This is a genomic window from Gellertiella sp. DMC107 (assembly GCF_056313605.1).
This window is the reverse complement of record NZ_JBQUZZ010000001.1, coordinates 454,196-509,930: the sequence shown is the minus strand read 5'-3', so window position 1 is coordinate 509,930 and position 55,735 is coordinate 454,196. Positions and strand designations below refer to the sequence as shown.

The following is a 55,735-nucleotide window of genomic DNA, read 5'->3' as shown; positions in this document are numbered from 1 at the left end:
GGGTCGCGCCGGCAAAGGGCGTCTCGTAGGTCGAATACATGTAGGCGGTCGGCGAAGCGAATTCGGCAGCGCAGGTATCGATGCGCTTGAAGACGGGGCGAACGTCCAGCGCGTTGCGGAGTTCCGCCACTTCCTTCGGGCGCTTGCCGGTCAGGGTTGCAAGGCGGGCATCGGAGAAGCCCATGGCCTTCAGCATGCGCAGGTTCTCGGCATCTTCCGGCAGGCCGTGCTCGCGGATGCGCACTTCCATGTCGACGATGGCCTTCAGCTGGGCGATGAACCACGGGTCGATCTTGCAGCCCTGATGCACCTCGTCCTCGCTCATGCCGAGGCGAAGGGCCTGGGCGACCATGCGCAGGCGGTCCGGCGTCGGCGTGCCGATGGCGGCGCGGATGGCATTCTTGTCGTCGCCCTGGCCGAGGCCGGGGATCTCGATCTCGTCGAGGCCGGTCAGGCCGGTTTCGAGGCCGCGCAGCGCCTTCTGCAGCGATTCGGCAAAGGTGCGGCCGATGGCCATGACTTCACCGACCGACTTCATGGCGGTGGTCAGCGTCGGCTCGGCGCCCGGGAACTTCTCGAAGGCAAAGCGCGGGATCTTGGTGACCACGTAGTCGATGGACGGTTCGAAGGAGGCGGGCGTCGCGCCGCCGGTGATGTCGTTCTCCAGCTCGTCCAGCGTGTAGCCGATGGCGAGCTTCGCCGCGATCTTGGCGATCGGGAAGCCGGTGGCCTTCGAAGCCAGCGCGGAGGAGCGCGACACGCGCGGGTTCATTTCGATGACCACGAGGCGGCCATCCTTCGGGTTGACGGCGAACTGCACGTTCGAGCCGCCGGTTTCCACGCCGATCTCGCGCAGCACCGCAATCGAGGCGTTGCGCATGATCTGGTATTCCTTGTCCGTCAGCGTCAGCGCCGGCGCGACGGTGATGGAATCGCCCGTATGCACGCCCATCGGATCGATGTTCTCGATGGAGCAGATGATGATGCAGTTGTCCGCCTTGTCGCGAACCACTTCCATTTCATATTCCTTCCAGCCGAGCACCGATTCCTCGATCAGCACTTCGGTGGTGGGCGATGCATCGAGACCGCCGGAGACGATCTCGAAGAATTCCGACCGGTTATAGGCAATGCCGCCGCCGGTGCCGCCGAGCGTAAAGGACGGGCGGATGATGGCCGGCAGGCCCACATGATCCAGCGCCTGGGCGGCAATCGCCATGGCATGGCTCATATAACGCTGCTTGCGGTCGGTTTCGCCGAGATTCCACTGGTTTTCCAGAGCGTCGAGCGCCTTGTCCAGCTCCGCGCCGCTCATGGCGGCTTTCAGCTCCTGACGGCGGGCTTCATGCGCCTTGCGGTCCTGATCCTTGATGTCGGTGGCGTTGGCCAGCATGGACTTCGGCGTTTCGAGGCCGATCTTAGCCATGGCCTCGCGGAAGAGGGCGCGGTCTTCGGCCTTGTCGATGGCGGCGGGCTTCGCGCCAATCATCTCTACATTGTAGCGTTCGAGAACGCCCATGCGCTTCAGCGAAAGCGCGGTGTTCAGCGCGGTCTGGCCACCCATGGTCGGCAGAAGCGCGTCGGGTCGCTCCTTGGCAATGATCTTGGCGACGACTTCCGGGGTGATCGGTTCCACATAGGTGGCGTCCGCAAGACCCGGATCGGTCATGATGGTCGCCGGGTTCGAATTCACCAGAATGACCCGATACCCTTCTTCCTTCAGCGCCTTGCAGGCCTGGGTGCCCGAATAGTCGAACTCGCAGGCCTGACCGATGACAATCGGCCCCGCGCCGATGATGAGGATCGATTTGATGTCTTGGCGCTTCGGCATGGGTCCAGTCCTGTCGTATCTTACGTTGCGCGAAAAACCGGCCAGGGTGGGAGGTCACCGGCCGGGTCTTGTTGCTTATGCTGATTAAAGGCTAGACCGGGCTTATAGGCGAAGGTTTCGCTTAACGGAACCCTCTATTTTCCGGAATTCGCAGAAACTGTGGACGCAGCCCTGTGCCGCCGACCGGATCGCGCATGGGCCGTCCATGCCGGCTTTGAAAGTGCAGGTCCTTGCCCTGAATTCTTCGTCTCCGCCGCAAAAAAATCGGCCGAAAGCCCAAGCCAGCCTTGCCTTTTTGTCCGGGTGCACTGTTTACGGGTTTATAGATAATACTATAAAAGTTGTATTCCATAATTGCGCCGAAGGGCGAGGGAGACATCAGCATGAAGTGGAGAGGCCTTCCCCAATCCGACAATGTCGAGGATCGCAGAGGCGACAACGGGCCGGGCGGGGGCTTGGGTGGAGGTCTCGGCGGTGGCATGGGCGGCGGTCCGTTTGGCCGTGGCGGCGGTGGCGGCATCCGCCTTGCCGGCGGCAGCTGGAAGATGATGCTGTTCCTGATCGTTCTCTTCTTTATCCTGAAGGCGCTCGGCATCGATGCGACGCAGCTGCTCGACGGTGGCTCCGTGTCCAATACGGGCTCCGGTTACGAGCAGAGCGCGCCCCGGTCGCAGAATTCGTCCACCGCCGATGACGAAATGACCGTGTTCGTGAAGACCGTGCTCAAGACCACGGAAGATACCTGGACCGGTATTTTCAAGGCGAGCGGCGACACCTACGAGCAGCCGAAGCTCGTCCTGTTCGACGGCGAGACCGACAGCGCCTGCGGATTTGCCAATGCCGCCACCGGTCCGTTCTATTGCCCCGGCGACCGCAAGGTGTTTCTCGATACGGCCTTCTTCCGGGAACTGGCCGACAAGTTCGGTGCACCGGGTGAGTTTGCTGATGCCTATGTAATCGCCCATGAAGTGGGCCATCACGTTCAGAATCTCCTCGGCATTCTCCCGAAGTTCAACAAGATGCGCCAATCCATGAGCGAGGTCGAAGCCAATCGCATGTCCGTGCGGGTCGAACTGCAGGCGGATTGCTTCGCCGGGATCTGGGCACGCTATGCCCAACAGCGCGGTATCGTCGAAACCGGGGACATGGAGGCGGCGCTGAATGCGGCCAAGCAGATCGGTGACGACACGCTGCAGAAGCGGGCGCAGGGCTATGTGGTGCCTGAAAGCTTCAACCACGGCACGTCCGAACAGCGCATGCGTTGGCTGAAGCGCGGTTTCGATACCGGCGACCTCAATGCCTGCGATACGTTCAGCAACAAGATATAAGCAGGGTTGCGCATCTTTAGCGCGCATCTGATGAGACGCTGAATCAGTTTCACCTCTCATAAGCCGAATTCATCGATGGATGAATTCGGCTTCTTGACGTGTATTTTTTCTTTTCCAGGCCCGCTTTTTCGCATAATCCGACAGTCTTGCGCCAAATTTCGGCGAATTCGATCTATTTTTGAGGTTTCAGCCATGCACGCCCCCGTGGATGCCGCGAGCAATGAGAGCGATTTTCAGGACAATTCCTGGGTGAGCCACATCAAGGCAACCCTGATGCTGGGTATTCCCCTCATCGGTGCGCAGCTGGCACAGCTCGGTATTCATACAACCGATGTGGTCATTGTCGGCCAGCTCGGCGCGGAAAAGCTCGCAGCAATGGTTCTGGCCGGCCAGTTCCTGTTTACCGTCTTCATTCTGGGCTCCGGCATTTCCATTGCCGTTATGCCCATGGTTGCCCAGGCTTTCGGGCAAGGGGAAGTGGTGGCCATTCGCCGGTCGCTTCGCATGGGCCTGTGGGCCTCTATCGGCTATTGGCTGCTGGTGTTGCCGATCTATTTTCACGCGGAAACCATTCTGCTTTTCCTGAAGCAGAAGCCGGAAATCGCGCGGCTTGCTGCCGATTACATTGGCATCGCTGCCTTTGCGATGCTTCCGGGTCTGCTTTTCCTCGTGTTGCGCAGTCTGGTCAGTGCCGTCGGACGTGCGGGCGTTATCCTCTGGGTGACGATCGGCGAGCTCGTCCTCAACGCCTTTCTTGCCTATGCGCTGGTGCTGGGCCATTTCGGCTTTCCGAAAATGGGCATGCATGGTGCAGCCTATGTGAATGTCTTTATCCAGTCGATCGGGCTTATGGTGCTGATCGCCTACATACAGCTGATCGAGACGCGGAAATACGAGCTGTTCGTCCGCTTCTGGCGCCCGGACTGGCATGCGCTGTTCGAAGTGATCAAGCTCGGCCTGCCGATCGGTATCACCGTGCTGGCGGAAGTGAGCCTGTTTTCTGCGGCCTCGCTGATGGTCGGATCGATCGGGACGCTGGAACTGGCCGCGCACGGCATCTCGTTGCAGCTTGCCTCCATTGCCTTCATGATTCCGCTCGGGCTGTCGCAGGCGGCGACCGTGCGGGTCGGCATTGCCCATGGCCGGGGTGACGTGCCCGGGCTGGTTCGGGCTGCGGTCACCGTTCTCATCATCGCCGGGCTGATCGCGGCCGTCGGCGGAGCGATGCTCGCCTTCGACCCGGTTTTCTTCGCGCGCTTCTATGTGAACGCGGAAAGCCCCGAGACCCCGCAACTGCTGGAAATCGCCTCGCGGCTGATTATCGTCGCCGGTATCTTCCAGATGGTCGACAGCATCCAGGCGATTGCCAGCGGCCTGTTGCGCGGTCTGAAGGATGCGAGCGTTCCGATGGTTCTGGCGCTGATTGCGTATTGGCCCATCGGATTCGGGCTGGCCTGGATCTTCGCCTTCACGCTCGGCTATCGGGAGCTCGGCGTCTGGATCGGCTTCCTGATGGGACTGGGGTCGGCCTGTGTCTTCCTCTGCACCCGCTTCTACCTTCTGGTGCAACGGGAGCGGGCGGCTTTCGCCTGACGGCTTCAGAACAAACCCAATAAAAAAGCCCGCTCGAGCGGGCTTTTTCGTGGGCTTCCCCTGTCGGTTCAGCGTTCGGCGAGAGCCGGTTCGCCTTTCTTCGCGCGCACCAGATTGATGAAGCGGCGGAAGAGATAATGGCTGTCCTGCGGGCCCGGCGAGGCCTCCGGGTGATGCTGCACCGAGAAGACCGGCTTGCCGACGAGGCGAAGGCCGCAATTGGTGCCATCGAAGAGCGAAACGTGGGTCTCTTCCACGCCTTCAGGCAGGCTGTTCGAATCCACCGCGAAGCCGTGGTTCATGGAAACGATTTCCACCTTGCCGGTCGTGTGATCCTTGACCGGGTGGTTCGCGCCATGATGACCCTGATGCATCTTGGATGTCTTTGCGCCGAGCGCGAGGCCGAGCATCTGGTGGCCGAGGCAGATACCGAAGAGCGGCAGGCCGCTGTCGATCAGCTTGCGGATCACCGGAACTGCATATTCCCCTGTCGCCGCCGGGTCACCCGGGCCGTTGGAGAGGAAGATGCCATCCGGCTGCATGGCCAGCACTTCTTCGGCAGAGGTGGTGGCGGGAACGACCGTGACCTTGCAGCCGAGGCCGGCAAAGAGGCGCAGAATGTTGCGCTTCACGCCGAAATCCATGGCGACGATGTGATAGGCGGCATCCGTCTCACCGAGGGTCGCGGTGCCCTCGTTCCAGACCCAGGGCTTTTCCGTCCAGGTCGAGGACTGGCCTGATGTGGCGACCTTGGCGAGGTCGAGACCTTCGAGACCGCTCCAGGCCTTGGCTTCCGCCTTCAGGGTTTCGATGTCGAAGACACCGTTCGGGTCATGGGCGATGACCGCATTCGGCATGCCGTTCTCACGGATCCAGGCGGTGAGTGCGCGGGTATCGATGCCGCAGAGGCCGATCACGCCGCGGGCCTTCAGCCAGGCGTCGAGATGCTTCAGGGCGCGGTAATTGGACGGATCGGTGATATCGGCCTTGAAGATCACGCCGACGGCGCCGTGGCGGGCGGCGGGCGTCAGGTCTTCGATATCTTCCTCGTTGGCGCCGACATTGCCGATATGGGGGAAAGTGAAGGTGACGATCTGGCCGAGATAGGACGGGTCCGTCAGAATTTCCTCATAGCCCGTCAGCGCGGTGTTGAAGCAGACTTCAGCCTGCACCTTGCCGGTGGCGCCGATGCCCTTGCCTTCGATGACGGTGCCATCGGCGAGAACGAGCATGGCAGTGTGCTTGGGAGTGGTCCAGGGGGCTGTCGCGGTCATTTCGTCCCTTTCCGGCCGCTTCGCGCCGTTCGGGAGGAAACGGCAAAGTCAGCCCTTTTCGGTGTGGTCGCAGGAAAATGCGCGTGTCGGGGCGCGCGGAATGATCCGCGGGTGATGCGCCTGATGCCGATTTTCGTGCAGGTGACGGTAGATAGTCATATCGGGACCGGGGGTCAATCGCAGATCCCGCATTTATCCTTCAGAAACCGACTTATTCGCCGGGAAAAGCAGGTCGCTCCGCTGGAGCGCGGCGCTTGCGGTCCCGCAAGCAGCCGCCTATGTAAGGGGCACGTAAAGAATCCCTGATGTTCCGCGCCTTTTCCGGCGCCGAAGGAGACCACCATGCGCGACGCACTGACCGCTGCCCTCAAGGAAGCCATGAAGGCAAAGGACTCGCTCCGGCTTTCCACCATCCGTCTCATCCAGTCCGCGATCAAGGACCAGGACATTGCCCAGCGCACCGCAGGCAAGGAGCCGCTCGCCGATGGCGAAATCCTGCAGTTGATGGCGAAGCTCATCAAGCAGCGCGAGGAATCGGCCAAGATCTACGAGCAGAACGCGCGGCCGGAACTGGCTGAAAAGGAGCGGCAGGAAATTGCCGCCATCGCAGCCTTCATGCCGAAGCAGCTTTCCGAAGAGGAAACCCGCGCTGCCATCGAGAAGACGATTGCGGAAACCGGCGCATCCGGCATCAAGGACATGGGCAAGGTCATCGCAGCCTTGCGCGCGGCCTATGCCGGCCAGATGGATTTCGGCAAGGCATCGGGCATGGTGAAGAGCCTGCTCGGCTGATGATGCCCGGATGGGAGTGTGGCGGTCCAGCCCGCCACACTGCAGGGGAATAGTGCGGCGCGTGGCCGCTTTTCACGCGCATGTTGCCACAGCGGCTTCGGCAGGGGCGCGCTTATCCCGCCTTGTCCAGGTTGGCCTTTGTGCGGGGCACAACCCAGACCCACTCGGAATTTTCATCATCGAAGCCTTCTTCATCTGGATCGTCCTTGATCGCGGCTTCGATCTCTTCGTCCGTCATGGCGCGCACGCGCGCCCAGTCGGTTCTGTCCTCGCCGCGGGCGATCATGGCTTCGATCTCTTCAATCGTGTAGCGCCTGATATTTTCGTCTTTCACTTCGGTGAGCCTTTCTCGCAGAAATGATGCGGCACGTGGTTCCACGCATGGTGTAAATGATCGTCACAAAGCCATCTGGCGTCGGGCATATGGCGCGGTATCGCTGCTCGTTTGCACGTAACGATGACAAAACCGCGTGGGACGATTGCAAGAGGTAAATCGCCCTCAGGAAGTCTATGCCGTGCTTTTGGAGGTTGCGTTGCCGCTTATCCTCATCCCAGTCGAAACCCGAAAATTGCGGATCGTCCACGATCATCCAGTATATCCATATAGTTGGACGGAAAGGGCTTTTTGTCAAGTGATTCGAAAATAAGATTAGACTAAAATAAAAGCTGCCGTGTGAATAGTGGGTAGAACGGCTGCCGCTTTTCTGGTGCGTCGGGGCTGCGCGGCCTATATGATGGCCTCAACTGCCGAGGTGCCGATGCGTTTTTCCAACACATTCCTGGACGAGATCCGAGACCGCGTTCCCATATCGGACGTGATCGGGAAGCGCGTGACCTGGGACCGGAAGAAGACCAATGCCTCGCGCGGGGATTACTGGGCCTGTTGCCCTTTCCACGGTGAGAAATCGCCGAGCTTTCACTGCGAGGATCGCAAGGGCCGTTACCATTGCTTCGGATGCGGCGTGTCGGGCGATCACTTCCGCTTTTTGACCGATCTCGAAGGCCTGAGTTTTCCGGAGGCGGTCCAGCAGATTGCCGATCTCGCCGGTGTCGCCCTGCCGCAGCCCGATCCGCAGGCGGAGCGCCGCGAGAAGGAACGGACCTCGCTGCTTGACGTGATGGAGCTGGCCACCCGCTTCTTCGAAGACCAGCTGCAGACCGCGCAGGGTGCCCGCGCACGCGCCTATCTGCGCGAGCGCGGCCTCAGCGGCCGCACGATCGAGACCTTTCGGCTGGGCTTTGCGCCCGACAGCCGCAATGCGCTGAAGGAGTTTCTCGCGGGCAAGGGGATCCCGCGCGAGCAGATCGAGGCCTGCGGACTGGTGGTGCATGGTCCGGATATTCCAGTCTCCTATGACCGGTTCCGCGACCGCATCATGTTCCCGATCCTCTCGGCCCGGGAGAAGGTGATTGCCTTCGGCGGGCGCGCCATGTCCAAGGATGCGCCGGCCAAGTATCTGAATTCCAACGAGACGGAGCTCTTTCACAAGGGCAATGTGCTCTACAATTTCGCCCGTGCCCGCCGCGCGTCGCAGGGGGCTGACGGGGCAGGTACGATCATCGCCGTCGAAGGCTATATGGATGTTATCGCCTTGCATCAGGCGGGCGTGCAGAATGCGGTTGCGCCGCTCGGCACGGCACTGACGGAAAACCAGCTGGACCTGCTCTGGAAGATGACCAGCCAGCCGGTGCTTTGCTTCGATGGGGATGGCGCCGGTATACGCGCCGCCAACCGGGCGGTGGATCTGGCCTTGCCGCATCTGAAGCCCGGACGTTCCGTGCGCTTTGCGCTCCTGCCGGATGGCAAGGACCCGGACGATCTGGTCCGCCACGATGGCCGCGAACCCTTCGACCGGGTCATGGATCAGGCGAGACCGCTGGCCGAAATGCTCTGGTCGCGCGAAACGGCCGGGGCTGCTTTCGATACACCGGAAAAGCGGGCGGAACTCGAAGCCCGGCTGAAGCAGATCGTGGCCGTCATTGCCGACGAAAACGTGCGCCGTCATTATCAGCAGGATATTCGTGACCGCCTGAATGCCTTCTTCCAGGCCGCATCGCCAAACCGGCAGCCGCAGCGGGGTGGCCGGGGCTCGGGCGGTCGAAATGGCGGCCGGGGCGGGCCGGGCCAGCCGGCACTGGGGCCGCAGGCGGCCGGAACCGGCGTCGTATCCGACCGGCTGACCAGTTCCGGCCTCGTGCGGGGAAACAGTGACCAGCCGAAGCTGCGCGAAGCGGTGCTGGCGCTGACGGTGGTCAACCATCCGCAGCTCCTGCGCGAGGATTATGATGATATCGCCCATATCGATTTCAGCCATCGCGACCTGCAGAAGCTCTGGTCGGCGCTGATCGGCGAGGCAGCCCATGCCGGGCATCATCTCTCGCGCACCTATCTGATCGAGAAGCTGGAGACGCAGGGCTTCGCGCCGCTGATCAAGGCGCTCGACCAGCAGATCCGCAATGCCCGTCTGTGGACCGCCACGGAAGAGGCGGCGCCGGAAGATGCCCGCGAGGGCTATAACCAGGCCATGGCGCTGCACAAGCGCACCAAGGCGCTTCGCTGGCACAAGATCGAGCTGGAGCGGGAGATCGCAGAGGCAACGGAAGCCGAGGATGCGGAGCGGGTAGACCGGCTGATGAATGCGCTGCACGAGGTTCATCTGGAAGGGCTGCGCCTCGAAAACCAGGATGCGATCATCGATGGCTTCGGCATTCTCTCGGGCCGGGTGAAAGGGGCCGCCACGGGCTCGGGCGGCCACTGAGGGGCATCAGGCGCCGGCGTAAAAATCCCGGAAGCGTTCGCGCAGCGTGAGTTTGGAAATCTTGCCTGTGGCCGTCATCGGCAAGGCATCGATGAAAACCACATCATCGGGCACCTGCCACTTGGCCATGTGCTCGGCAATATGCTGGCGGATGATCTCCGGGGATACGGCGGAATCCGGGGTCTTGACCACGCAGAGCAGGGGCCTTTACGACCATTTCGGGTGATTGACCGCGATGGCTGCTGCGGCTGCCACGCCCGGGCAGGTCAGTGTCACGGCTTCCAGTTCGAGCGAGGATATCCATTCGCCACCCGATTTGATCAGGTCCTTGGACCGGTCGACGATTTCCATCTCGCCGGTCGGATGGATCACCGAGACATCCCCGGTGCGGAACCAGCCCTCGGAATCGAAGGCGGCAGCGGTGGCCGCCGGATCGTTGTAATATGCCGAAGCCACGAAAGGGCAGCGGATCAGCAGATCCCCGCGCGATACGCCGTCAGAGGGCAGGCGCTCCCCGTTGTCGTCCACCAGCTTCAGCTCGGTCGTCCAGGTGGGAACGCCCTGCCTGAGTTTGCGCCGGTTGGCGTCCGCCGGCCCCTTGATGATGTCGGCCGTAGTGGAGGTCGATACAGGGCTGGTCTCGGTCATTCCCCAGCCCTGTACGGCACGGATTCCATATTCTTCCATGCTCTTCAGGAGCGGTGCGGTCAGGGCGGAGCCACCGACCACGCCGAATTCCAGTGCGCCCGGCTTGCGACCCTCCTTGCGCACTTCCTCCATAATGGTGCCCCAGATGGTGGGAACCCCGAAATTCGTGGTGACACCTTCCTCGTCCATCAGCCTGAAAACTGAAACGCCATCCAGTCTCGGGCCGGGCAAAACCATCGAGGTGCCGGTGAGGAGGCAGGAATAGGGAAGGCCCCAGGCATTCACATGGAAGAGCGGCACAACGGCGAGAACACGCCTTTCCTGTCCGAACATCCCGTAGAAGGCCAGGATCTCGCCGAAGGCATGCAGTATTTGCGAGCGATTGCTATAGAGGACACCTTTCGGATTGCCCGTGGTGCCGGATGTATAGCAAAGGGTGCAGGCGGTGTTTTCCGGGAAATCCGGCCAAAGATAGGCTTCACCGTCCGCTTCCGCTGCGAGCAGGGTTTCGTAATCGAGCGTGCCCGCCGGCGCGTCTGTGGGGAGCGGTCCATCGGCAAGCGCGACCAGGCGGATGCCCTTCGGCAGGGTGGGCACAAGCGCTGCGACCTGTTGTGTCAGGACCGTATCGAAGAACAGCAGCGTGTCTTCCGCGTGATTGGCAATCCAGCCGATCTGGTCAGGAAAAAGGCGCGGGTTGATGGTGTGGCAGACAGCCCCGATCCCCGCTGTCGCATAGTACAGCTCCAGATGCCGGTTGCTGTTGAATGCCATCGTCGCCACCCGGTCACCGGGCTTCACGCCCAGCTTTACCAGTGCATGGGCGAGTTGATGTACTCGTCGATGGATTTCGGCAAAGCTATAGCGGCTCCGCTCGCCCGCTGCATTGGCGGAAATCACCATGCTGTCCGGATAGGCCCTTGCCGCATGCTCCAGAATGCCGCTGACCAGCAGCGGCCTGTCCATCATCAATCCCTGCAACATGGCTTCCTCCCACGCGTCGCGACTATGGTCTTTCAATTATCCGACATATTAGAAGTAGGGGGAAATGCCCGCTTTCGCAATCGTTCATGCCTGTCGCATCCACAGGCGAAAACATGCTGAAAACGACATTTTCACGGTGCGCTTCGCCGCGGTGGCTTGTATTTGCGTGGGGCATTCATGCTAGGGTCGCGCCACGAAATGAGGGGGTTCTGGTGGTTCCCCCGTGAATATGACCGCAAGAGCCGGAGCTTTTTGACATGACCCAAGCCTTTTTGAGCCATTTGCGCGCTGAAATTGCCGGATTGAAGGAAAACGGTCTTTACAAGAACGAGCGGGTGATCACGTCCAAGCAGGCCGGCGCCATCCGCACGGCCGATGGGCGGGAGGTGCTGAATTTCTGTGCCAACAATTACCTCGGCCTTGCCGACAATGAAGAAATCGCCGACGCGGCCAAGCGGGCGCTCGACCGCTACGGCTACGGCATGGCGTCGGTCCGCTTCATCTGCGGCACGCAGGAAGAGCACAAGCAGCTCGAGGCCCGGATCTCGTCCTTCCTCGGTCTGGAGGACACGATCCTCTATTCCTCCTGCTTCGATGCCAATGGCGGTCTGTTCGAGACGCTGCTCGGCGAGGAGGATGCGATCATTTCCGATGCGCTGAACCATGCCTCGATCATCGATGGGGTCAGGCTCTCGAAGGCGAAGCGCTTCCGCTATGCCAATAATGACATGACCGCGCTGGAAGAGGAGCTGAAGAAGGCCGAGGGCAGCCGTTTCAAGCTCATTGCCACCGATGGCGTCTTTTCCATGGATGGCATCATCGCCAACCTGAAGGGTGTGTGCGATCTCGCCGAGAAATATGGCGCGATGGTCATGGTGGATGACAGCCATGCGGTGGGCTTCGTCGGCAAGCACGGGCGCGGTTCGGCAGAATATTGCGGGGTCGAGGGCCGGGTGGACATCATCACCGGCACGCTCGGCAAGGCACTCGGCGGCGCGTCGGGCGGTTACACGTCCGGCAAGGCTGAGGTGATCGACTGGCTGCGCCAGCGCTCGCGCCCCTATCTCTTCTCGAACACGCTCGCGCCGGTCATTGCGGCCGCTTCGCTCAAGGTCTTCGACATCATCGATAACGGCGATGCGCTGCGCCAGCGGCTGACGGACAATGCCAATCTCTTCCGCTCCGAAATGACCAAGCTCGGTTTCACGCTTGCGGGCGAGGGGCATCCGATCATTCCGGTGATGCTGGGCGATGCGAAGCTCGCACAGGATTTTGCGGCGCGCATGCTCGAGAAGGGCATCTATGTCGTGGGCTTCTTCTTCCCGGTCGTCCCGCGGGGGCAGGCCCGCATCCGCACGCAGATGTCCGCCGCTCACAGCCGGGCCGATGTGGAACGGGCGATCTCGGTGTTTGCGGAGGTCGGCAGGGAGCTCGGCGTAATCTGAGCGCCGCACGGGTTGCACTGACCCCCTGCCGGACCCTCTCCCCGCTGGCGAGAGGCGGTTTGGGGCAGCCGGATGAGGGGCCGGCACGGTCGACCTTCCCCCGAATGAATTTCAAGAAGGATCAATGGCATGACCAACATGATGCGCGCACTGGTGAAGGCAAAGTCCGAGACGGGGTTGTGGATGGAACGCGTACCCGTGCCTGACGTCGGCCCGAACGATGTGCTGATCCGCGTGAAGAAATCCGCGATCTGCGGCACCGACGTCCATATCTGGAACTGGGACCAGTGGGCGCAGAAAACCATTCCCGTGCCCATGGTCGTCGGCCATGAATTCGTGGGCGAGATTGCCGAGATCGGCTCATCGGTGACCAAGTATCACGTCGGCGAGAGGGTTTCCGGCGAAGGCCACATCGTTTGCGGCAAGTGTCGCAACTGCCGGGCGGGACGCGGGCATCTCTGCCGCAACACGCTGGGCGTCGGGGTCAACCGTCCGGGCTCCTTCGGCGAATTCGTCTGCATTCCGGAAGCCAATGTGGTGCCCATTCCGGAGGATGTGCCGGATGAGATCGCCGCGATCTTCGATCCCTTCGGCAATGCGGTCCACACCGCGCTTTCCTTCGACTGCGTCGGCGAGGACGTGCTGGTGACGGGTGCGGGGCCGATCGGCATCATGGGGGCCATGGTCGCCAAGCGTGCCGGTGCGCGCAAGGTTGTGATCACCGACATCAATCCCGTCCGGCTCGAACTGGCCCGCAAATGCGGGATCGATCACGTGGTCGACGCCTCCTCGCAGAAGCTCGAGGACGTGATGCGCGAGATCGGCATGAAGGAAGGCTTCGACGTCGGCCTCGAGATGTCCGGCGCGCCGCCGGCCTTCCGCTCCATGATCGATACCATGAACAATGGCGGCAAGATCGCCATCCTCGGCATCGCGCCGGAAGGGTTCGGCATCGACTGGAACAAGGTCATCTTCAAGATGCTGCATCTCAAGGGCATCTATGGCCGCGAGATGTTCGAGACCTGGTACAAGATGATCGCCTTCGTGCAGGGCGGGCTCGATCTTTCCCCGCTGATCACCCACCGCATCTCCATCGACGATTTCCGCGACGGATTCGAAGCCATGCGCTCCGGTAATTCCGGCAAGGTGGTGATGGACTGGTGAGTGGACCGGTCCCGCTTCATCTGCGGGATGCACGGTTACACCCTGTACAAAATGCTGTTGCCCCGGGCGCCGCCACGCGCCCGGGCAAGGCCTGTGCGGCTCGCTCCCGGGCAAGAAAGAGGGGGTACGCAGAGCAGATTCTGTTTCGATGCGCCCCTTGTTTTCAGAAGGCCAACTCCTAAATAAGGATCGAGGAAAAGCCCGGCTGGCTACCTTGGAATGCCCTTATTTTTGGGCGTGAAGCGTGTTTTTACCGGAATCCGGCAAATTGATGCCGGAAAAGCTTGACGGAGCCGAAATTTCTGGGAATCACCATGGCAAGCAGAATTGGTGGAACTGGACAGGCTCGGCGAGGGACTTTGACCGGGGAGACCGTTTCGTATTCTTGTCCGGTCCCAGGAACCGGACGCGTGGTTAATCGTCGATTAAATGTCCTCCTTTTAGGTGGTGGATGGTGATTCGCGGCGGTACGCTCTTCGGAGTGTCCGGGTCCGGCCGGGACTTTCGCGATTGAGGTTTAAGGCGTCAGGGAAAGCAACTGAATATGGCAACCAAAGTCAAAGAAAACGAAGAAGCAGAAGTCGAACGCGACGGCGCGACGGACGGACCGCTTCTCGACCTTTCCGACGACGCGGTCAAGAAAATGATCAAGGCCGCGAAAAAGCGCGGCTACGTGACCATGGATGAGCTGAACTCGGTGCTGCCTTCGGAAGAGGTGACCTCCGAGCAGATCGAGGACACCATGGCCATGCTGTCCGACATGGGCATCAATGTCGTCGAGGATGACGAAGTCGACGAAAATGCCGTAGCCGACGACAGCGACGACGATTCCGAGGGCGAAGCCGAAGGGGGCGATATCGCTCCCTCGACCGGATCCGCGCTCGCCACCGCCAAGCGCAAGGAGCCGGCGGACCGCACCGACGATCCCGTGCGCATGTATCTGCGTGAAATGGGCTCGGTGGAGCTGCTTTCGCGCGAAGGCGAAATCGCCATTGCCAAGCGCATCGAGGCTGGCCGCGAGACGATGATTTCGGGCCTCTGCGAGAGCCCGCTCACCTTCCAGGCGCTGATCATCTGGCGCGACGAGCTGAACGAAGGCACGACGCTGCTGCGCGAGATCATCGATCTCGAAACCACCTATTCCGGACCCGAGGCGAAGGCTGCCCCGCAGTTCCAGAGCCCGGAAAAGATCGAGGCCGACCGCAAGGCCGCCGAGGAGAAGGAAAAGGCCAAGCGCAGCCGGTCCGTCAACGAGGATGACATTACCAATGTGGGCGGCGAGGGCCTTCCGGTCGAGGAAGAGGAGGAGGATGACGATGAGTCGAACCTCTCGCTCGCCGCGATGGAAGCCGAGCTTCGCCCGCAGGTCATGGAAACGCTCGATCTGATCGCCGAGACCTACAAGAAGCTGCGCAAGCTGCAGGACCAGCAGGTGGAAGCCCGCCTCGCTGCCACCGGCGCGCTGTCTTCCACCCAGGAGCGTCGCCTGAAGGAGCTGAAGGACCAGCTCATCACAGCGGTGAAGTCGCTGTCGCTCAACCAGAACCGCATCGACAGCCTGGTCGAGCAGCTCTACGACATTTCCAAGCGCCTGATGCAGAACGAAGGCCGCCTGCTGCGCCTTGCCGAAAGCTATGGCGTGAAGCGCGACAGCTTCCTCGAACAGTATCAGGGTGCGGAACTCGATCCGAACTGGATGAAGTCGATTGCCAATCTGGCCGCCCGCGGCTGGAAGGAATTCGCCAAGTCCGAGAACAACATGATCCGGGAGATCCGCCAGGAGATCCAGAATCTGGCGACTGAAACCGGTATTTCGATTGCCGAATTCCGCCGCATCGTGTCCATGGTGCAGAAGGGCGAGCGCGAAGCGCGCATCGCCAAGAAGGAAATGGTGGAAGCCAACCTTCGCCTCGTGATCTCGATTGCGAAGAAGTACACCAATCGCGGCCTGCAATTCCTCGATCTCATCCAGGAAGGCAATATTGGCCTGATGAAGGCGGTGGACAAGTTCGAGTATCGCCGCGGCTACAAGTTCTCGACCTATGCAACCTGGTGGATCCGGCAGGCGATCACCCGCTCGATCGCCGACCAGGCCCGTACCATCCGCATTCCGGTGCACATGATCGAGACGATCAACAAGATCGTCCGCACTTCGCGCCAGATGCTGCACGAGATCGGCCGCGAGCCGACGCCGGAAGAGCTGGCCGAAAAGCTCGCCATGCCGCTCGAAAAGGTGCGCAAGGTTCTGAAGATCGCCAAGGAGCCGATTTCGCTCGAAACCCCCGTGGGCGATGAGGAAGACAGCCATCTCGGCGATTTCATCGAGGACAAGAACGCGCTTCTGCCCATCGATGCCGCCATCCAGGCCAACCTGCGCGAGACGACCACCCGCGTTCTCGCCTCGCTCACTCCGCGTGAAGAGCGCGTGCTGCGCATGCGCTTCGGCATCGGCATGAACACGGACCACACGCTGGAAGAAGTCGGCCAGCAGTTTTCCGTCACGCGCGAGCGCATCCGCCAGATCGAGGCGAAGGCGCTGCGCAAGCTCAAGCATCCGAGCCGCTCCCGCAAGCTCCGGAGCTTCCTGGACAGCTGATCGACCGTCCAGGCACCAACTGTTCAAGGGGTGCTGCGGCTCAGGCCGCAGCACCCTTTTTCGTTTCCCGGGGTATCCAGAACAGGATGAGCAGGGCGAAGAGAAACGCATTCGTCATCGGGAAGACGGCGGTCGAGAGCGTGATCCGTCCACCCGCGAGGTAGACGAGACCGACCGTGAAATCGATGGCCTGGACAAGCGCCATGTTCAGCAGCCAGAATCGGTCGGGCGATGCGGCCCGCGCCAGAACGACCATGCCGACACCATAGGCAAGGAACCGCGCCCCCAGCATGCCGAGCATGTAGCCATTGTCGACCGGAGGGACGGTCAATCCCATCCAGCCAAGGAACGGCCCGGGCGCAAGGAGCACCAATGCCCCGAGAACGAACTGGGAGAGGGCGATGGCCCACAAGAGCGCTTTCAGTTTCGTCATGTCGAACTCCTTTTGTCAGACGGAACGGCGGCACCTTGATTGACAAACTATAAAAAGTGAAGTAGTTACAATTTTTATAGTGAGGAGATTTTTGCATGGATCTGAGCGAGCCCTGCGATGCCGGCTGCCCCGTTGCCCGGGCAGCCGAGATCCTGTCCGGCAAATGGACCACGCTGATCATCCGCGATCTGCTGGGCGGCAGCCGCCGCTATTCCGAATTGCAGCGCTCGCTGGAAGGCGTGAGCCCGCGGATGCTGGCCATGCGGCTGGCGGAGCTGGAGCAGGCCGGACTGATAACCAAGACCATCACGCCCTCCGTGCCGCCGCGGACCGATTACGCCCTGACGGAGCGGGGTCTGCAGCTGCGCCCGGTGATCGCCGCCATGGCCGCATTCGGCTCGACGCTCTGATGGGAAGGGGTGAGGATTCCCATGCAGCAAATCTGCCGTTTCGTGCGTTATCCCCGTTGAAGGAAGCAACCGCTTCCTGAATCTCATATGAACGCCTAATTCCGGTTGCATTCAGACGCCAGAAGCTAGGTTGGCATCATCAAGAGGCATAATGGACCTCAGTGAGGACGGAGAAAGACCATGAAAAAGCTCGTGAGCCGTATCGGACTGGCTGCCATGATAGCCGTAGGAGGCCTTGCCGGCCTTCAGCCTGCCGTGGCGCAAGCCGACGATTTCGGCATTGAATTCCGCTTTGGCGGTGATGACGGCTATAACAGCCGGGAATATCGCCACCACGGCTGGAATAATGGCAACGGCCAGCGCCGTGGGTGCCGGCCGGAACGCGCCCTGCGCATTGCCCGCTATGAAGGTCTGCGCCGCGCCGAGATCGTGCGTGTCACCCCCCGGGTGGTGGTCGTCCGCGGACGCACGCCCTATGGCTGGGACCGTCTGGTATTCGCCAATGTGCGCGGTTGCCCGATCGTAGATCGCTGATCCCGCAAGCCGGACGACGAATGAAAAAAAGGCCTGCAGCAATGCGGGCCTTTTTTCATTTCGGGATATGGATGGACGGTGCGGGGACGATGGGATCGTCCCCGCGCGCCTTTCCTTACTGCTTGATCGCGAAAGTCACGTTGATGCTGACATTGTAGATGTTTTCGCCCGGTGCCATGGGCACGGCACGGGGCGCATCCGCCTTTTCCGCCATGGCCATCATGGGCATGGGCATGGGATTGGACACGGATTCCGATATTTCGACGATGCGGCCAATATGCACGCCGGCGGCAGCCGTCAGCTCGCGGGCCTTGGCCATGGCGTCCTTCATGGCCTTGCTGCGTGCGTCCTTGAGAATCGCATCGGTATCTTCGTTGACGAAGCGAATGTCGCCGCCCTGGTTGATGCCGAGGCTTACGGATTTGTCGATCAGGGCACCCGCCTTGGAGAGGTCGCGCAGGCGGATGGTCAATGAATTGGTGGTTTGGTAGCCGACCAGTTCCGGCGGCTTCTGGCTGCCATCGCTGTTCTGCGGATAGTTGTAGACCGGCTGGATGCTGAAGCCGGAGGTCTGCAGATCGCGCGCTTCGATGCCATCCGCCTTGAGCGAGTCGAGCACGGCGGTCATGGCGGTGTTGTTGGCATCGAGCGATTCGCGGGCGGTTTTCTCCTGCTTTGTCACGGACAGGGTTACGATGGCCGTATCCGGTGTCGCACGCGCCTCGCCATTTCCGGCAACCGTGATGGTCGCTTCCCGGGGCGACGTGTCGTCAGCAACTGCGGCCGTTGCGGCCATCAGGGCGACACTGGCAAGCAGAACACAGGCGAGGGGACGGGCATGCTCGAATCCCATGGCAGGACCTCTTCTTTGCCGTCGGCCAGTGCAGACATGGCCGGGCGGTGGGTTTAAAACTGCGCCTCGCCAAACCCCTCATAGGTTCAACCGAAGCGCTCTTCGCCACTCTTGCGCGAGATTGTGAAGCCAATGCGGCAGCGACTTGCTGGCGTGCGGAAATTCCGCTAGAGGGATGCGGCCGCGGTTGACCATTGCCGCGGCCAGACGGCCCATCGCCGTCGGGCCTGTAGCTCAATGGTTAGAGCCGGCGGCTCATAACCGCTTGGTTGGGGGTTCGAGTCCCTCCGGGCCCACCATTTCTGTCTTTCGCTTACCTCCTGGAATGCCGTTGTCGCTTCGATTGCTGTAGGTGCTCCACGGGGGTCGGCAGGTTCCGTTCTTGCGGCTTTCCCGCAGAGCGGGCGGGGCGCTTAGGCGGTGCTGGCAAGCCAGGCGGCGAAGAGGTCGACCGCGGGCTTGGCCTTTCGTCTGCGCGGGATCACCATGAAATAGGCGTTACGTGTCCGGATCGACGCTTCGGTAAGCCGGACGAGGCGGTGTTGCGTGAGAAGGTCTTCGACGAGCCGCTTCCAGCCGAGCGCGATGCCCTGGCCGTTGAGGGCGGCGTAGATGGCTTCCGTGTAGAAGCTGCAGCGTAGGCCCCAGTTGCGCTCGCGCGACTGGACAGGGAAGGCGGCGAGCCATTCGTTCCAGCCAGACCAGGTCGGGTCGTCGGTATCGTTCGAGATCAGAGGATGGCGAAGGAGATCGGTGATCTCCCGGATGCCAGGATGCTCGGCGGCATAGTCCGCGCTGCAGATCGGAAAGATCTCGTCCTCGAACAGCAGTTCCGACTGGCCGTCTGGCCACATGCCGTCTCCGAAGCGGATCGCGAGATCCACATCCGCCTGTTCGAGGTTCGGCGTCGCGTCCTGCGTGATGATCCGGAGCTTGATGCCCGGATGGAGCCGGGAAAAGGCGGAGATGCGCGGCAGAAGCCAGAAGTGGGAGAAGGCTACGGAAGCCGAGATCGCAAGATCGTTGTTCGAGTCGATGCGTGTCATGTCTTCGACGGTCGCCGCAATCTGACCGAAAGCATCGCTGGTTGCGCTGGCAAGCTGCCTGCCTTTCTCCGTCAGCTCGATCCGCCGGTGCAGGCGGCTGAAGAGGGGGAACCCGAAGTCCTGTTCCAGAAGATGGATCTGGCGGCTGACGGCCGCCTGGGTGACGCCGAGCTCTTCCGCTGCGCGTGTGAAGCTTAAAACGCGCGCCGCCGCCTCGAAGGCGGTCAGCGCTGTCAGGGGTGGCAGCTTTCTGCGCAGGCTCGGCATCGTCTGTCTCCGTTGCGACGAAGAGGAAGAAATCTAGCGTAGAGAGAGTCTATCGCATTACTTTTGGTTATGCCAGAGCGGCCTATTAATGCCGTTGAACAATTGGTCTTTTTGCCGGAACCTTGGGTCAGTGATGATAAGGAGTTGTCATGCTCAACCGGTTCTCTTCCTCGATTTCGACGCTGCTGGATGCCCGCAAGGACGGCCATTCCCTGCCGGCCGGCCTCTATACCCGCGAGGACGTCTTCCAGGCGGATCTCGATGTCTTCTTCCGCAAGCACTGGATCTGCATAGGGCTCGAATGCGACGTGCCGGAAGCCGGCGATGCCGTGGTGGTCGATATCGGCAATTCCAGCCTGATCCTGCTCCGGGATGACGATGGCGCGATCAAGGTGGTGCACAATGTCTGCCGGCACCGTGGCGCGCGGCTGCTGGATGCGGGATCGCATGTGATCTCGAAGCTCGTCTGCCCCTATCACCAGTGGACCTACGAGCTCGACGGCGCGCTCGCCTATGCACCCCACATGGGCAAGGATTTCGAGAAGTCCTGCAAGAACCTGAAGACCGTGGCCACCAAATCGATCGGCGGGCTGATCTATGTCTGTCTTTCGGATCATCCGCCTGTGGACATCGCGGATCTCGAGCAGGCCATGCTTGAGCGTCTGGCGCCCTATGATATCGCCAATGCCAAGATCGCCCACCAGACCGACGTGATCGAGGACGGCAACTGGAAGCTGACCATCGAGAACAATCGCGAGTGCTACCACTGCTCTGCGAACCACCCCGAGCTCTGCGTCTCCTTCATCGATCTCGATTTCGGCTTCGATCCGGAGACCCTGTCACCGGAAGACCGGGCCGAAGCGGAGGAGCATGGTGCCCTGTATGCGGAGCGCACCCGCGCCTGGGAAGCCGACGGCTTTCCGTCGCGTGCCATCGAGCACACGGTGCATTGCGAGACGAATTTCCGCAGTCAACGCCTGATCATCGCCGGTGCCGGGGAGAGCCAGACCATGGATGCCACGGCTGCCTCTTCGAAGCTTCTCGGCTCGATCACCCGGAAGGATCTGGGTGACATGCATCTCTGGGGCATCAACAGCTGGAACCACTTCATGGGCGACCATGCCGTGGTGGCCATCGTCATCCCGCTTGGCCCCGACAAGACGCTGGTGCGCACCAAGTGGCTGGTCCACAAGGATGCCGTCGAAGGCGTCGATTACGATCTCGACAAGCTGACCGAAGTCTGGATCGCCACCACCGATCAGGATGCCGATCTCGTCGCGCGCTCGCATGCGGGCATACTGGATCCGGCCTATGAGCCCGGCCCCTATTCGGCCTTCAGCGAAAAGGCGCTGGATCAGTTCGCAACCTGGTATGTGGATCGGATGCGCGCCCATGGCTATTGAGACGCTCAACCCCGAAACGCCCGCCGGCGGTGCCGGCTTCTGGAACCCGGAGACGGATGAAACGCTGGTTTGCGTGGATGTCAGCTCCGAAACCCATGACGTGAAGAGCTTCACTTTCGCCTCGCCGGAAGGAAAGCACTTCCTGTTCGAGGCCGGGCAGTATTTCTCCTTCGAGCTTGGCCTCGATGGCGAGGCCGACAGTCGCTGCTACAGCATCTCGTCCTCGCCAATGCGGCGCAATGCCATCACCGTGACCGTCAAGCGCGTTCAGGGCGGCAAGGTCTCCAACTGGCTGCACGACAATCTGAAGCCGGGCATGACCGTGAAGGGGCAGGGGCCGCTCGGCCGCTTCGTCCGGCCGAAAGCTCAGAAATATCTGCTCGTCTCCGGCGGCTCGGGCATCACACCGGTCATGTCCATGGCGCGCGACATGCATGACCGGTTCGAAGAGGCGGATGTCGTTTTCCTGCACGCCGCGCGTTCGCCTGACGATCTCATCTTCCGCCATGATCTGACCGGGCTCGCACGCAACATGAAGGCGTTGCGCTTGCACCTCTTGCCGGAAACGAGGCTGGGCGAACCCGGTTGGCCGGGGCTCACGGGCCGCATCAGCCGCGACTATCTAGCGCTCGCCGTGCCGGATCTTGCCGAACGCGTCGTGCTCTGCTGCGGCCCGGCGCCCTTCATGAAGGCGGTGCGGGACCTTTGCGCCGCGCTCGGCGTGCCGGAAACCCGCTATCTGGAAGAAAGCTTCGAGGCGGCAGACCTGTTGCCCGACGACGCCCAGCCGGCGGAAGAGGCTGCGAAGACCTACAAGGTCGAGTTCCGCAAGCAGGGCAAGACCATCGAGGTTCAGTCCGGCCAGACTGTTCTGTCCTCGGCCAAACGCGCCAGCGTCAAGCTGCCGTCGTCCTGTGCCACAGGCCTTTGCGGCACCTGCAAGTGCAAGCTTGTGAGCGGCGAGGTGGAGATGAAGCATGATGGCGGCATCCGTCAGCGTGAGATCGATGCGGGCTTCTTCCTGCCCTGCTGTTCGAAGCCGCTCAGCGATCTGGTGATCGACCGCTAAACCTCTTCGCGTGGATGTTTGAAGCCCCGGCTCCGCAAGGACCGGGGCTTTTTCGCATGGATTTTCGGTGGGTGGGGCGAGGCCGGAAAGCGACGCATTTGGCAGGTCGTTTTTCGCCCTCAACTGTTCGGAAAACCCGTCGCGGAAAACTGGGGTTCCTGTCTAATCGCCCCATGCTTTTCAGGAGGACGAAAGAATGACGGCGGCAGAACAGGTCAAACAGGCACGGAGCGGCGGACGCGGTGCGCGGCGGGCGCTCCGGAGCGCGCCGGATTTCCAGATGCTGCCCTCGCTCCACCGGGGCTTGCCGCTCTGCGAGCTGATGGATGCGGAGCATGTGGCGAAGATCGACAATGCCTCCATGGCCATTCTTGAAGAGGTCGGCGTCGTTTTCCGCGATCCGATCGCGCTGGAGGACTGGAAGCGGGCAGGGGCCAAGGTGGTTGGCGAGCGGGTCTATCTCGACCGCGCGCTGGTGCGGGAGCTGATCTCCACCATTCCCTCCGGCTGGACCTATCGCGCCCGCAATCCGGAAAAGAGCCTGCCCTTCGGCGGCAAGAACTCGATCTTCGTGCCGATGACCGGCGCGCCCTTCATCCGCGACCTCGAGGACAAGCGCCGCTGGCCGACGATTGCCGACCTCAACATGTTCCACAAGCTCGCCCACATGTCGCCGGCGCTGCATTCGACGGCCCATCACATCGTCGAGCCGATGGACATGAAGGTCTCGCACCGGCACCTTGCGATCACCTATTCGTCGATGAAATATTCCGACAAGACCTTCATGGGCATGACGACCTCCGGCAAGAACGCCGAGGATGTGATGGACATGTGCGAAATCCTGTTCGGCCGGGAGGTGATGGAAACGACACCGGTGACGACGGGGAACTGCAACGGCAATTCGCCGCTCGTCTGGGACGAGACCATGCTGTCGGCCATGCGTGCCTTCTGCAAGCGCAACCAGCCGGTTCTCTGCTCGCCTTTCGTGCTGGGTGGCGCGAACACCCCGGCTTCCGTGGCACCTGCCGTGGCGCAGCTCAACGCCGAAGCGCTTTCGGCGCTCGCCTATACGCAGGTCATCCGCAAGGGCTGCCCGGCGATCTACGGTCACTATCTCTCGACCGTCTCTATGAAGTCGGGTGCGCCGATGGCCGGCACGCCGGAGATTTCGCTGATGAACTTCATGATCGGGCAGATGGCGCGCTTCTACAACGTGCCCTGGCGCACCTCCAACCTGCTTGGTGGCGCGAAGACCTTCGACGCGCAGGCGGGCTATGAAAGCGCCATGACCATGAACGCCGTGCTGCATGCCGGTGCCAACTATATCTGGCATTCGGCGGGCTGGAACGAGGCGGGCATGCATTGCTCGGTCGCGAAGTTCGTGGTCGATGCCGAGATGTGCGCCATGGGCTACCGCATGGCCGAAGGCGTGCGCTGGGACGATTTCGATGAGGCCATAGCGGCGGTGCGCGACGTCGGCCCCGGTGGCCATTATCTCGGCCATCCCCATACGCAGGCAAACTTCGAGCGCGCCTTCTTCATGCCGAAGATGTTTGACAACAACTCGATCGAGCAGTGGCAGGCGGAAGGCGGTCACGAGATTACCGAGCGCGCACTGAAGCAGGCCCGCTGGCTGCTGGACGAATATATCGAGCCCAAGCTGGATGCGGGCGTGGATGAGGCACTGCGCGATTACATCGCCCGTCGCGAGCGGGAAATTCCCGCCGTGGACGAGCTGAATACGGAGCATTGACGGAAACGGGTTGTCGTTCCAGCAGGGCGTGGTTCCCCCCACCGTCCTGCTGTCTTCGGGCCGGAAGACCTTTGAGAGAGGGTTTTCCGGCCCTTTTCGTCTGAAATCTCACACGAAAAAGGCTGCCAATGCTGGAGCAATGGCAGCCTGAGGCTCGGGAGAATAAAACGGGAAACGATCACTCGGCGCGGGCGCGCCATTCCTTGTACCGCAGGAAGAGATTGGCGCCGACCGTCGAGAAGGGCCGGGGGGCAAGCTTCTTCGGTTCCTCCTCTGCAAGGAAGTGTTCGGTGAGGGCGGAGCGCTTCTTCAGGACGAGATCCGCCGTTGCCATGCCGAGAAGCGTCGAGCGCACCGTGCCGAGCCCGTTGCACCCGCAGGCCGAGTAGAGGCCGGGCTCCAGTTCCCGCATCACCTCGACGCCGTTCCAGGTCAGGCAGAGATGCCCGGCCCAGGTATATTCCTGCTTCACATCTGCGAGTTCCGGGAAACGATCGGCAAATTTCTGGCGATGAACTCTCGCGGTGCGTTCGATGGAGGTCTGGCTCGGATTCATCTCGGGCAGGAACTCCGCACAGGTGCGCGTCACGATCCGGTTGCCGCCCTGGGCGGTATCGATGCGGCGCATGGTGGTGCCCATCGGATCCGACGGCGTCACACCCCAGCGCGGCTGGCCGCCGAGCTTTTTCAGGCTCTCGCTGTCGAGATCGACCGTCATCGAGGCGTAGAGGAAGACATGCATGAGACGGTTTTCGGCAAAGCCGAAGCTTTCGAGATGGCCGTTGTTCGCGAGGATCACGGTTCCCGAGGTGATCTTGCCTTTCGGCGTCGTCACGCTCCAGCCGTTTCCGCGGCGCTCGATGGCCGTCGCCGGGGTGTTCTCGAAGACCGAAACGCCGCTCCGCCTCAGTCCGGCGCCATAGGCGCGAATGAAGCCCGCCGGCTGGATCATGACGGTGCCCGGCGTATAGAGGCCGGACATGTAGTGGCGGCTGCCCGTCACCTCGTGCATGGCCTTGGCATCGAGCATCTCGTTGGTCTCGCCGAGAAAGGTGAGATGTTTCGAATAGCTCACATTGTGCTGATGGCCGGTGTCGCCCGCCGCGCCGTTGATCTTGCCTGCCGGATCGAAAAAGGCAGGGTTGATGCCGTAATCCTCGACGGCGGCACGGGAAAAGGCGATGGCCTCGCGGTTGAGCGCGATCATCGCCCGGTCTTCCTTCTCGCCCTTGCCGGCATAATCATCCGAGGAAAGATCATGGGGCAGGTCGATCATGAAGCCTGAGTTGCGACCGGAAGCGCCCTCGGCAAGCCGGCCTGCCTCCAGAACGGCAATCTTGAGCGACGGATCGGCAAGCCTCAGCCTGCGGGCGGCGGCAAGCCCGGCAAAGCCGCCGCCGATAATGGCGACGTCGACGGCGCTATCACCGTCGAGCGTCACGGGCGCGTCCTGGCCGGGCAGGATCGCGCTCCAGGCGGCCGGTCCGCGCTGGACCGGCAGACGTCTTGCCTGATGGGTGCTCAATTCACGGCCTCGTCCTGATCGTCGGTCAAATCAACCCAGATGGTCTTGATCTGTGTATACTGATCATGGGCGTGAATGCCATTGTCCCGTCCACCGAAACCGGAGGCCTTGAAGCCGCCGAAGGGCGTGGTGATGTCGCCTTCGCCGAAGGAATTGACCGTCACCGTGCCGGCCCGGATGGCGCGCGCGCCGCGGATCGCCCGCTTGGTATTCGCGGTGTAGATCGAGGCGGCAAGCCCGTATTCGGTATCATTGGCAAGCGCGATGGCCTCATCGAAGGTCTCGACCGTCAGCACGGTCAGCACCGGGCCGAAGATTTCCTCGCGCACAGCCTTTGCATTGCGGTCGGCGATGTCGATGATCGTCGGTTCGACGAAACCCTTCTCCGCCTTGCCACCCAGCAGAACCTTCTGTCCCTTCTCGAGGAAGGAGGACACCTTGTCGAAATGGGACTTCGAGACGAGGGCACCGACGCGGTTTTCCGGGTTGAGCGGATCGCCCATCGGCCATTCGCGGGCATGCGCCACGATGCGCTTGATCAGCTTGTCCTTGATGCCGCTCTGGACGATGAGGCGCGAGGAGGCCGAGCAGTTCTCGCCCATGTTCCAGAAGGCGCTGTTGACGATGTGGGCAGCGACGCGGTCGAGGTTCTCGGCATCATCAAGGACCACGGCCGGGTTCTTGCCGCCCATTTCGAGCGTCACTTCCTTGAGGTTCGACTCGGAGGCATATTTCAGGAAACGGCGGCCGGTCGCGGTCGAGCCGGTGAAGGAAACGGCGTCGATATCCATATGGCGGCCGATGGCTTCACCCACGTCAGCACCGCCGCCGGGGACAACGTTGAACACGCCTGCGGGGATCCCTGCTTCCATGGCGAGCTCGGCAATGCGCAGCGCCGTCAGCGAGGTTTCAAGCGCGGGCTTGACGATGATCGAGTTGCCGGCGGCCAGCGCCGGGCCGATCTTCCAGGCCAGCATCAGCAGCGGGAAGTTCCATGGCAGCACGAGACCGACGACGCCGACCGGCTCGCGCACCACCATGGCAATGTGGTTGTCGGAAGCGGGCGATACCTGGTCATAGATCTTGTCGATCAGTTCCGCATGCCACTTGATGCAGTGGATGGTTTCCGGCACGTCCACCGTCTCGCAGTCGTAGATGGTCTTGCCGCTGTCGAGGCTTTCCATGACCGCGAGTTCGCGGGCGTTGCGCTTGATGAGCTTGGCAAGCTTGATCAGCACTGCCTTGCGCTCGCCCGGATGCAGGCGGGACCAGCGGCCGTCCTCGAAGGCGTCACGCGCCTTCTGCACGGCCAAGTCCACATCGGCGGAACCGCAGGCGGCGACCTTTGCCAGCAGTTCGCCGGTTGCCGGATTGGTAGTGTCGAATGTCTTGCCCGAAAGCGCCGGGCGGAAGGAGCCGTCGATGAAGGCCTGGGTCGGCAGTTCGAGGCTTACGGCAATCGCCTTGTATTCTTCGGTGGTGAGAAGATCGCTCATGGTCATGCCTCCGATTCGATTTCAGCGATCGTGCGCTTCAAGACGCGTACGACCTGTTCCAGCTGCCGCTTGTCATCCTTGTTGAGCGCCTTCAGCGGCGGGCGCGGCGGCCCGGCATAGAAGCCTTCCATCTCGCAGCCATGCTTGATGCACTGGATGAACTTGCCGCCCTGTTCGAGCACGCGCATCAGCGGCATCATCGCCGACATGATGCGGCGGCCCTTGTCGAAATTGCCCTCGATGGCGCAGGCCTTCCAGAGTGCGATATGCTCCTTCGGCAGGAAGTTCGAGCCGCCGCAGACCCAGGACCGCGCGCCCCAGGCGAAGAATTCCAGCGCCTGATCGTCCATGCCGCAGGACATCTGGATATGCGGATAGTCGCGGGCGAGAAGGTGCACGCGGTTGATGTCACCCGAGCTTTCCTTGATCGACTGGAAGTTCCGGCTGCGGCCCGCACGGTCGAGGAACTCCTCGCCCATGTTGATGCCCATGCGTCCCGGATAGTTGTAGAGCATGATCGGCAGGTCGGCGGCGCGGTCGATGGCGAGCGCATTCAGCGCGTTCTCGCGTTCGGTCGGCACGGAATAGGGCGGCGAGCCGACGAGGATCGCATCCGCGCCGATCTTTGCAGCCGTCTCGGCCATGGTGATCGAATCGGGCAGGCGGATCGCGACCGTGCCGATGATCAGCGCCGTGCGGTTGCCGATGATCTCCTTGGCGAGCGTCGCCATCTCGATGCGCTCTTCCATGGACTGGGCGTAGTACTCGCCCGTCGAGCCGCCATTGATGATGCCATGCACGCCGGATGCAATCAGGTGCTCGATCATCCGGGCAAAAGCGTCGCGGTCGATGGAGCCGTCCTCCCGGTGCGGCGTGATCACGGGCGTATAGATACCCTCGAACCTCATGTCGTTCCTCTTTCGCTGCAATCCGCCTCTCGGGACGGGCTGTTGTCCTGTGTTCATTTCATAGACGACAAGAATACATATTGTCTATCCGAAAAATTTATGCTGTAACAGAGAAAGAAGACAGACCGATGACGGCGCAGTGGAGGGCGAATGGCTGGCGAGACGACAGAGGCGGTGATCCGCTGCGAAGGGATCTGGAAGGTCTTTGGCTCCAAGCCGAAGGAAGCCATGGCGGCCATTCACAATGAGGGCCTGTCCAAGAACCAGATCCGCGATCGCTTCAATTGCGTGGTCGGCGTGCGCGATGCGACGTTCAGCGTCGGGCGCGGCGAGATCTTCTGCATCATGGGGCTTTCGGGTTCCGGCAAGTCGACCCTGATCCGGCACATCAACCGGCTGATCGAGCCCACCGAGGGCTCCGTCTTCATCGAGGGCCGCAATGTCAACCAGATGGGCGCCGGGGAACTGCGGCAGCTGCGCGCGGAAAAGATCGGCATGGTGTTCCAGTCCATGGCGCTGATGCCGCACCGGAACGTGATCGACAATGTCGGCTTTTCGCTCGAGGTGCGTGGCGTTGCCGAACGGAAGCGCCGCGAGGTGGCCCATCATGCGATTGACGCGGTGGAGCTGACCGGATGGGACATGAAGTATCCGGACGAGCTGTCCGGCGGCATGCAACAGCGCGTCGGACTCGCCCGCGCGATTGCGGCAGACCCGACCATTCTGTTGATGGACGAGCCCTTCTCGGCGCTCGATCCGCTCATTCGCCATCAGCTGCAGGGAACCTTCATGAAGCTCTCGGCAGAGCTTCACAAGACGACCGTCTTCATCACCCACGACCTCGACGAGGCAATCCGCATCGGCGACCGCATCGCGATCATGAAGGACGGCGTGCTCGTCCAGATCGGAACGCCCGAGGAGATCGTCACCAATCCTGCCGACGACTATGTAGCACAGTTCGTGGCCGGCATCTCGAAGCTCAATCTCGTCACCGCTGCCAAGGTCATGCAGCCGCTCGACAAGGTCCGGCAGGAGACCGGGCTTGCGGATCTCGAAGCCTGCCCGGTCGCAAGCCCGGACGACAAGCTCAACGTGCTGGTGGACCGCTCCATCGGCACCACCCATCCCATCCTCGTCAAGGCGGGCGACACGATTGTCGGCGTCGTCACCAAGGACGCCCTGTTGCGCGGCATACAGGGCCGCGAGAAGGCCGACCTGCATTTCAAGGGAGCGCATTGATGGAAAACGAGACCCCGTTCGACTGGCTCAATCCTTTTGCCAGCATCAATCTTGGCATCGCCGAGCGTTCCGACGGCATCAAGGACTGGGCGATCAGCCATCGCGAGACGATGCAGCCGATCAAGTCCTTCTTCGATATGCTGATCAAGGCCATCGAGGGCACGTTCCAGTCCATTCCGCCGCTGGTCATGCTGGTCATGATCGGGCTCATCGCCTGGCAGGTCGCCGGTCGTCGCGCCGCGATCTACGCGGTTTCGGCGCTCATCGTGCTGGGCATCCTGTCGCCCGACGCCTGGGGCCTGGCCATGACGACGCTTGCCATCGTCATCGCTTCGGTGATCGTCGCCGTCATCATCGGTCTGCCGCTCGGCATTCTCGCCGGTAAAAGCGATCGCTTCGAAGCGGTGCTGCGCCCCGTGCTCGACACCATGCAGACCATTCCGGCCTTCGTTTATCTCGTCCCGGTCGTCATGCTCATCGGCATCGGCAATGTCTCGGGCGTGATCGTCACGATCATCTTCGCGCTTGCCCCGCTCATCCGTCTCACCTCGCTCGGCATCCGCACCGTCAATCCGGCGGTGGTGGAAGCGGCCCGCGCCTTCGGCGCGACGCCCGGGCAGATTCTCTACAAGGTCGAGCTGCCCATGGCGACGCCGACCATCTTCGCCGGGCTGAACCAGACCATCATGCTGTCACTCTCCATGGTCGTCGTCGCCTCGATGATCTCGGTCAAGGGGCTTGGCAACGAGGTGCTGCGCGCCATGGGTCGCCTCGACGCCGGCAAGGCCATCGTCAGCGGGCTCGGCATCGTCATGCTGGCGATCGTCCTCGATCGCATCACCCAGGGTCTCGGCCGTTCCGGCCGTGAGCGCGGGCACAAGAATTGGTGGCAGACAGGCCCGATCGGCCTCGTCACGCAACTGATCGGCCGGAAGAACTGACCGGCCAAGGGAATGAACAACAACTGGGAGCAAATGAAATGAAAAAGCTTTTTGCTGCAAGTGCAGTGATGCTGTCGCTTCTCGCGCAGCCCCTGCTGGCCAATGACAAGCCGGGTGAAGGCAAGACGATCCGTCCGATCCTGCCCGTACAGATCGAAGAGCATTTCCAGCACAAGATCCTTTTCCACGCGCTGAAGGATCTCGGCTACACGCTCGCCGACGCGAACGAGGCCGAATATCAGACCATCCACGTGGCGCTCGGTGCCGGCGACGCCGATTTCACCGCCGTGTCCTGGGATACGCTCCATGATGCCTTCTATCAGGCAGCCGGCGGCGACAAGGTTCTCTCGAAGGTCGGCACCTATATCGAAGGCGCACTCCAGGGCTACGTCATCGACAAGAAGACCTATGACTCGGGCATCAAGGATCTGAGCCAGCTGAAGGACCCGAAGGTCGCCGCCCTCTTCGACGCCGATGGCGACGGCAAGGCCGATCTCGCGGGCTGCATTCCCGGCTGGGGCTGCGAGCGCGTGATCGAGCATGCCCTCGACGAATACAAGCTGCGCGACACCGTCACCCACAACCAGGGTGAATATCAGGCCATGATCGCCGACGTGATGGCGCGCTTCAAGAACGGCAAGCCGGTTCTCTACTACGCCTGGACGCCTTACTGGGTCTCGGGTGCGCTGGTGCCGGGCAAGGATGTCGAGTGGCTGTCGGTTCCCTACACCTCGCTGCCCGATGGCGCGAAGGCCAACACCACCTTCAACGGCAAGAACATGGGCTTTGCCGTCGATAACATCCGTATCGTGGCCCGCAACGACTTCCTCAAGGACAACCCGGCTGCCAAGAAGCTCTTTGAAGTGGCCAAGCTCGACATCAACGACGTCTCTGCCGAGAACAAGCAGATCCAGGACGGCGAGAAGACCGATGCCGACATCGAGAAGCACGCGGAAGCCTGGATCAAGGCGCACCAGGACGTCTATGACGGCTGGCTGAAGGCTGCTCGCGACGCTGCCAACTAACGAAATCCGGGGCGCCGTCTCTGCGGCGCCCCGTTTTCCCGTTTTGATGGACCGACATCATGGACAAGACAACGGATTTCGTCTTTCTCCTCGTCGAGGAGTTTTCGCATCTCGCCTTTTCCTGCGCGCTGGAGCCTTTGCGGATCGCCAATCTGGTGGCGGACAAGGAGCTCTACCGCTGGCGGCTTGCCTCGGTCGATGGCATATCCGCAACCTGTTCCAACAAGGCGGTGACGCTGGTCAATGCCGGGCTGACACCCGTCCCGCGCGGCGAGCATCTGTTTCTCGTCTCCGGCATCAACGTGCACAATCACGTGTCGCCGAAGCTTCTTTCCTACCTCCGCGCCGAACGCGCCCGCGGCACGCCCATCGGGGCCATCTGCTCGGGCGCCTATGTGCTGGCGGAGGCGGGTTTTCTCGATGGCCGCAAGGCTGCCATCCACTGGGAGTTCCACGATCTTTTCACGGAGGAATTTCCCGAAGTCGATCTCGTCAAATCGGTCTTCGTGGCGGATGAGAAATACGTGACCGCCTCGGGCGGCGCGGCGGCGGCAGACCTCATGCTGCACATGATCGCGCAGGACCACGGTCGCGATCTGGCTGCGGCCGTGGCAGACCAGATGGTCTACAACGCGGTGCGCGAAGGCAGCGCCACCCAGAGAACCTCCTTCCGCTCCCGTTACGGTACGCGCAACAGCCGGCTCGGCGAGGCCGTGCGTATGATGGAAGAGAACATCGAAACGCCGCTTTCCTCCCGCGACATGGCGCGCAAGCTTGGCATTTCGACCCGGCAACTCGAGCGCATTTTCGGTCGGTATCTGGATACGACGCCGAAGAAGTACCTGCTCGAACTCCGGCTTCACCGGGCGCGGCATCTGATCGTGCAGTCGGACCAGGCGATTACCGAAATCGCCATGGCCTGCGGTTTCAACTCCACGTCCCACTTTTCCAAGGTGTATCGGCAGCACTTCGGCAAGTCGCCGGCCAGCCAGCGCAACACGCTGAACTGAGGGCAAACGAGGCAACACAACGACTTTCGTCGCCGCAGGTCTTGACCCGCGGCGGATGAAGCGGAATTGTCCGTTTCGTCGACTGTTCGATAGTGCCGCACTGCGGAAAGTCGACATCTTATCCGGCCTCGCTCCCTCCCGCACATATTGACATGATCCGAAATGTCTACATATTGTCTACAGACAATAGAGGTGAATCATGCCGAGTTCCGATTTGTTCGACGCGCCAGAGGGCCAAGACCGCAAGGCTTTGCTCGACCATACGCTCCGCCGGCGCATTCTGACGATGGAGCTGGCGCCGGGCGCGGTTCTGGACGAAATGGCGCTGAGCGAGGAATTCGGGCTTTCCCGGCCACCGGTTCGCGAGACGATGCGACAGCTTGCGGGCGAGGGGTTCATCGAGCTTGAGCAGAACCGGGCGGCGCGCGTGACCTCCATGAGCTATCAGACGCTGCGGGACTTCTTCCTCGCCGCACCGATGATCTATACGGCCACCACCCGTCTCGCAGCGCTGAACCGGACGAGCCGGGAGATCGAGGAACTCAAGCAGATCCAGGCAAAGTTCCGGGAAGCCGTTCGCAGCGGTGATGTCGAGGCGCGTGTCTTTCTGAACAATCGCTTTCACCTCTTCATCGGCGAGATGGCACACAATGTCTATCTCATCCCCAGTCTCCGCCGGCTGCTGATCGACCATGCCCGGATCGGCAAGACCTTCTATCAGGAGCAGGACGACCCGCGGCAGCACGGGAATCTGGATACCGCGGTGGAACAGCATGATGCGATCATCGCTGCAATCGAAAAGCGGGATGCGCCGGCCGCCGAGGACCTGATCAAGGCCCATTGGGAGCTCTCCCGGCGCAACATGGCGATGTATGCGACGCCGGAAGGTCTGGACGTTCCGCTCGGCTCCTGAACTCAGACGGACAACAAGGCCCAGAAGGCAAAAAGCGGCCTGTCGCCCGCACGCATGGCATGACCGATTGCGGGCGTGTTGTAGAAGCTGCCGCCCACGCCCGGTGAAAACCAGTTGCTCTCCCCGTGCCTGAACTCTCCCTTACTCATGACGAGATAGGTTTCCTCCGGAGCGTGATCATGGTCCGGGTAACGCACGTTCGGGGCCAGAAGCGATGCGCCGAGCATCAGGCCTCCATGCTCCTCCAGACCGCCAGGGCCAAAGACCATCGTGTTCGCATGACCGTCCGGAAAATCCGGGCTTGCCGTGTCATCCCAGGTCGCGCGTCGATACCAGGTGAGGCGCGGCTCGATCCTTCGGAAAGCCTCCGCCAGCGCCGTCATATCGGGATCGCCGAACGCTCCTGAGAGCGCCGCATCGAGATGACGGCATACCGGCAGGCGCGCGCCGTCCTTTTTACTCGTTTCCCCTGTCGTCTCCAGACGCGAGAAGATCGTCTCCACGGACGTGCGGGATCGGCCGCCGGGCGAGACCTTGAGAAAGGCGTTTCGCGCCGTGTCGAGAAACGTCTGGAGATCTGGGTCGCGCATCTTGTCTCGCCTTATCCGCGGCTGGTTTCCTCAGGTGCCGTGCAAGGATTGAACCTTGTTTCTGATGGGAAAACAAGTGGTTGTCGCCACCGCGCCCAGTCATGTCGGTTCTTGCCGTCGAGGGGTCGGTTTCGTGCCGCACAGGGTAGAGCGATCATTCTACCTTTCTCTTCATGACAAGGATGAAGCAGAAGATCGCCAGCGAACTGGACCGGCAATTCGCCGAAATGGGCTTTGCCGAACAGGGCGTCGGGGCGCTGAGGGCGGGGGCGGATGTTTCGCTCCGCACGCTCTACAAATATTTCCCCAGCCGTGAGGCCATGGTGGTCGGTGCGCTCCAGCACCGGGATGCCGCCTATTTCGCCTGGCTGAGCGGCGGGCCGGAAACCGGCATTGCCCATGTGCTCTATCCGATCGTTCGGCTTGCGGACTGGCTGAACGGGGTTGCGAACACGGGTTGCCTCTTCCTGAATGCCTTGGCCGCCTATCCCGAAAGCGCGGCCATCCGCGCGGTGGTGGTGGATCACAAGGCACGTCTGGCGGCCGAGTTCGTGCAGCGCCTCGAGAAGATCGCACCGGGCAGGCCGGTGGAAGCGCTCGCCGAGACGCTTTTTCTTCTCCACGAGGGCATGACGCAGACTGCGCGACTGCATGGGCAGGAGCGCGCCGCGCGTGCGGCGCTGCAGGCGGCGAGGGCCGCACTGTCGGCCGAAGGATTCAACGAAGACCATTCCGCCGGGCGCCCGGCGCAGGAAAACGAGGATAGCCCATGAAAATCAGGAAAATCGACATCTACAGCCATGACCTGCCGGTCAAGAACGGGCCGTACAAGATGGCCAATGCGCTGGTCTGGTCGTTGCAGACGACGATTGTCCGCCTTACGGTCGAGGATGGCACGGAGGGCTGGGGCGAAACCTGCCCGGTTGGGCCGACCTATGCGGAAGCGCATGCTGCCGGCGCGGTCGCGGCGCTCACGGAAATGGCGCCGGGGCTCGTCGGGGCCGACCTCTGGCCGCTCAGCCTTCAGCGCAAGATGGACAGCCTGCTGAATGGGCACAATTACGCCAAGGCCGCCATCGATATCGCTGCCCATGACCTCATCGGCAAGAAGCTCGGCGTGCGGGTCTGCGATCTGCTGGGCGGCGCGGTGACGGAGCGCGTCCCGTCCTACTTCGCAACGGGCGTCGGCACGCCTGACGAGATTGCCAAAGTTGCGCGTGAAAAGATGGAGGAGGGGTTTCCCCGCCTGCAGGTCAAGGTCGGCGGACGCCCGGTCGAGGTGGATGTCGAAGTGGTGCGCAAGGTCTGGGAGGTTATCGGGGGTTCCGGCATGCGGCTTGCCGTCGATGCCAACCGCGGATGGACCACCCGCGACGCGTTGCGCATGAGCCGCGAATGCCCGGACATTCCCTTCATCATGGAACAGCCGTGCAACGCCGTCGAGGACATCCAGAAGATCCGCCCGCAGGTGCATCACGGCATCTACATGGATGAGAACAGCATCAATCTGAACACGGTCATTACGGCCGTCGGCACCAATCTCGTGGATGGCTTCGGCATGAAGGTGACCCGCATCGGCGGCCTTCACAACTACGCCGTCTTCCGCGACATCTGCGCGGCGCGGAACCTGCCGCATACGGCAGACGATGCCTGGGGCGGAGACATCATCCATGCGGCCTGCACCCACGCAGGCGCCACCGTCAACCCGAAAAACTTCGAGGGCGCTTGGCTCGCCTCGCCCTATGTCGAGGGCCATTACGACAGCCGGAACGGCATCGACATCGTCGGTGGTCACATCGCGCTGCCGAAGGGGCCGGGTCTCGGTGTCGTTCCGGATGAAGGCGTTTTCGGCAGCCCGGTTGCAAGCTTCTAATCCATCAGAGGGATGATCATGAGATTTTCCGGAAAGATCGCGCTCGTCACGGGCGCTGCCGGCGGAATCGGTGCTGCCATCGTCAAGCAGCTTCGTGCCGAGGGGGCGAAGGTCGCGGTCGCCGACCGCGATGTTTCGCATGTCGAGGCGGACGCCCATCTGCCGGGCGACCTGCTGGACCCTGCCTATGCGGACGGTCTGCCGCAAGCCGTCGTGGAAGCGCTCGGGGGCCTCGATATCGTCGTCAACAATGCGGGCGTCATCACCCGTGGCAAGGTGACGGAAACGTCGGACGCGGACTGGGACCTTTCCGTCGGCGTGAACGTGCAGGCCCCGTTCCGGGTCAGCCGCGCGGCGATACCGATCCTGGCCGCGTGCGGCGGTGGCGCCATCGTCAATACCGCGTCCTGCTGGGGGCTGCGGCCCGGCCCGAACCATGCGGTCTATTGCATGACCAAGGCGGCGATTGCGTCGCTGACCCAATGCATGGGCATGGACCACGCGCACCAGAATATCCGCATCAATGCCGTGGCCCCCAACGAGGTGAACACGCCGATGCTGCGGACAGGCTTCATCAAGCGTGGCTTCGATCCGGATACGGCTGTCGCCGAGCTTGGCAAGACCGTTCCGCTTGGGCGTATCGCCGAACCGGAGGACATCGCCGACGTCGTTCTCTTCCTCGCATCCGATGCCGCCCGCTATCTTTGCGGCTCAATCGTTGAGGTCAACGGCGGAAAGGCGGTGTCCTGATGCGGTTCGGGGACAAGGTCGCGCTCGTCACCGGCGGACGGTCAGGAATCGGGCAGGCCATCGCTCGCCGTCTTGCGGAAGAAGGTGCCCGGGTCTTCACGGCCCAACGCGGCGAAGATGCCGCATTCGAGTTCATCGCTACGGATTTTGCCGATCCGGCCAATGCCGCGAAGGTGGTGGAGGCCGTGGTGGAAAGGGCAGGGCAGCTCGACGTTCTCGTCAACAATGCCGGGATGATGCAGGAGGCGCTTGCGGAGGAGATGTCGCTCGCCGACTGGGAGCGCAACATTGCCGTCAACCTCACGACGCCGTTCATGCTGATCAAGGCCGCCTTGCCGCACCTGCGCAAGACAGCCGGCTCCATCGTCAATATCGGCTCCATCGAAGGACTGGGCTCGAACCCGAAGCACGCGGCCTACTGCGCTACCAAGTCCGGGCTTCACGGACTGACGCGCGCCATTGCCGTCGACCACGGTGCTGAAGGCATCCGATGCAATGCTGTGGCCCCCGGCTGGATCGACACGGACCTGAACGTCGACTTCATCGAGAGCATGCCGGACCCGCAAGCCTTCCGCCGGGAGATCGGCCGCATCCACCCGGTCGGGCGGACCGGCAAGCCGGAAGAAGTCGCCGCGCTCGTTGCATGGCTGGCATCACCCGAAGCGGGCTTCGTGACCGGTCAGGTCTGGACCGTCGACGGCGGGCGCATGGCCAGGCTCAGCCTGCCCTGAAGCCCAGGGGCGCGCAGGCCTAGATGTGATCTTTCAGAATGTTGGTCCTTCGGGGCGGATCTAGGAGACTGGAGTACCCACACCTCTGTTTTCCAGGTTCGCTCCGAATGCATATTCACAAGAATGAGCGACTGACGCCCTTGCGCCGAGAAGACAGGGCACTGGCCGATGAAGCCGGACGGGTACAGTGTCAATGTCCGCTGCCTGGAAGGCGTCGATCTGGACAGTCTTGAAGTCGAAGCCTGTGACGGGCAGGCCCTGGACCTGCCGGATCGATAAGATGAGATAATCGCTCGAAGGACTTGATCGATCGCCGCTCCATCTGCTTTCCTCTCCCATAGGCCCCGAGGAAGGACATGTCATGCCGAGCCCCTACGACTTTTCGTCCATGACGGCGCTGATCTGTTTCGAGGCGGCGGCCAGACGGTTGAGCTTTCGCCGCGCGGCGGAGGAGCTGAACGTCACGCCGGCTGCCATCAGCCACCAGATCAAGGCGCTCGAGGCGGATCTTGGCTGTGCTCTCTTCATGCGGCGCAGCCGGGGCGTGGACCTTACCGAAAAGGGAGCGTTGCTTTTCGTCACCATCCAGCGCAGCTTCGAAAGCATGTCCGATGCCGTCATCCGGACCCGGGATCGGCAAGACGCCGTCGATGTGACGATCCGGGCCACCACCGCCGTCAGCTCGCTGTGGCTTACGCCGAAGATCTCGGCCTTCTGGAAGGTCTATCCGAAGATCACCGTTTCCCAGACGGTCAGCGATGTGCCGGATCGGGTGCACCGCTGCGATCTCAGCATCCATTATGGCAGCGAGAAGCCTGATGCGGACGCAGCCATCCTTCCCCTGTTCAAGGACCATATCGTTGCCCTGGCCGCCCCCGGTTTTGCCGACCGGCATGGCATCCGCTCGATCGGTGATCTTGCGCGTGCACCGCTGGTGCATCTCGACACGGAAGAAACGGACTGGACCACATGGGATGAATGGTTTGCCCATTTCGGGCAGGAGCCATCGCGCGATGCGGGCTTCCGGGTGAACAATTACATGATTGCCCTGCAGGCCGCCCAGGATGGCATGGGCGCCGTGCTCGGTTGGGATGGATTGGCGGGGAAGTTGATCAGGGAAGGGCGGCTCTTGCCGCTCGTTCCCGAACGCATGCCGTCGCCGGTGCCGTTCTGCCTCAAGGTTCATCCCCGCGCATCGCAGAAGGCACGGCTCTTTGCCGACTGGGTCGCGCGCCATTGCCTGGGCGAGGCGATCTAGAGTTTAGTTCATCTAATCTCTCCGAAAATTTATTGCCGTTGTCGGATTGCGGCGTTGATAGCAACCTCGGGTCGGGTTCAACCGGACACTATGGGTGGAAAATGTCTATCGACCTCGTTGCAAAACTGGATGACAAGCTGCGCGCCAAGCGCGAGAGCTTCGACCGTATCCCCGTTATCGATATCGCACCGCTGCTCGATGGCAGTGACAAGATGTCTGTCGCCAGGCAGATCCGCTGGGCGCTGTCGAACGCCGGGTTCGTGTATGTCAAGAACCACGGCGTTTCGAAGGACTTCGTGGATTCCGTCTTCGATGTCACCCGGCGCTTCTTCGCGCTTCCCATGGACGAAAAGATGAAGCTGCATGTCAGCCATTCCGACGTCGCATTGCGTGGCTATATCGAGCCCTTCGGCGAAAATACCGATCCCGGCAAGACGCGCGACCTCAAGGAATGCTTCGATCTCGGGCCGGAGCGCGCGACGCTCGAAGGCCCCTTCTTCGGCCCGAACCAGTGGCCTGTTGCCTTTCCCGAGTTTCAGGAGCTGGTTTACGGCTATCACGAGAAGATGGTGACGCTGTCCAAAGAGTTGCTGAAGGGGATCGCCCTCAGCCTGGACCTGCCTGAAAACCATTTCGCACAGCTGATGACGAACCCGATCAGCATCCAGCGCCTGCTGCACTATCCGCCGCAGACCGGCTATGTCGGCGAAGACATCATCGGCATCGGCGCGCATACCGATTACGGCAACCTGACGATCCTCGCCCAGGACGACGTGGGCGGCCTCCAGGTGATGAACCGCGATGGCGACTGGATCGAGGGTACGCCGATCCCCGGCACCTTCGTCATCAACATCGGAGACCTCATCCAGCGCCTGACGAACAATGTCTATCTCGCCAACATGCACCGCGTGGTGAACACGTCCGGCCGCCAGCGCTACTCGATCCCCTTCTTCATCGACGCGGATTTCGATGCGGTGATCAAGCCGCTCGACAGCTGCGTGAGCGCGGACAATCCGGTGCGCTACCAGCCGGTCACCTGCGGCGCGCACAAATTCGGCCGTTTCGTCGCAAGCTATGCCCATCTGGCGGGCTACAAGGCGGCCAGCTAAGTCAGGCCGCGCCTGCGGGGCAGGGCGCTCCGCAGGCGCTGCTGCCTTGCTGTTCCAAGCCGTTGGGCCGGCGCCGGTCTATGCGGCGGGGAGGGCGCGTCCGGCATGGGCCGCGATGAGGAAGCGGGTTGCATCCCGGGCCAGGGTCGCCAGAAAGGCAGGGCGATCCGGGTGCGGATCGGTTGCTTGCGGCGGCAGATCGTTCATGAAGGTGAAGTGACCGGCCTCCTCCTCCACGTGAAGCTCGACCGGTACCCGGTCGGCCAGCGCCTGCCGGAGAAAAAGCGCGTGGGCAGGCGGGGTGATGTCGTCCCGTCCGCCCGCCCAGACCTGCAGCGGCGTCGTGACGGCATCCAGGGCGCCGGGTGGCCTGAAAAAGGCTGTCGGCGGGGTGAAGAGCACCAGCCCGTCGAAAGGACGAGTTGCCGGCCCGGCCACGCTTTCCCCTGAAAAGGTGGTTGCCGTTGCGCCCGCCATGACCAGCAGGATCACCGTTCCGATCGAATGGCCGACGCCGCTTACCGGACTGCCGGGCTCGCAGAACCGCTCAAGCGCAAAGTTCAGCCGGCGGGCTCTGAGCCGCAGCGCCTCCGCCGTCGGCACAGACGAGGGCAGCATGTCGAAATGCGGCGCAACCACCGTCATGCCGGACGCGGCCAAGGCCGCGAGCAGACCGGCATGCCGGCCCGGATTGCCGCCCCTGCCGGCCGCAAACAGGACCGAGCCCTTGCTTTGCCCGGGCACGGCGAGGCTCAGATCGAAGCGATCCTCGCCGTCGACGACCGATTGTGTGATCAGCTCCACCCGATTCTCCTTCCGCGCCCGTCTGCCGCCTGCATAGCGGGGTCAGGATACAGGTCCAGCCTGCCGCTGCAATGGCGCAAATTGGGGTCGCAAGCCGCGCCTGCCACGCGGTCAGGGGTGCCGCTTTGCGAACAGGAATGCCCGCAAAAGGCGATGTTGCCCCTGGCCGGAAATGTGTAGCCTTGCGCAGGAAAAGCGCGGGAGGAATCGGTACGGGGCCGAGGCAGGCCCGGCGGAAGCGGATACGGAAGCATGTTCAAGACCTATGCCTACCTGATGCTGGCCATTCTGTGCGAGGTGATGGCGACGACGGCGCTGGCCCGTTCCGAAAGCTTTACGCGGCTGGTTCCAAGCCTGGTAGCCATCATCGGCTATGCCACGGCATTCTGGCTTCTGTCCTTTGCCATGCGGGTGATCCCCGCCGGCATCGTCTATGCAATCTGGTCCGGGATGGGGATCGTGCTGATCACAGCGATTGCCTGGATCTGGTATCGGGAAACCCTGGATACGCCCGCGATGATCGGGCTTGGCATGATTGTCATGGGCGTCGTGGTGATCAACGTGTTTTCCAAATCGGTCGGACACTGAGCGGCGGGCAAGCCGCCCGGTGCCCGCCCCGTTCAGGCTCCTATCAGGGGCTCGAAGAAACGACGGATGTCTGCGGCTAGCAGGTCGGGGGCATCCATGGCTGCAAAATGGCCACCCCGCGGCATTTCCGTCCAGTGCACGATGTGGTTCGCGCGCTCCGCAAAGCTTCGAACCGAGCGGAAATCATGCGGAAAGACCGCCACGCCGGTCGGCGTGGGATTGGGCAATTCCCGATACCCGGCCCCGGTTTCGCTATCCTCGAAATAGACATTGGCCGCAGAGCCGGCGGTTGCGGTGAACCAGTAAAGCGCGTTGTTGGTCAGGTAGCGTCCGCGGTCGACCGCTTCCACGCCCTGGCCCTCGAAGCCAAACCAGAGTTCAGCATTCCAGGCCAGCTGGCCCACCGGCGAGTCCAGAAGGGCGTAGGAGAGTGTGCCCGGTCGCTTGGACTGGATCGCCTGATAGCCGGAATATTTCTGGAACGAGGCGAGATTGGCCATCCCCTCCCTTTCGAAGTCCGACAAAGTGTCCATCTCGCCGGGTGTCCCGTTGGGGAAGGCGAAGATCTGCAAGAGATGGGTGCCGACAAGGCCTTCGGGTGCCAGAATGCCCAGCTCCCGTCCCACCAGCGCACCGGCATCGCCGCCATGCGCACCATAGCGGCGATAGCCAAGACCTTTCATCAGCCGGTCCCAGGCCCGCGCGGTTCGCGCACTGTCCCACCCTGTTTCTTTCATCGGGCTGGAGAAGCCGAAGCCGGGCAGCGACGGAATGACGAGATCGAAGGCAAGGGCGGGGTCCAGACCATGGGCTGCCGGATCGGTGAGCGGTCCGATCAGGTCCAGAAATTCCACGAAACTGCCGGGCCAACCATGGCTGAGGATCAGGGGAAATGCGCCGGGAACCTGCGATCTGACATGCAGGAAGTGGATGGGCTGGCCATCGATGTCCGTCATGAACTGCGGATAACGATTGAGGGCGCTCTCTTCCTGGCGCCAATCATGGTCATGGAGCCACTGGTCCGCCAGTTGCCGTATCAGGTTCGAAGGCTGGCCACGCGACCAGTCATCCGTGCCGATCGGCTGCGGCCAGCGGGTTCGGGCGAGGCGGTTCTTGAGATCGACGATCGCTTCGTCGGCAATGGCAATGGTGAAGGGTTTGAAATCCAGCATGATGTGCTCCTGGAACGGGACGCCGCGATCCGGATGGATCGGCGAATGGCGCGGTGGAGGGGAGGATGACGGGCGGTCGTGCGGTCTCAAATGGTCAGCATGCCGCGCATGACGACGATGCCGGTTCCCGAGATTTCCGGGTCCGGCGTGAGGGCGACCCGGATAATGCTGCGGCGACCCATTTTCGTGCCCTGCTCGATATCGATGCCGCCGGCAATCAGCCCCTCTCGGGCGAGATAGGCGGCAAGCGGGCCAGCCGCGGTGCCTGTTGCGGAATCTTCCCACAAACCGACGGTGGGATTGAAGAAACGGGCATAGGCCCGTCCGGGATCGGCGCTGTCGAAGGCGTAGACATAGCATCCTTCTGCCGAAAGCCCGGCAAGCACCTTGAGCAGCCCCTTCGACGCCGGCTCGGCCCGATCCACCGCTTGGCGGTCCGTGAGGCGGACCATCAGATGGGCAACGCCGGTATCCGCTACCCGCGGCGGCGGCGCGCTGCACAGATCGTCCGGCCCCAGGCCGAGGGCAGCGGCGAGCGGCGCAGGATCGGTGAGGGTCTTTCCAAGCTTCAGCGCGGATTGCTTCATGAAACCGGATATTCGGCCGTCCAGGGGCCTAAGCTCGATGTCCAGAATGTCATCGCCGATTTCCTGACGGAACAGGCGATGGGTTTCGATGGGGCCGAGTTGCCCGTTTTCCGCCATCCAGAGCCAGGCGCCCAATGCATTGTGACCAGCGCCGCCGACTTCTGCTCCCGCTGCGGTGAAGGACCGAAGCTTCCGGTCGGCGCGGTCGCTGCGCAGGATGAAGGTGGTTTCGGCCTGATTGAATTCGCGTGCGATTTGCCGCATCTGATCGTCCGACAGCGTATCGGCATTCTCGATGACCGCCAGCGGATTTCCGCTCAGCGGCGCCTGGGCGAAAACATCGATAAGGCCGGCGACCATGCTAGATCTGCCCGATTGCGGTGCCATGGGGTAACTCCTATCGTTTCCTGTGAAAACGATTGTGCCCCGGGCAGGTCCTGTCGCAAAACGCGCATTCCTTGCCCGTATGACAAGGAAAACTTACCATTCGTCCTTCTCTGGAATCCCTGCGCATTTTCGAAACCTGTGTGAGCCTCGGCAGCTTTGCCAGCGCCGCGGATCGCCTTGCGCTGACGCCCGCCGCGGTCAGCCTGCGGATCCGGTCGCTGGAGGCTGATCTCGGACAGCCGCTGTTTACCCGCGTCGGTCGGCGTGTGGTGGCGACGCCGGCGGCGGTGATTTTGGCCGCAAGGGTGCGGCAGGCGCTGGCTGACATTCAGGTGGGACTGAAGGAGTTTCAGGCAGCCCTACAGCCCTTGCGGGTAACGGTGCCGCCCACTTTCGCATCGCGTTGGCTGGGTCCCCGCCTGCCCGGGTACCGATCGGCGTGCGGAGCCGCCCTCGAACTGGACATTTCGTCCGATTGTCGCGGGCCTGAAGATTTCGACGTGGCCATCCGGACGGGACGGGGCGGATGGGAGGGACTGGACGAATATCCGCTGACCCCCGTGGACGTGACGCCGATGCTGTCGCCGGCGCTGCTGGGTGGACGAAGGCTGGTTCAACCGGAAGATCTCGCATCCTTCGATCTTCTTCCCCATCCCGACTGGAACGCGTGGTTTGCGCGATGCGGATGCGCCGTTCCGGCCGGTCTTCGCTTCGCCGGGGTCGATTATTCCGTGTTCGATCTGATCGCCAATGCTGCGCTGGCGGGCCAGGGCGTGGCTCTGCTGTCCCCCACGCTGTTTCGCCCCCTGCTCGAAACGGGTTTGCTGGTTGCCCCGCTGGATACGGTGCTTCGGGGGCCGGACTGGTATTATGCACTGGTGCGGGAAGGCGATCGCCGATCCGGCCCGCGGGATTTCTGCGTCTGGCTCAAGGCGCAATTCCATGAGGTTCGGGAGGGAACCGGTGCCCTTTCGGGCTGAGAGTGCAGGATTTCCCGAAGCGACCCAGAACGGTCTTGCATCCCCCGAGCCTGCCTGCCAGACAGGAGTACCGTCCGGAGAGCGCAGGGCTTTCGCCCCTTGTCCGACAGGATGGGCCAGGGGAGATGCATGACCATACCGACAATCGACGCCGTCTGGGCCCCTCTCGTCACAGCGCCGGGGACGCGCTCCCCCTTCAATTTCCTGCAACTGGCCACGGCGGGACTGGATGGAGCGCCCGAATTGCGCACGGTCGTGCTGAGGGGATGCGATCCTGTCTCCGGCCGGGTGACGTTCGTGACGGACAGGCGCTCGCCCAAGGTGGCAGAAATCGAGCGCGAGCCGAGAGTTTCCCTGCTCGGCTACGATCCCGTCGGCCGGATTCAGATCCGGATAGCGGGCGAGGCGCGGCTTACGGAAAACCGGCAGGAGCGATTGGCGCTCTGGGAAACCCTGGGCGGCCGGACCCTCGTGCTTTTCGACGCGCCGCTCGTGCCGGGCACCGTGCTGGATGCCGACGGCCAGCCCTTGGCGGCCGCTTCGACTGGCCGGGACGATACGCCGTTCGACCGTTTTGCCCCGGTCGATATTCTCGTTTCGCGCATCGAAATGCTGGATCTGACCACCGAACCGCATCTGCGCTGCGCCTATCGCCGCCGCAAGGACGGCTGGGAAGGCGTGCGTTTGGCCCCGTGACGGGATGGTGCGGCGGCAGTCAGCCCGCCCGGTTTCTGGCGGCCACCGCTTCAGGCGTCATGCCGGTGATGTCGCGGTATTTCTCCGGGTCGGTCGCTCCTTCCGTATTGACGACAAAAACCCGGGCGTGGGGGCCGAGGCCGAGGGCCTGCCGCTGGACGGGATCGGCCGCAGCGCGGATCAATCCGGCCAGCCCCACACCGCCGCTCTCGCCGGATACGACAGCGGGATCTCCGGAGACCGGATTGGCGAGCCGGTTCATCACGGATATCGCATCCTCTTCCTCCACTGCCATGAAAGCGTCCGCAGCGCGGGACAGCACCCGCCAGGCGATCGGCGAGGCCTCATAGCATTCCAGCATGGCCATGACCGTGGGTTCACCGTGGGGAATGACGACCAGATGTCCCGCCGCCGCCGTGCCGAAAAAGCATGCGGCCCGTGCCGGCTCGACCACCGTAAAGACCGGGCGATCGTTTTTGGCATGCAGGGCGAAATGGGCGGCGACCGCCGCGGCGATCCCGCCCACGCCCGCCTGGACGAAGACATGGGTGGGCATTTCGGGCAAATCCCGCAACGCTTCCCGAACGATGGTGGTGTATCCCTGCATGACGAGCCCGGGAATGCGCTCATAACCGGGCCAGGATGTGTCCGAGACGATGGTCCAGCCGTTTTCCGTTGCCACGCGTGCGGCTTCGCGAACGGATTCGTCATAGGTCCCGTCGACGCGGACCATGTCTGCCCCGAAGCGCGCGATGGCGGCGACGCGCTCCTCGCTGACCCCGCCATGGACGAAAATTGCCGCCTTTGCGCCCACCAGCTGCGCCCCTTGCGCCACCGAGCGCCCATGATTGCCATCCGTGGCACAGGCAAAGGTCATGCTGCGGGAGACTGCCTGGACGTCGGGCGCATGGAGATCCGCGATATCGATGGGTCGTCCGAGCCGCCGGGACGCTTCTTCCAGAACCAGCCGGGTCACGGCATAGGACCCGCCGAGCGCCTTGAAGCTGCCGAGCCCCAGCCGCTGGCCTTCATCCTTGAGATGCAAGGAGCCGATACCGATGTCCCGCGCGAGGCCCGGCAGGGAGACGAGCGGTGTCGGTCTGTGATTGTCCCGGAAGGAGAGAAACCGCTCCACTTCCGCAGCCGCCGGAATGCCCAGCATGTCGGCGTCGACCGGCTCGAGACTGGTGCGATGATGAGGGTGGGTATTGGTCAGGAACATGGTCGCCTCCGCTGTGTTCCTGGAAAATTATTGCAAGCGCGGCGAAAAGTGCGCTGAATATTGGCCTGTAAAATGCAAGTTTGTTTCGTCGGACTGTGCCGGGAGAAGCGATTCATGACGCTCGATGACTTCGATCGGAAGATTTTGGCGATCCTCCAGAAGGACAACATGGTTCCGCAACGGGTGATCGGCGAGGCCGTTCATCTGTCGGCGCCCGCCGTCCAGCGCAGGATCAGGAAGATGACGGAGGCGGGCGTGATCCGCGCCAACGTTGCCGTGGTCGATCCGGCCGCCGTCGGTCATCCGATTACCCTGTTCGTGGAAGTCGAGGTGATCAGCGAGACCGCAGAACAGATCGAAAATGCCAAGCGCGAATTTGCCCGTACGCCCGAGATTCAGCAGTGTTACTACGTCACGGGTGAGGCGGATTTCGTGCTTGTGATCGTCGTCCCGCATATGGCGGCCTACGAGGCGCTGACCCGTCGCCTGTTTTTCGGCAACAACAATGTGAAGCGCTTCCGGACGCTGGTTGCCATGGATCGCATCAAGACCGGGTTCGAAGTTCCTCTCGGATGATTCCGCGAGGGCGCGGTTTCCATTCCGTCTCCACGGCCTGTTGTGCCGTTTCCAGACAGACATGCATTCTTCCCTTTTCGTTAAGCCCGCTGAAACCAGTTCCCGGCGTCGCACCCGCCGCAGGGTAAATTTACGGACCGCCGGTCGCGCATTCTTTAAGCCGCGGCGCCTAGCTTCGGGCCACTGTCGAAAACGCGTGATGCCGGAACGACCAGGTGATCGATCCGGCGAATGAGGGGTGCCACCATGCAGACTGCCTTGACCAAAGCTTCCACCCGGCTCGGATTTCTGGCCGTTCTCTCCACCGCGATCCTCACGGTTCTCCCGGCCGGGCAGAGCTTCGCCGGTACAGCCGGATTGAACTCTACCTATACCGATGTCGACGGGTGCGGAACGCTGGAGGAAGGGGATGACCGGTTTACGCTGAAATGCAAGGGACCCGGAGGGGCAAGCGCCATCCTTCAATATGTGGAAGGGCGCGTCGGCCTGCTGTTTCTGCCCTCCATGCAGGGGCATCAGCTCTCGGAGGCGGATCTGATCCCGATCAGCCCCAGCGCCGGAAAGGTGTTTCCCGGCAAACTGGAATGGCGCAGCAAGGCTGGCAGCCGCAAACCCTGCGCGGCGGTCATCCGGGTGCCGGCAGCCAGCGGCAAGGCTTTGCAGGTTTTCGATCTGATCGCCGGAAAGCATGCGGGCAGTGCGTCCGGAAACGATGGCGCACGGCGGATTGCGGATGCCATCTGTCAGGGCGATCAGGCGGCCGCCGCCGCGCCCGTCTCTGCCGGTGCCGCCGAACCCACCCCGGCCAGCGCCGACGACGCCCAGATCCATCAGGCCGTCATAGAAGCGCAGGGTCTTTTCCAGTCCGCCTATCTGGAAACGGGCATCTCCGGTGTCTCCGAGGCCGTCGACAGCTGCTATCAGGCAGCCGGGACAGCCACGGACGTGGCGCGTTGCGCCCAGCTCGATCTTCTCGGCAAACGAAATGACGAAGCCTTCGCCGCGCAGTTCAATATGCCGACCTACAAGTATTTCCGCGCCAAGAACGTGGATCGTCGCTTCAAGGCGGCCGTCAAGCGGCTGGGTCTCGAGCGCTCCGTCTCAACGCGGATCAAGAATGCGCTCATCGCCTGAGCCGGGCCGCATGGTCTGCCCCGATTGCGGGCAGACCGTTTCGCCTGGGAGGCCTCGTCAGGCCAGCCGCTGACCGTCTTCTCCCAGAACCGGTTCACCATCCTCCTTGACGAAGGCGCTGGAAAAGCAACCCGCCGGCAGAATATCCAGCACCGCTTCGGACGGGCGGCAAAGGCGGGTGCCCAGCGGCGTGACCACAAAGGGACGGTTGATCAGGATCGGATGCCGGACCATGGCTTCGATCAACGCCGCATCCGGCAAGGTCTCGTCATCCAGTCCCAGCGTCGCGAAAGGCGTTCCCTTTTCCCGGATGGCCTCGCGGACCGACAATCCCGCCGCCTCGATCAGGCGGCGAAGTTCGTCTGCGGATGGCGGGCTTTCCAGGTAGTCGATGACGACCGGTTCAATCCCTGCATGGCGCAGGAGGGCCAGCGTGTTGCGCGACGTGCCGCAGGCGGGGTTGTGATAGATCTTGGCATGCATGAGGGACGTCCGCATCTGGAGTGGTCATCCGCGCCGGGGCGGATGAAATCAGGGCTTGCGAATGCATACCAACCGGGATGGCGGCCCGGCAAGGGGCCGTTTGGCAAGGCCTGCTGCGACCGTCATTTTGCCTCTTGACTTAGAGTGCACTCGAACACCTACCTTTCGCTGCGTCGAACGAAAGAGAGGTCATCGTGCGGATCGGGGAACTGTCCAGACGGTCCGGGTTGTCGTCACACACGATCCGTTATTACGAGCGGATCGGGTTGCTTCCCCGGGCTGACAGGAATGGCTCCGGCCAGCGGGACTACGACGCCTCGATCCTTGCGTGGATCGAGTTCATCGAACGGTTGAAAACCACCGGTATGCCCATCCGCGACATGGTGCGCTATGCAGCGCTGCGGGAAGCAGGCGCCTCCACCGAAGCCCAGCGTCGGGTCTTGCTGGAACGCCACCGGGATCAGGTCCGGGCCACCCTGGCCGAGATGCAGGCCTGTCTGATCGTCCTCGACACCAAAATTGCCGGCTATGCCGCCGCAGAAGAGAGGATCGATTCCCATGAACCACACCCCTGACAGGGCTGTCCCCGAAACCCGCCTGGAGCGTGGAAGGAAGGCACTTGCCGCCATCGATGGCGAGGCCGGCGAAAGAGTTGTGGCCTCGCTGGCCGATATCGCCCCTGACTTTGCTCGCTATCTGCTCGAATTTCCTTTCGGCGATATCTACAGCCGCCCCGGTCTCGATCTGAGATCCCGTGAAATCGCGACCATTGCCGCCTTGACGGCGATGGGGAATGCAGCACCCCAGTTGCGCGTCCATATCGCTGCCGGGCTGAATGTCGGGCTCAGCCGGGCGGAAATCGTGGAGGTGATCATGCAGATGGCGGTCTATGCGGGCTTTCCGGCGGCCTTGAACGGGCTGTCGGCCGCGCGCCAGGTGTTTGAGACGGAAGGCCAGGCGCCAGTCTGAGCCGTTTCAGGCAGCGGCTGCCGGGTGGCCCGGGCGGCGATCTCCCCGGCAGGCCTGCTTGATCAAACCCCGCAGCCAGATATGGCCGGGATCGCTGTCCATCCTTGGATGCCACAGCATGGAAACCGTGAATTCCGGCATGGAAAAGGGCAGGGGAGCCGTCCAGAGGTCGTTCCTCAGGCCGCGCGTATGCTGCTCTGGAACAGTGGCGATCAGATCGGTCTGGCGGGCCAGGGAGAGGGCTGCGGAGAAGCCGTTGACGATGGTGACGATGCGACGCTCCCGGCCGGCTGCCAGCAGCGCCTCGTCGATCAGGTTCAGGAGACCCCGTCGGATCACCAGCACATGTCGCGCCGCGGCATAGTGATCGAGATCCATGCTCGTGCCTGACTGAGGATGCAACGGTCCAGCAGCGGCGACCCAGCGATCCTTGAAAAGCGGAAAACTCAGAAGTTCGGGGGCCGTCTCCTCGTCCACCACACCCGTTTCCACATCGACGCGTCCGTCGCGCAGCGGCGTACTGTCCTTGTCCAGTTTTGCCACGAACCGGAGCGTGACACCGGGCGCGGCGGCTTCCGCCAGGGCGAGAAGGCGAGGTCCGAATGTTTCCACAAAGCCCTCGCTCGTTCGAAGCGTGAAGCGCCGGGACAGGGTCAAGGGATCGAGTGCTCCTGCGGGCGTCAGGATGGATCGGGTCGCCTCCACCAGCGCTCCGACCCGGTCGCGAAGCTCGATCGCGCGGGGCGTCGGCACCAGACCGCGCCCGGCCCGCACGAGAATGGGATCGCCCGTGACATCCCGAAGCCGTTGCAGCGCGCGGCTCATCGCCGACGGGCTGAGACGGAGGCGCCGGGCGGCGCCCGCGACGCTTTCTTCCGCAAGCAGGGCATCGAGCGTGATCAGAAGATTGAGATCGGGCACGGTCTTCTCCGAAAGTGCATCAGACGCAATGATAATGTGCAATTGGTGCGCGTTCCGCAATCGTGGCAAGCGGATTATCGAACGTCATGGCTCATGATACGGAAAGGTACACTCCATGACGTCTTCTCTTTCTCCGGCGAGGCAGCGGCTTCTGGCGCTGTCCGTCGCCATGTTTCTTCCCTCGCTGGGCATCAGCATCGTCAATGTCGCGCTGCCCGCAACGGCGGAGGCTTTCCATGCCTCTATCCGAGATGTGCAATGGGTGGTCATTGCCTATCTGCTGGGCGTCACCGGTTTGGTGGTAAGCGTCGGCCGGCTTGGCGACCGTTTCGGCCGCCGCCGCCTATTGCTGGGCGGGATCTGGCTTTTCGCCCTGTCGGCACTTGCCGGGGCCTTTTCGCCCGATCTGCGGCTGCTCGCGCTCGCCCGGGGCCTTCAAGGCATTGGCGCCGCCACGATGATGTCTCTCACGGTGGCAGCCGTGAGCGATATCGTTCCCGCCGAACGAACCGGACGCGCCATGGGCATGCTCGGGACCGTTTCCGCCGTGGGGACGGCGTTGGGACCCTCGCTGGGCGGGATGTTGCTGGGTCTGGCCAGCTGGCACGCTGTCTATCTGCTGATGGCGGGGGCGGGCATGATTGCCGGCGTCTACTGCGCGATGGTGCTGCCCGCTGACCGTCTCGTTGCCGATCGCCAGGGCTTCGACCTCATGGGAAATCTGCTCCTGATCATCGCGGTTTCCGCCTATGCGCTCGCCTTGGCGTTCCATCAGGAGGCCGTGGCGCATGGCAACGGCTTGCTCTTGCTTCTGGCCTGTCTGGCGCTCGTCGGGTTCGTCGTAGTGGAAAGACGGGTGAAGGCGCCGCTCGTCGAATTGCGGCTTCTGCTGATGCCCGGCGTGGGTGTGGCCCTACTCGCTCTCGCTTGCGTCTCTGTCATCCTGATGGCGACGCTTGTGGTTGGCCCTTTCTACCTCAAGGACGAACTTGGGTTGTCGGTCGTGCAGATGGGGGCCGTCATGTCCGTGGGGCCGATCGTGTCGGCCCTGACCGGGCTTCCTGCGGGGCGGCTGGTCGATCGGGTCGGTCCAGCCCGGTCCGCCGGTTTCGCCTTGTTCGGGGTCGCTGCCGGGTCGGCAGCGCTCGGGCTTCTGCCGGGAATGATCGGCATTGCCGGCTATGTTGCGGCGCTCCTGTTGCTGGCCTCCAGCTACGCGCTGTTCCAGGCTGCCAACAATACCGGTGTGATGGCACGGGCGCGGGGCGAGCAGAAAGGGGTCGTCGCCGCCTTGATCGCCCTTTCCCGCAATCTCGGCCTCGTCACCGGTGCCGCCGCGATGCCGGCCCTATTCTCGATGGGCGTGGATGGCATTGCATGGATGGGAGTGGAAGGGGGCGTCTCCTCGGGCTTCCGCCTGACCTTTCTCGCCGGATCCGGCGCGGCGCTGCTTGTCCTTGTTGCACTGAAACGAAACGGTTGAGGCGGGGGCGCTGCAGCGATAGCGCCCGTATCACGCGGGCGCTGTCGCCGCCGGCCGCTGCCATCCCGAGATCCCCCGATGCCCCGTTCCGCGGATCATGCACTGAAAAGTTTTGTTCGTTCTCATCTCTGCGCGTCGCTGCCGCGCAAAGTTGTAGTTTTGTCATCTCAGGATGTGGATGACGGAGAAATGCATCTATTGGTTTATATCCTTATATTTGGATCATTTTTTCTTTAATGGGATGTAAACCAAACGGTGGTGAAATCTTGTGCATGGGCTGCCCAATCTGGCGGCATTCGGGGCATGAGGCCTCCATCCAACAAAATTCGAGTCTGCAGCGTGCAAGGCGTGTCTTGCCGCAAGGAGAAGCCGTGACCATACGGGGGTTCCGCTTTTCTGCAGCGCCGAAATGCAAGAGAGGACGAAATGCGGATTAAGCAGATTTTCTTGGGCCTGTCGGGGGCGGTCGTTCTGGCGACCGGAGGGCTCTTTGCCTCCATCAGTCTTTACAGCAACAGTGGGGAACGACTTCAGGACGCCTATGCGAACCGCTACCGGTCATACCTGCTGGCAGACGAACTGCGCCAATCGTCCGACGATCTGACGCGCCTCGTCCGCACCTATGCAGCGACGGGCGACAGCCGTTACAAGGACCAGTATAATGCCGTCCTGGATATCCGGAATGGCAAGGCGCCTCGTCCGGAAGAATACAACCGTGTCTACTGGGACTTTGTCGCGGGCGGCATCGAAAAGCCCCGTCCGGACGGCAAGTCGGCCGCGCTTCTCGACCTGATGACCGAGGCTGGCTTTACATCGGCGGAAATGGGTCTGCTGGAGGAAGCCAAAAAGAATTCCGACGGCCTCGTGAACATCGAGGTGGAAGCGATGAAGCTGGTGGAAGATTCAAACGCTGAAACCAAGGCCGCCTCGCAGATGAAGGCGATCCAGATGCTGAACTCGCCGGACTATCACAAGTTCAAGGCGCAGATCATGCAGCCCATCGACCGGTTCTACGTGCAGCTCGACAAGCGCTTGCAGGATGGCATTTCGGATGCGGGTGCGGCGGCTGCCTTCTACTGGAACGGCATGATCGGCAGCGTCGTCTTGCTCGCAATGGCACTCGTCGCTTCCGGCCTCGTGCTTTACCGCCGGTTCGTCAGTGGCATCGTCGGTCTGCAGTCCGCCATGGAGAAGGTATCCCGGGGCGATCTCGATCTGAACGTGCTCTGGCAGGAGCGTGCCGACGAAATCGGGGACATGGCGCGCTCGCTTGAAGGCTTCCGGCAGTCCGCCATTCGGGAGGTCAAGCTCGAAGCGGAGGCGGAGGAAAACCGGTCCCGCAGCGATGCGGAGCGTATCCGCCTGACGGAGGCTGCCGAGCAGGCGGCCGAACAGCGGCTTCGCGAGGCCACGACGGCCCTGGCCTCCGGTCTCAAGCGTCTTTCCGATGGCGATCTCGCCTTTCAGATCGACCAGCCTTTCTCGCCGGAATTCGAACCGCTTCGCCACGATCTCAATTCCGCCGTCACGCAGCTCCGTCGGACGCTGCTGGCCGTGGCCCGCGCGACCGAGCAGATCGGCAACGGATCGCAGGAGATCAGCCAGAGCGCCGATGACCTGTCCCGTCGCACCGAGCAACAGGCTGCTTCGCTGGAGGAGACGGCTGCCGCGCTCGACCAGATCACCAGCAATGTTTCCAATGCGGAGAAACGGGTTCAGGAGGCCCGCGGCGTCACCCAGCAGGCCAATCGCAGCACCCAGCAGTCGGGCGCCATCGTTGCCCGGGCGGTGGAAGCCATGGGTCGTATCGAGGGGTCGTCCAACCAGATTTCCAACATCATCTCGGTGATCGACGAAATCGCCTTCCAGACCAACCTGCTGGCGCTCAATGCGGGCGTCGAGGCGGCACGTGCCGGCGAGGCGGGCAAAGGTTTCGCCGTCGTTGCACAGGAGGTTCGCGAACTTGCCCAGCGATCCGCCAAGGCGGCCAAGGAAATCAAGGAGTTGATCCAGGCTTCTAATGCGGAAGTGGAAAGCGGTGTGAAACTGGTGCGGGAAACCGGCGATGCCCTGCAGACGATCGACGAGATCATCGCGCAGGTAACCACCCATATGGAAGCCATCGCTACCTCCTCGCGCGAACAATCCATCGGCCTTGCCGAGGTGAACACCGCCGTCAACCAGATGGACCAGGTCACCCAGAAGAATGCGGCCATGGTGGAAGAGGCGAATGCCGCCAGCGCCACGCTGTCGCAGGAAGTCACGTCGCTACGCGACATGATCGCCCATTTCCGGCTCGGCGGGCCGAAATCCGGCGATACCGGCCAGCGGCAGGCCGGCGGCTGGCGCGGCGCCGCCTGACACTTTTCATCCTTGCTCATTGAAGCGCCGCTCGTACCAGCGAGCGGCGCTTTTGCGTTTTGCCTTTGGGGCGAGCGGATACGGACATGCTCTTTTCAGCCTGGGACATCGGGCCTATATGCGCAAAAGAGGCGTCTGGCGGAAGGGTAAGGCTTATGCAGACCGAGAATGGCACGGCTTTCCGTTTCGACAATTCCTATGCGCGGCTGCCGCAGCGCTTCTATGCGCAAACCGCGCCTTCTCCCGCCTCTGCGCCCCGTCTGGTGGCGCTGAATTCGGAACTGGCCGGGGAGATGGGGCTCGATCTTTCCGGGGAAACACCCGACGGGCTGGCGAACATATTTTCCGGCAACCGCCTGCCGGAGGGCGCGCAGCCGATCGCGACCGCCTATGCCGGCCATCAGTTTGGCGGGTTTTCGCCGCAACTGGGCGATGGGCGGGCCGTCCTTCTCGGCGAGATCGTGACGCCGGATGGTCGCCGCCTCGATCTCCAGCTGAAGGGCGCGGGACGGACATTGTTTTCGCGCGGCGGCGACGGGCGGGCAGCCCTCGGGCCGGTGCTTCGGGAGTTTCTCGTTTCGGAGGCCATGCATGCGCTGCATGTTCCGACCACCCGTGCGCTGGCCGCTGTCCTGACCGGAGATCCCGTTTACCGGGAAAGCGTGCTTCAGGGGGCGGTGCTCACCCGGGTCGCCTCCAGCCATATCCGCATCGGGACCTTCCAGTTTCTGGCGGCCCGCCAGGACCGGGAGGGCCTGCATGTGCTGGTTGAGCATGCCCTCCGCCGGCATTATCCGGACCTCGCAGAGGCCGAAAATCCGGCCCTTGCGCTTTTCGAAGGCGTCGTCGCCCGGCAGGCGCGGCTGGTGGCGGCGTGGATGCGCGTAGGCTTCGTGCATGGCGTGATGAACACCGATAACATGTCGATTTCGGGCGAGACCATCGACTATGGCCCTTGCGCCTTCATCGATGCCTATGATCCGGCCGCGCGCTTTTCGTCCATCGATACCGGTAGCCGCTATGCCTTTGCCAATCAGGGGGCGGTGGCGGAGTGGAATCTGGCGCGTCTCGCCGAAGCGCTGCTTCCCGTGCTCGATCCCGATGAGGAGCGGGCGGTGTCGCTCGCCACGGAGGCGCTCAGACGCTTCTCGCCCCAGTTTGCAAGCGGGATGCTGGCGGTGATGCGAGCAAAGCTGGGCCTCGAGCGTGAAGAGGAAGGCGATGCGGCCCTGGCCCGCGATCTCCTCAAGGCCATGCATCAGGGCCGCGCGGATTACACGCTCACCTTCCGGCAGTTGGGCGAGGCGACCCGCAAGGGCGGCGATTTCGGCGCTGTCGAAGCGCTGTTTTCCGAGAGCGGCGACATCCGGGCCTGGCTTTCCCGATACGAGGCGCGGCAGGGGCTGGAGCCCGCCTCGGCGGAAGAACGGGCAGGGCGGATGGACCGCGTCAATCCGCTCTATATCCCGCGCAATCATCAGGTGGAAACCGCTCTGGCCGCGGCGGCCGAAGGCAGTTTCGATCTGTTCAACACTTTGCGCGAACTCCTGAAGCGTCCCTATGAGGCGCAGGCCGGCATGGAGGACTACGCCCTTCCGCCCTCGTCAGACTGGACGAATTACCGGACCTTCTGCGGCACGTAAGTGCAGGCTTTCCACGTCAAAATTCATCGGAAGCCCTTTCGCTTCGCGGCCGGGTCGGCCATGCTGACCAAAAGCAGGGAGGCGGGACGATGACCATCGAGAGGGACCTGGAATGCATTGCGCGGCAGGAGGCGGCGCTTCACTTCGATTACTTCAACCTCGACACGGCCTGGGAGGTCGGG

General features: G+C 62.5%; 53 protein-coding genes and 1 tRNA gene (2 of these 54 cut by a window edge). 35 read left to right on the top strand and 19 right to left on the bottom strand.

Features of this window, described 5'->3' with window-relative positions:
- Positions 1 to 1,828 carry the 5' portion of a carbamoyl-phosphate synthase large subunit gene (carB, locus tag ACT54B_RS02310; RefSeq protein WP_476042579.1) on the bottom strand. 1,655 nt of this gene lie to the left of the window's left edge, so the window shows 1,828 of its 3,483 coding nt (coding positions 1-1,828); it begins with the start codon at positions 1,826 to 1,828; the stop codon falls past the left edge of the window.
- A gap of 383 nt (positions 1,829 to 2,211) precedes the next feature.
- Between carB and ypfJ the strand changes: the two genes are divergently transcribed.
- Together ypfJ and ACT54B_RS02300 are read left to right on the top strand one after the other, a co-directional pair.
- Positions 2,212 to 3,156 (top strand): KPN_02809 family neutral zinc metallopeptidase, encoded by a 945-nt coding sequence (gene ypfJ, locus ACT54B_RS02305; RefSeq protein ID WP_476042577.1) that lies wholly within the window; start codon positions 2,212 to 2,214, stop codon positions 3,154 to 3,156.
- A 192-nt stretch (positions 3,157 to 3,348) separates the two neighbouring features.
- Positions 3,349 to 4,749 (top strand): MATE family efflux transporter, encoded by a 1,401-nt coding sequence (locus ACT54B_RS02300; RefSeq protein ID WP_476042576.1) that lies wholly within the window; start codon positions 3,349 to 3,351, stop codon positions 4,747 to 4,749.
- 68 nt (positions 4,750 to 4,817) lie between these two features.
- On the opposite strand, the gene carA is transcribed toward ACT54B_RS02300, so the two are convergent.
- Positions 4,818 to 6,023 carry a glutamine-hydrolyzing carbamoyl-phosphate synthase small subunit gene (carA, locus tag ACT54B_RS02295; protein WP_476042575.1) on the bottom strand — a complete coding sequence of 402 codons (1,206 nt, stop codon included), beginning with the start codon at positions 6,021 to 6,023 and terminating at the stop codon, positions 4,818 to 4,820.
- Positions 6,024 to 6,365: 342 nt separating this feature from the next.
- On the opposite strand from carA, the gene ACT54B_RS02290 reads away from it, so the two are divergent.
- Positions 6,366 to 6,815: a GatB/YqeY domain-containing protein gene (locus ACT54B_RS02290; RefSeq protein ID WP_476042574.1), complete on the top strand. Its 450-nt coding sequence runs from the start codon at positions 6,366 to 6,368 to the stop codon at positions 6,813 to 6,815.
- 112 nt (positions 6,816 to 6,927) lie between these two features.
- On the opposite strand, the gene ACT54B_RS02285 is transcribed toward ACT54B_RS02290, so the two are convergent.
- Both ACT54B_RS02285 and ACT54B_RS02280 read right to left on the bottom strand, forming a co-directional pair.
- On the bottom strand, positions 6,928 to 7,149 hold the full coding sequence (locus ACT54B_RS02285) for a hypothetical protein (RefSeq protein WP_476042572.1): 222 nt from the start codon (positions 7,147 to 7,149) through the stop codon (positions 6,928 to 6,930).
- On the bottom strand, positions 7,115 to 7,405 hold the full coding sequence (locus tag ACT54B_RS02280) for a BrnT family toxin (protein ID WP_476042571.1): 291 nt from the start codon (positions 7,403 to 7,405) through the stop codon (positions 7,115 to 7,117). Before ACT54B_RS02280 ends, ACT54B_RS02285 begins: the two co-directional genes overlap by 35 nt.
- 168 nt (positions 7,406 to 7,573) lie before the next feature.
- Between ACT54B_RS02280 and dnaG the strand changes: the two genes are divergently transcribed.
- Complete coding sequence (dnaG, locus tag ACT54B_RS02275; protein WP_476042570.1) at positions 7,574 to 9,574, top strand: DNA primase; 2,001 nt, start codon at positions 7,574 to 7,576, stop codon at positions 9,572 to 9,574.
- Positions 9,575 to 9,580: 6 nt separating this feature from the next.
- Here the strand turns inward: dnaG and ACT54B_RS02270 are convergent, their stop codons facing one another.
- Positions 9,581 to 9,766, bottom strand: coding sequence for an AMP-binding enzyme (locus tag ACT54B_RS02270; RefSeq protein WP_476042568.1), 186 nt, complete (start codon positions 9,764 to 9,766; stop codon positions 9,581 to 9,583).
- Between the two features lie 15 nt (positions 9,767 to 9,781).
- Positions 9,782 to 11,206: an AMP-binding protein gene (locus ACT54B_RS02265; RefSeq protein WP_476042567.1), complete on the bottom strand. Its 1,425-nt coding sequence runs from the start codon at positions 11,204 to 11,206 to the stop codon at positions 9,782 to 9,784.
- 257 nt (positions 11,207 to 11,463) lie between these two features.
- Here ACT54B_RS02265 and ACT54B_RS02260 point away from each other — a divergent pair, with 257 nt between their 5' ends.
- The 3 genes from ACT54B_RS02260 to rpoD all read left to right on the top strand — a co-directional run bounded on the left by ACT54B_RS02260 (position 11,464) and on the right by rpoD (position 16,411).
- Positions 11,464 to 12,651, top strand: coding sequence for a glycine C-acetyltransferase (locus ACT54B_RS02260; protein ID WP_476042566.1), 1,188 nt, complete (start codon positions 11,464 to 11,466; stop codon positions 12,649 to 12,651).
- A 129-nt stretch (positions 12,652 to 12,780) separates the two neighbouring features.
- A complete protein-coding gene (tdh, locus tag ACT54B_RS02255) occupies positions 12,781 to 13,815 on the top strand; it encodes an L-threonine 3-dehydrogenase (protein ID WP_476042564.1) in 1,035 nt (344 codons plus the stop codon).
- A 544-nt stretch (positions 13,816 to 14,359) separates the two neighbouring features.
- Positions 14,360 to 16,411, top strand: coding sequence for an RNA polymerase sigma factor RpoD (gene rpoD, locus ACT54B_RS02250; protein ID WP_476042563.1), 2,052 nt, complete (start codon positions 14,360 to 14,362; stop codon positions 16,409 to 16,411).
- A gap of 40 nt (positions 16,412 to 16,451) precedes the next feature.
- Here rpoD and ACT54B_RS02245 read toward each other — a convergent pair whose 3' ends face one another.
- A complete protein-coding gene (locus ACT54B_RS02245; protein WP_476042562.1) occupies positions 16,452 to 16,844 on the bottom strand; it encodes a hypothetical protein in 393 nt (130 codons plus the stop codon).
- 95 nt (positions 16,845 to 16,939) lie between these two features.
- Between ACT54B_RS02245 and ACT54B_RS02240 the strand changes: the two genes are divergently transcribed.
- Both ACT54B_RS02240 and ACT54B_RS02235 read left to right on the top strand, forming a co-directional pair.
- Complete coding sequence (locus tag ACT54B_RS02240; protein ID WP_476042560.1) at positions 16,940 to 17,254, top strand: winged helix-turn-helix transcriptional regulator; 315 nt, start codon at positions 16,940 to 16,942, stop codon at positions 17,252 to 17,254.
- 180 nt (positions 17,255 to 17,434) lie between these two features.
- Positions 17,435 to 17,788, top strand: a complete 354-nt coding sequence (locus ACT54B_RS02235) for a hypothetical protein (RefSeq protein ID WP_476042559.1) — start codon at positions 17,435 to 17,437, stop codon at positions 17,786 to 17,788.
- 115 nt (positions 17,789 to 17,903) lie between these two features.
- Here the strand turns inward: ACT54B_RS02235 and ACT54B_RS02230 are convergent, their stop codons facing one another.
- On the bottom strand, positions 17,904 to 18,641 hold the full coding sequence (locus ACT54B_RS02230; RefSeq protein WP_476042557.1) for an SIMPL domain-containing protein: 738 nt from the start codon (positions 18,639 to 18,641) through the stop codon (positions 17,904 to 17,906).
- A 223-nt stretch (positions 18,642 to 18,864) separates the two neighbouring features.
- Between ACT54B_RS02230 and ACT54B_RS02225 the strand changes: the two genes are divergently transcribed.
- Positions 18,865 to 18,940, top strand: a tRNA-Ile gene (locus ACT54B_RS02225).
- Positions 18,941 to 19,054: 114 nt separating this feature from the next.
- Here ACT54B_RS02225 and ACT54B_RS02220 read toward each other — a convergent pair.
- A complete protein-coding gene (locus tag ACT54B_RS02220; protein WP_476042555.1) occupies positions 19,055 to 19,954 on the bottom strand; it encodes a LysR substrate-binding domain-containing protein in 900 nt (299 codons plus the stop codon).
- 149 nt (positions 19,955 to 20,103) lie between these two features.
- On the opposite strand from ACT54B_RS02220, the gene ACT54B_RS02215 reads away from it, so the two are divergent.
- From ACT54B_RS02215 to ACT54B_RS02205, 3 genes are all read left to right on the top strand, one after another.
- A complete protein-coding gene (locus tag ACT54B_RS02215; protein WP_476042554.1) occupies positions 20,104 to 21,357 on the top strand; it encodes an aromatic ring-hydroxylating oxygenase subunit alpha in 1,254 nt (417 codons plus the stop codon).
- Positions 21,347 to 22,426, top strand: coding sequence for an FAD-binding oxidoreductase (locus tag ACT54B_RS02210; RefSeq protein ID WP_476042552.1), 1,080 nt, complete (start codon positions 21,347 to 21,349; stop codon positions 22,424 to 22,426). The genes ACT54B_RS02215 and ACT54B_RS02210 overlap by 11 nt, the downstream gene beginning before the upstream one ends.
- A gap of 196 nt (positions 22,427 to 22,622) precedes the next feature.
- The gene (locus ACT54B_RS02205) at positions 22,623 to 24,179 is read left to right on the top strand and encodes a trimethylamine methyltransferase family protein (protein ID WP_476042550.1); all 1,557 of its coding nucleotides are present in this window, start codon (positions 22,623 to 22,625) and stop codon (positions 24,177 to 24,179) included.
- A 178-nt stretch (positions 24,180 to 24,357) separates the two neighbouring features.
- Here the strand turns inward: ACT54B_RS02205 and ACT54B_RS02200 are convergent, their stop codons facing one another.
- From ACT54B_RS02200 to ACT54B_RS02190, 3 genes are read right to left on the bottom strand one after another with little or no spacing between them, the layout of a single operon-like run.
- On the bottom strand, positions 24,358 to 25,704 hold the full coding sequence (locus tag ACT54B_RS02200) for an NAD(P)/FAD-dependent oxidoreductase (RefSeq protein WP_476042549.1): 1,347 nt from the start codon (positions 25,702 to 25,704) through the stop codon (positions 24,358 to 24,360).
- Positions 25,701 to 27,200, bottom strand: coding sequence for an aldehyde dehydrogenase (locus tag ACT54B_RS02195; protein ID WP_476042548.1), 1,500 nt, complete (start codon positions 27,198 to 27,200; stop codon positions 25,701 to 25,703). The genes ACT54B_RS02200 and ACT54B_RS02195 overlap by 4 nt, the downstream gene beginning before the upstream one ends.
- A 2-nt stretch (positions 27,201 to 27,202) precedes the next feature.
- Entirely contained in the window at positions 27,203 to 28,108 is a 906-nt protein-coding gene (locus ACT54B_RS02190; protein WP_476042546.1) for a dihydrodipicolinate synthase family protein, read from the bottom strand.
- A gap of 150 nt (positions 28,109 to 28,258) precedes the next feature.
- Between ACT54B_RS02190 and ACT54B_RS02185 the strand changes: the two genes are divergently transcribed.
- The 5 genes from ACT54B_RS02185 (at position 28,259) to ACT54B_RS02165 (ending at position 33,236) form a co-directional block, all read left to right on the top strand.
- Complete coding sequence (locus ACT54B_RS02185; RefSeq protein WP_476042544.1) at positions 28,259 to 29,347, top strand: quaternary amine ABC transporter ATP-binding protein; 1,089 nt, start codon at positions 28,259 to 28,261, stop codon at positions 29,345 to 29,347.
- Positions 29,347 to 30,288 (top strand): ABC transporter permease, encoded by a 942-nt coding sequence (locus ACT54B_RS02180; RefSeq protein ID WP_476042542.1) that lies wholly within the window; start codon positions 29,347 to 29,349, stop codon positions 30,286 to 30,288. Before ACT54B_RS02185 ends, ACT54B_RS02180 begins: the two co-directional genes overlap by 1 nt.
- 38 nt (positions 30,289 to 30,326) lie before the next feature.
- Positions 30,327 to 31,313: a glycine betaine/L-proline ABC transporter substrate-binding protein ProX gene (gene proX / locus ACT54B_RS02175; RefSeq protein WP_476042541.1), complete on the top strand. Its 987-nt coding sequence runs from the start codon at positions 30,327 to 30,329 to the stop codon at positions 31,311 to 31,313.
- A gap of 59 nt (positions 31,314 to 31,372) precedes the next feature.
- Entirely contained in the window at positions 31,373 to 32,323 is a 951-nt protein-coding gene (locus tag ACT54B_RS02170; RefSeq protein ID WP_476042540.1) for a GlxA family transcriptional regulator, read from the top strand.
- A gap of 199 nt (positions 32,324 to 32,522) precedes the next feature.
- Complete coding sequence (locus tag ACT54B_RS02165; protein ID WP_476042539.1) at positions 32,523 to 33,236, top strand: GntR family transcriptional regulator; 714 nt, start codon at positions 32,523 to 32,525, stop codon at positions 33,234 to 33,236.
- Positions 33,237 to 33,238: 2 nt separating this feature from the next.
- On the opposite strand, the gene ACT54B_RS02160 is transcribed toward ACT54B_RS02165, so the two are convergent.
- The gene (locus ACT54B_RS02160; protein ID WP_476042537.1) at positions 33,239 to 33,826 is read right to left on the bottom strand and encodes a dimethylsulfonioproprionate lyase family protein; all 588 of its coding nucleotides are present in this window, start codon (positions 33,824 to 33,826) and stop codon (positions 33,239 to 33,241) included.
- 182 nt (positions 33,827 to 34,008) lie between these two features.
- On the opposite strand from ACT54B_RS02160, the gene ACT54B_RS02155 reads away from it, so the two are divergent.
- The 6 genes from ACT54B_RS02155 (at position 34,009) to ACT54B_RS02130 (ending at position 39,547) form a co-directional block, all read left to right on the top strand.
- Positions 34,009 to 34,599, top strand: a complete 591-nt coding sequence (locus ACT54B_RS02155) for a TetR/AcrR family transcriptional regulator (protein WP_476042535.1) — start codon at positions 34,009 to 34,011, stop codon at positions 34,597 to 34,599.
- Entirely contained in the window at positions 34,596 to 35,699 is a 1,104-nt protein-coding gene (locus tag ACT54B_RS02150) for a mandelate racemase/muconate lactonizing enzyme family protein (RefSeq protein ID WP_476042533.1), read from the top strand. Before ACT54B_RS02155 ends, ACT54B_RS02150 begins: the two co-directional genes overlap by 4 nt.
- Positions 35,700 to 35,717: 18 nt before the next feature.
- Positions 35,718 to 36,449, top strand: coding sequence for an SDR family NAD(P)-dependent oxidoreductase (locus ACT54B_RS02145; RefSeq protein WP_476042531.1), 732 nt, complete (start codon positions 35,718 to 35,720; stop codon positions 36,447 to 36,449).
- Complete coding sequence (locus tag ACT54B_RS02140) at positions 36,449 to 37,180, top strand: SDR family NAD(P)-dependent oxidoreductase (RefSeq protein ID WP_476042529.1); 732 nt, start codon at positions 36,449 to 36,451, stop codon at positions 37,178 to 37,180. The genes ACT54B_RS02145 and ACT54B_RS02140 overlap by 1 nt, the downstream gene beginning before the upstream one ends.
- A 361-nt stretch (positions 37,181 to 37,541) precedes the next feature.
- On the top strand, positions 37,542 to 38,438 hold the full coding sequence (locus ACT54B_RS02135) for a LysR substrate-binding domain-containing protein (protein WP_476042528.1): 897 nt from the start codon (positions 37,542 to 37,544) through the stop codon (positions 38,436 to 38,438).
- Between the two features lie 101 nt (positions 38,439 to 38,539).
- The gene (locus ACT54B_RS02130; protein ID WP_476042526.1) at positions 38,540 to 39,547 is read left to right on the top strand and encodes an isopenicillin N synthase family dioxygenase; all 1,008 of its coding nucleotides are present in this window, start codon (positions 38,540 to 38,542) and stop codon (positions 39,545 to 39,547) included.
- Positions 39,548 to 39,625: 78 nt separating this feature from the next.
- Here ACT54B_RS02130 and ACT54B_RS02125 read toward each other — a convergent pair whose 3' ends face one another.
- Positions 39,626 to 40,351, bottom strand: coding sequence for an alpha/beta hydrolase (locus tag ACT54B_RS02125; RefSeq protein WP_476042524.1), 726 nt, complete (start codon positions 40,349 to 40,351; stop codon positions 39,626 to 39,628).
- A 252-nt stretch (positions 40,352 to 40,603) separates the two neighbouring features.
- Between ACT54B_RS02125 and ACT54B_RS02120 the strand changes: the two genes are divergently transcribed.
- Complete coding sequence (locus ACT54B_RS02120; RefSeq protein WP_476042523.1) at positions 40,604 to 40,939, top strand: DMT family transporter; 336 nt, start codon at positions 40,604 to 40,606, stop codon at positions 40,937 to 40,939.
- Between the two features lie 32 nt (positions 40,940 to 40,971).
- Here ACT54B_RS02120 and ACT54B_RS02115 read toward each other — a convergent pair whose 3' ends face one another.
- Both ACT54B_RS02115 and ACT54B_RS02110 read right to left on the bottom strand, forming a co-directional pair.
- Entirely contained in the window at positions 40,972 to 42,111 is a 1,140-nt protein-coding gene (locus ACT54B_RS02115; protein ID WP_476042521.1) for an epoxide hydrolase family protein, read from the bottom strand.
- 86 nt (positions 42,112 to 42,197) lie between these two features.
- On the bottom strand, positions 42,198 to 43,085 hold the full coding sequence (locus tag ACT54B_RS02110) for a PhzF family phenazine biosynthesis protein (RefSeq protein ID WP_476042519.1): 888 nt from the start codon (positions 43,083 to 43,085) through the stop codon (positions 42,198 to 42,200).
- 98 nt (positions 43,086 to 43,183) lie between these two features.
- On the opposite strand from ACT54B_RS02110, the gene ACT54B_RS02105 reads away from it, so the two are divergent.
- Together ACT54B_RS02105 and ACT54B_RS02100 are read left to right on the top strand one after the other, a co-directional pair.
- A complete protein-coding gene (locus tag ACT54B_RS02105; protein ID WP_476043471.1) occupies positions 43,184 to 44,065 on the top strand; it encodes a LysR family transcriptional regulator in 882 nt (293 codons plus the stop codon).
- 129 nt (positions 44,066 to 44,194) lie between these two features.
- The gene (locus ACT54B_RS02100) at positions 44,195 to 44,761 is read left to right on the top strand and encodes a pyridoxamine 5'-phosphate oxidase family protein (protein ID WP_476042517.1); all 567 of its coding nucleotides are present in this window, start codon (positions 44,195 to 44,197) and stop codon (positions 44,759 to 44,761) included.
- Between the two features lie 19 nt (positions 44,762 to 44,780).
- Here the strand turns inward: ACT54B_RS02100 and ACT54B_RS02095 are convergent, their stop codons facing one another.
- Complete coding sequence (locus ACT54B_RS02095; RefSeq protein ID WP_476042515.1) at positions 44,781 to 45,983, bottom strand: diaminopropionate ammonia-lyase; 1,203 nt, start codon at positions 45,981 to 45,983, stop codon at positions 44,781 to 44,783.
- A gap of 114 nt (positions 45,984 to 46,097) precedes the next feature.
- Between ACT54B_RS02095 and ACT54B_RS02090 the strand changes: the two genes are divergently transcribed.
- Entirely contained in the window at positions 46,098 to 46,559 is a 462-nt protein-coding gene (locus tag ACT54B_RS02090; protein WP_476042514.1) for an Lrp/AsnC family transcriptional regulator, read from the top strand.
- Between the two features lie 246 nt (positions 46,560 to 46,805).
- Positions 46,806 to 47,693 (top strand): hypothetical protein, encoded by an 888-nt coding sequence (locus tag ACT54B_RS02085; protein ID WP_476042513.1) that lies wholly within the window; start codon positions 46,806 to 46,808, stop codon positions 47,691 to 47,693.
- Between the two features lie 57 nt (positions 47,694 to 47,750).
- On the opposite strand, the gene arsC is transcribed toward ACT54B_RS02085, so the two are convergent.
- Positions 47,751 to 48,176: an arsenate reductase (glutaredoxin) gene (gene arsC, locus ACT54B_RS02080; protein WP_476043470.1), complete on the bottom strand. Its 426-nt coding sequence runs from the start codon at positions 48,174 to 48,176 to the stop codon at positions 47,751 to 47,753.
- A gap of 194 nt (positions 48,177 to 48,370) precedes the next feature.
- Between arsC and ACT54B_RS02075 the strand changes: the two genes are divergently transcribed.
- Positions 48,371 to 48,751 (top strand): MerR family transcriptional regulator, encoded by a 381-nt coding sequence (locus ACT54B_RS02075; RefSeq protein ID WP_476042512.1) that lies wholly within the window; start codon positions 48,371 to 48,373, stop codon positions 48,749 to 48,751.
- On the top strand, positions 48,735 to 49,145 hold the full coding sequence (locus ACT54B_RS02070; RefSeq protein ID WP_476042510.1) for a carboxymuconolactone decarboxylase family protein: 411 nt from the start codon (positions 48,735 to 48,737) through the stop codon (positions 49,143 to 49,145). Before ACT54B_RS02075 ends, ACT54B_RS02070 begins: the two co-directional genes overlap by 17 nt.
- Positions 49,146 to 49,151: 6 nt before the next feature.
- Here the strand turns inward: ACT54B_RS02070 and ACT54B_RS02065 are convergent, their stop codons facing one another.
- On the bottom strand, positions 49,152 to 50,066 hold the full coding sequence (locus tag ACT54B_RS02065; protein WP_476042508.1) for a LysR family transcriptional regulator: 915 nt from the start codon (positions 50,064 to 50,066) through the stop codon (positions 49,152 to 49,154).
- Between the two features lie 115 nt (positions 50,067 to 50,181).
- On the opposite strand from ACT54B_RS02065, the gene ACT54B_RS02060 reads away from it, so the two are divergent.
- The 4 genes from ACT54B_RS02060 to ACT54B_RS02045 form a co-directional block, all read left to right on the top strand.
- Positions 50,182 to 51,549: an MFS transporter gene (locus ACT54B_RS02060; protein WP_476042506.1), complete on the top strand. Its 1,368-nt coding sequence runs from the start codon at positions 50,182 to 50,184 to the stop codon at positions 51,547 to 51,549.
- 426 nt (positions 51,550 to 51,975) lie between these two features.
- The gene (locus ACT54B_RS02055) at positions 51,976 to 53,910 is read left to right on the top strand and encodes a methyl-accepting chemotaxis protein (protein ID WP_476042504.1); all 1,935 of its coding nucleotides are present in this window, start codon (positions 51,976 to 51,978) and stop codon (positions 53,908 to 53,910) included.
- A gap of 155 nt (positions 53,911 to 54,065) precedes the next feature.
- The gene (locus ACT54B_RS02050; RefSeq protein WP_476042502.1) at positions 54,066 to 55,553 is read left to right on the top strand and encodes a protein adenylyltransferase SelO; all 1,488 of its coding nucleotides are present in this window, start codon (positions 54,066 to 54,068) and stop codon (positions 55,551 to 55,553) included.
- Positions 55,554 to 55,642: 89 nt separating this feature from the next.
- Positions 55,643 to 55,735, top strand: partial view of a heme-degrading domain-containing protein gene (locus ACT54B_RS02045; RefSeq protein ID WP_476042500.1) — the beginning only. Its footprint extends 405 nt past the window's final position; 93 of the gene's 498 nt are visible here — the first part of the coding sequence; the start codon lies at positions 55,643 to 55,645; the stop codon falls past the right edge of the window.

Bases quoted from the DNA above. Each gene is read 5' to 3' on its own strand.
- ypfJ (WP_476042577.1), top strand. From the start codon at position 2,212: ATGAAGTGGAGAGGCCTTCCCCAATCCGACAATGTCGAGGATCGCAGA.
- ACT54B_RS02300 (WP_476042576.1), top strand. From the start codon at position 3,349: ATGCACGCCCCCGTGGATGCCGCGAGCAATGAGAGCGATTTTCAGGAC.
- carA (WP_476042575.1), bottom strand. From the start codon at position 6,023: ATGACCGCGACAGCCCCCTGGACCACTCCCAAGCACACTGCCATGCTC.
- ACT54B_RS02290 (WP_476042574.1), top strand. From the start codon at position 6,366: ATGCGCGACGCACTGACCGCTGCCCTCAAGGAAGCCATGAAGGCAAAG.
- ACT54B_RS02280 (WP_476042571.1), bottom strand. From the start codon at position 7,405: ATGATCGTGGACGATCCGCAATTTTCGGGTTTCGACTGGGATGAGGAT.
- dnaG (WP_476042570.1), top strand. From the start codon at position 7,574: ATGCGTTTTTCCAACACATTCCTGGACGAGATCCGAGACCGCGTTCCC.
- ACT54B_RS02265 (WP_476042567.1), bottom strand. From the start codon at position 11,206: ATGTTGCAGGGATTGATGATGGACAGGCCGCTGCTGGTCAGCGGCATT.
- ACT54B_RS02260 (WP_476042566.1), top strand. From the start codon at position 11,464: ATGACCCAAGCCTTTTTGAGCCATTTGCGCGCTGAAATTGCCGGATTG.
- tdh (WP_476042564.1), top strand. From the start codon at position 12,781: ATGACCAACATGATGCGCGCACTGGTGAAGGCAAAGTCCGAGACGGGG.
- rpoD (WP_476042563.1), top strand. From the start codon at position 14,360: ATGGCAACCAAAGTCAAAGAAAACGAAGAAGCAGAAGTCGAACGCGAC.
- ACT54B_RS02245 (WP_476042562.1), bottom strand. From the start codon at position 16,844: ATGACGAAACTGAAAGCGCTCTTGTGGGCCATCGCCCTCTCCCAGTTC.
- ACT54B_RS02240 (WP_476042560.1), top strand. From the start codon at position 16,940: ATGGATCTGAGCGAGCCCTGCGATGCCGGCTGCCCCGTTGCCCGGGCA.
- ACT54B_RS02235 (WP_476042559.1), top strand. From the start codon at position 17,435: ATGAAAAAGCTCGTGAGCCGTATCGGACTGGCTGCCATGATAGCCGTA.
- ACT54B_RS02230 (WP_476042557.1), bottom strand. From the start codon at position 18,641: ATGGGATTCGAGCATGCCCGTCCCCTCGCCTGTGTTCTGCTTGCCAGT.
- ACT54B_RS02220 (WP_476042555.1), bottom strand. From the start codon at position 19,954: ATGCCGAGCCTGCGCAGAAAGCTGCCACCCCTGACAGCGCTGACCGCC.
- ACT54B_RS02215 (WP_476042554.1), top strand. From the start codon at position 20,104: ATGCTCAACCGGTTCTCTTCCTCGATTTCGACGCTGCTGGATGCCCGC.
- ACT54B_RS02210 (WP_476042552.1), top strand. From the start codon at position 21,347: ATGGCTATTGAGACGCTCAACCCCGAAACGCCCGCCGGCGGTGCCGGC.
- ACT54B_RS02205 (WP_476042550.1), top strand. From the start codon at position 22,623: ATGACGGCGGCAGAACAGGTCAAACAGGCACGGAGCGGCGGACGCGGT.
- ACT54B_RS02195 (WP_476042548.1), bottom strand. From the start codon at position 27,200: ATGAGCGATCTTCTCACCACCGAAGAATACAAGGCGATTGCCGTAAGC.
- ACT54B_RS02190 (WP_476042546.1), bottom strand. From the start codon at position 28,108: ATGAGGTTCGAGGGTATCTATACGCCCGTGATCACGCCGCACCGGGAG.
- ACT54B_RS02185 (WP_476042544.1), top strand. From the start codon at position 28,259: ATGGCTGGCGAGACGACAGAGGCGGTGATCCGCTGCGAAGGGATCTGG.
- ACT54B_RS02180 (WP_476042542.1), top strand. From the start codon at position 29,347: ATGGAAAACGAGACCCCGTTCGACTGGCTCAATCCTTTTGCCAGCATC.
- proX (WP_476042541.1), top strand. From the start codon at position 30,327: ATGAAAAAGCTTTTTGCTGCAAGTGCAGTGATGCTGTCGCTTCTCGCG.
- ACT54B_RS02170 (WP_476042540.1), top strand. From the start codon at position 31,373: ATGGACAAGACAACGGATTTCGTCTTTCTCCTCGTCGAGGAGTTTTCG.
- ACT54B_RS02165 (WP_476042539.1), top strand. From the start codon at position 32,523: ATGCCGAGTTCCGATTTGTTCGACGCGCCAGAGGGCCAAGACCGCAAG.
- ACT54B_RS02160 (WP_476042537.1), bottom strand. From the start codon at position 33,826: ATGCGCGACCCAGATCTCCAGACGTTTCTCGACACGGCGCGAAACGCC.
- ACT54B_RS02155 (WP_476042535.1), top strand. From the start codon at position 34,009: ATGAAGCAGAAGATCGCCAGCGAACTGGACCGGCAATTCGCCGAAATG.
- ACT54B_RS02150 (WP_476042533.1), top strand. From the start codon at position 34,596: ATGAAAATCAGGAAAATCGACATCTACAGCCATGACCTGCCGGTCAAG.
- ACT54B_RS02145 (WP_476042531.1), top strand. From the start codon at position 35,718: ATGAGATTTTCCGGAAAGATCGCGCTCGTCACGGGCGCTGCCGGCGGA.
- ACT54B_RS02140 (WP_476042529.1), top strand. From the start codon at position 36,449: ATGCGGTTCGGGGACAAGGTCGCGCTCGTCACCGGCGGACGGTCAGGA.
- ACT54B_RS02135 (WP_476042528.1), top strand. From the start codon at position 37,542: ATGCCGAGCCCCTACGACTTTTCGTCCATGACGGCGCTGATCTGTTTC.
- ACT54B_RS02130 (WP_476042526.1), top strand. From the start codon at position 38,540: ATGTCTATCGACCTCGTTGCAAAACTGGATGACAAGCTGCGCGCCAAG.
- ACT54B_RS02120 (WP_476042523.1), top strand. From the start codon at position 40,604: ATGTTCAAGACCTATGCCTACCTGATGCTGGCCATTCTGTGCGAGGTG.
- ACT54B_RS02115 (WP_476042521.1), bottom strand. From the start codon at position 42,111: ATGCTGGATTTCAAACCCTTCACCATTGCCATTGCCGACGAAGCGATC.
- ACT54B_RS02110 (WP_476042519.1), bottom strand. From the start codon at position 43,085: ATGGCACCGCAATCGGGCAGATCTAGCATGGTCGCCGGCCTTATCGAT.
- ACT54B_RS02100 (WP_476042517.1), top strand. From the start codon at position 44,195: ATGACCATACCGACAATCGACGCCGTCTGGGCCCCTCTCGTCACAGCG.
- ACT54B_RS02095 (WP_476042515.1), bottom strand. From the start codon at position 45,983: ATGTTCCTGACCAATACCCACCCTCATCATCGCACCAGTCTCGAGCCG.
- ACT54B_RS02090 (WP_476042514.1), top strand. From the start codon at position 46,098: ATGACGCTCGATGACTTCGATCGGAAGATTTTGGCGATCCTCCAGAAG.
- ACT54B_RS02085 (WP_476042513.1), top strand. From the start codon at position 46,806: ATGCAGACTGCCTTGACCAAAGCTTCCACCCGGCTCGGATTTCTGGCC.
- arsC (WP_476043470.1), bottom strand. From the start codon at position 48,176: ATGCATGCCAAGATCTATCACAACCCCGCCTGCGGCACGTCGCGCAAC.
- ACT54B_RS02070 (WP_476042510.1), top strand. From the start codon at position 48,735: ATGAACCACACCCCTGACAGGGCTGTCCCCGAAACCCGCCTGGAGCGT.
- ACT54B_RS02060 (WP_476042506.1), top strand. From the start codon at position 50,182: ATGACGTCTTCTCTTTCTCCGGCGAGGCAGCGGCTTCTGGCGCTGTCC.
- ACT54B_RS02055 (WP_476042504.1), top strand. From the start codon at position 51,976: ATGCGGATTAAGCAGATTTTCTTGGGCCTGTCGGGGGCGGTCGTTCTG.
- ACT54B_RS02050 (WP_476042502.1), top strand. From the start codon at position 54,066: ATGCAGACCGAGAATGGCACGGCTTTCCGTTTCGACAATTCCTATGCG.